Raw genomic sequence first — 57671 nt, 5'->3', positions numbered from 1 at the left:
CAGCTGGAGCTGAAACTTCCCGCCCGGCGGCGGTAATGCCCTTAAGCAGCGGGTAGATCCGCGTGTCCATGGGTCCACTGGAACCCATCTGCTCCGGCAGGTCACTGCTTTTAGTGACATGCGGCACCAGGTTCCAGGTATCCGACAGGGCCAGCAGCTGCTCATCGCCTACGAAGAGCGGAATGTCTCTAAGCGCGACATGCTGCTGTATGCGATCTGCGCTGCTCACCTGCAGCGCTTCATGGATATGCAGCTGGCGGTGATAGGCAGTCTGCTCAGCTTCGATCCGCCACTCTTCAGCGACTAGGCGGACTGGATGCTTAAACGGGGCACCGCCAATGCTGATCAAGCTGCCGCCTCTGCTCAAATAAGCGACGATGGAAGGCCAAGCCTCCTTCGGGAAGTATGGAGCATGGAAGCTAACGAAGCAGTCCCCGGCCTTGGCGCTGTCCAGCGTTTCGGCCAGCTGTGCTGCATGAACAGGAGGGTCAGTATGATGTATTCCTATAGACTGTGCCTGTTCCGCTGTCAGTCCGCCCGCTGCGGTATACCCGGGAAAAGACGGGTCCGCGAACAGGATGATACGGCCCCCGCTCACAGAATACCTTCCTTCATCGCCCGATAGACAAGCTGCGAGAACAAACTGTTCGACCATGCAAACCAGCTGCGGGTAAATACACTAGGATCATCCACATGGAAGCCTTCATGCATATATCCGGTTCCGGCATCCGTACTTTCCAGCATCGCAATCAGTTCCAGCTTCTCTTCGGCAGTCTGAGCCGTAATGCCCTGCATAGACAACGCCATATGCCAGATATAGTTCTCCGGAGTGTGCGGGCTGCCGATCCCTTTGGCAGCTGTGCCTTCATAATAGAACGGATTTTCTTTGCTCAATGCGAAACGTCTGGTGTTCTGGTAGATGGGATCATCCGCCGAAGCGTAACCCAGATACGGAATGGAGATCAGTCCGGGCGTTCCCGCATCGTCCATTAAGCAGTAATTGCCGAAGCCGTCGGTCTCATAAGCATAAATCGGACCAAACTCCGGATGGCGATAAATGCCGTAGAGCTTAATGCCATGATCCACTTCAAATTCCAGCTCTTTAAGTTCAGCCAGGAAGTCTAGATCGCGGAAGACCCACTCCGCGAATTCCTGCATCTGGCGCAGCGCGACAACAGCGAACATATTGCCAGGAATGTTGTAGTGGAAATCACAGGCATCATCGCTGGACCGGAAGCCCGACCAGATCATTCCGGTATAGTTCACCGGCATACCGAGACCGCTATTGCGCAGAGAATCTTCCGGAATGCCGTTATTGCGGCTGAACCGGTACGGAGACTGCTCGAAATGCCGCTGCTCTCTTTTGAACAAATCGAAAATCTGGCGCATGGCCGACTTGAACCCAGCGTCGAAGAAATCAGTCAGGCCCGTCTCTTTCCAGTAGGTATAAGCGAGGCGCACAACAAAACATAACGAATCAATCTCAAATTTACGCTCCCACACCCATGGCGACATCTCGGTCACATCCGTAGTGTTCCAGTGCCAGTCATTGGCCGACTCATTAAATGCATTGGCGTAAGGATCGATATGAATATACTGAATATGGCGTTTGATAAGACCGCCGATAATGCGCTGGAGATCGGGATCGTTTTTGGCCAGAGGCACGTATTGAATTACCTGCTCCACTGAATCACGCAGCCAGGAGGCCGGAATATCGCCGGTAATCACAAAGGTGGTTCCGTCATCCAGCAGTTTAGTCGTCGTCTCCAGCGTATTCGGAAAACAGTTCTTGAACAGCTGCAACAGCTTCGGGCGATGTGCCAGCTTCTCCTCTGCTTCGGCAAGCACTTCTTGTACGGCCTGCGGCAGCGGCAGCTGGGGCATTGCTATTTTGGGTAATCGGAATTGTTCCAAGTGAGTTATGCTCCTTTGCATCTGTGATGTGATTATTTAATTTCTGATGTAGATTGTTTTGATCTCGTAAGGGGCAAAGTGAAGTTCCAATTCACCGCCAGCCGTGTGTTCGATCAGTTCCAGCTGCTCTTCCAGAGCATTGGACAGGTAGACGCTCTGAACTGGATGCTGCCATTTGAGCTGAACCCGCTCGCGGCCTCCCGAGGATTCGTAGAAACGGAGAACAGTCCCCTGCCCGTCCTCGGATGGCTTAATCGTATCCAGCACCACATGCTCACCGGAGAATCCGATAAATGAGCCTGTTGGCGGCTGCTGCCCCTGTGTTGATGAAGCGGCAAAAGTATACAGCTCATGATTTAGCTCTGCTGCACGGCGAACAGTATGAGCCTCCCGCCAATCCCCACAATGCGGATATAGCGAATAGGTGAAGTCGTGCTCGCCGAGATCCGCAGTAGCATCCGGCCATTTCGGCGCGCGCAGGAGCGACAAGCGAATGGTACTGCCTTGAATGTCATAGCCGTATTTGCAATCATTCAGCAGACTGACGCCATATCCACGTTCGGATACATCGGCAAAACGATGCCCGCAAACCTCATACTGCGCCTGCTCCCAGCTGGTGTTGCGGTGGGTCGGACGTTCCAGCGCACCAAATGGAATCTCGTAAGTCGCCTTATCCGCGACAACATCAATCGGAAACCCTACCTTAAGCAGCTTATGGGCTTCGTTCCAGCTCACATGCGTCTGGAAATCAATCCGGGGATTATGGTGATGTAGAATCATATCCTGAGTAATCTCGGATTGGCCCAGCTTCCAGCGGAAGCGCAAAATATCCTGCACCGCACCAGTGCGGATCACTCCCTTTTCTATAAGTTCAGCCTCCCCGGCGGGTTGGGCTTCATAACGGTTGTCAATGTCCCAGGCATCCCAAAGCGTCGGACGGTCGTGGAAAAAGTGGAAGCGGTTCGCCGGCTCACCGGATTTTACGATCTCCCGGTTTCCTTTTTTATCAAAAAGACTGGTGATTTCTCCCCGCTCGTTAAAGGTAATACGATAATAGTCCGTCTCCCAACGGTCGCCGAAGGGAACAGCTCCTACAGCTGTTTGATTATGTTCAGCAGCGGCAGATTCTGCATTATTTTCAACGGATGTGTTCTGAGACAGATCACGAATCCAGATCGTTTTGTAACCAAAGGCTGGAATCTCCGGAACGAGAACCGAGACACCAGAAACTGCTGTCTCCTCCGTCAGGACATCTGCTTCCAGCAGTACGTTATCCTCGCCATACACCGCAAAGTTTCCGCTAGCGACTCCTTCTTCATTGAGGGCAAGTTCGACCACGGCATCCCGCATCCAACCCAAACCATTAAAAACAATGTAAGGTGTACCTTCGCCTGTCGTGTTAATGTTCCCGGCCAATGCCGCAAGCCCCGGCTGAAGCGCATCACGGCCAAGCTCAAATACCTCTGCGTATTCCTTCTCCGAGGTCTCGTAAGCTTCGGTAATCGCCGAGCCCGGAATAATATCATGGAACTGGTTCAACAAAATCAGCTTCCAGCCCTGATGCAGCTGCCCGGCAACTACGGCATGTTGCTCCGTGTCCAGCTGCGGCGAAGCTAATGTCTGCCACAGCTCCGCTTCACGGTACAACACTTCCGCCTTGCGGTTGTTCCGCTTGTTGCGGCCGTGCGTAGTGTAGGTGCCGCGGTGCAGCTCCAGATACAGATCGCCCCGCCACTGCGGCAGCTGCGGCTGACAGCGTGTAATGCCTGCGAAGAAATCCGCGGCATTACTGTATTTACTCTCCGGCTGGCCGACCATTAGCTCGGCACGCTGGATATATTCCAGCATCTCGCGGGTGACCCCGCCGCCGCCGTCACCATGCCCATAGAGCAGCATCTGCTCATTATGTTTATCTTTTTCGCGGAAGGACTGATAGTGTTCATGCACATCTTTGGGCAGCGTATTCTCATTGACCCCATGATTCAGGTAAGACAACATCGGCGTGCCGTCAATGCCGACCCAATGGAACAGATCGTAAGGGAAGACATTTGTGTCATTCCAGCCCAGCTTGGTGGTCATAAAATATTTGATGCCACCATGCTGCAGAATCTGCGGCAGAGAAGCGCAGTAGCCGAAGGTATCCGGCAGCCACTCAATCTGCGAGGTGCGCCCGAACTCTTCGAGATAAAAGCGTTGACCATATAGCATTTGCCGCATCAACGATTCTCCGCTCGGAATGTTCAGATCCGGTTCGATCCACATCCCACCGACCAGTTCCCAGCGTCCTTCACGGATGCGTGCCTTGACCTTCTCATAGAGTACCGGGTCATTGTCTTTCAAATATTCGAACAGCAGCGGCTGGCTCTGCGCATATTGATAGTCAGGATATTCGTCCATCAGGGCATTCACCGTCGAGAACGTCCGACTCGTCTTGCGCACGGTCTCGCGCGCAGGCCACAGCCAGGCAATATCGATATGGGACTGGCCCACCATGTGGATTGTTCCTTCGGCATGACTGCCGATCTCCCCGACTCTGCCCCGCAGCTTCTGCTCGATTCGCGAAATCTCACCACCCTCGCGGATCTCCTGCGTGGTAAGGCCAACGAATTGATCCATTGCCACATACAAAGCTTCCAGCATCCGCTTACGGCGCTGGTCCTGCTCAGGCAGCAGAATTGCCGAATCGCGAATCACTACTGCCGTGTACATTAGACTCTGCACAGGTCTATTCACCAGCACCAGCTGGCTGTGGATCATCCGAATCGGCGGCTGGATCACCGCCTGTTGATTTAATGGGTCCACCGGCTCGGGGACCGGATCGAAGAGTTCGATTTCCAGGTCCAACGGACGGCCAGATGGATCACCTGTCAGGGTCACAAAGGTATGATTGCGGTCAAGTCCTTGCCGCGATTCACCGTTCACCCGCAGCAGCCCTTCCCCACCTGAAGCAAAAATCAGCCCGATGTGGCCCGGCAGCCAGTTAGCCGGAATCTCCAAAGTACGGCGGAAGAAATAGGTCGTTCCTTGCACACTCGGGAACAGATCATAATTGCTGCCGTCCTTATAAGGCTGCAGCTTGTCATACTGTCCCGGCAATTGATACACCGAGGACAGAATCTCCCAATCGCGCAATTCCTCCACCTCTAGCCATTGCTGCTCGGAGAGCTCGCGGATGAAGCGTTTAATGCGTTCCATGTCTTTACCCCCTCACCGTCAAATCGGTGCTCAGTGTATCATTTACATGCTTACCCACCAGCACTTTAAACGCTCCTGGCTCTACAACTGGTCTTAAATCCGGTCCGATATATTGCAATTGCTCCGGTCCTACCGTGAACAACACGGTTTGCTTCTCACCCGGAGCCAACTTGATTTTGTCAAAAGCCTTCAATTCCCTGGCAGGGCGCGTGACCTTACTGGCGACATCTGAAATATACAGTTGCACCACCTCTGCGCCCTCACGGTCTCCTGTATTCTGAACGTCCACGGAAACTGTAGCCGTCTCCCCAGCCGCAATTACTTCCGGTTCCACCTTCAACCCGGAGTACGTAAATTCAGTGTAGCTAAGCCCGAAGCCGAACGGATATTGAGGCTGGGAATCGGCCTCCAGATATCTTTTGCCACGGGAACGTTTGCCGTTGTAATAGACCGGGAGCTGGCCCACATGCTTCGGCACGGATACAGTCAGCTTCCCGGACGGGTTCACATCGCCGAACAGGATATCTGCAACAGCGTGCCCGCCTTCTTGGCCTGGATACCAGGCTTCCAGAATGGCATGTGCATGCTCGTCAATCCAAGGCTCACTCACCGGACGGCCGTTAATATAAACAACGATCACAGGTTTGCCGAGCTGATGAACCTGCTGGATCAGTTCCAGCTGCACTCCCAACAGGGTCAATGACACCCGGTCAATGCCTTCGCCGCAGTCCATATCATTCCAGGCATTCTCCGTCACCTTGGACGCGCCTGTCTTAAGATCAATACTGCCTTCCCCGAAATCGCGTGCACTGGAGCCGCCGACGACCATAACAACGGTATCGGCCTGCTCTGCACAAGCGAGCGCGGCTTCAAAACCTTCGCGCGAATCGCCTTTGATCCGGCAGCCCGGTGCATAGAGCACCCGCTCCGGCTCTGCAGCCAGCTTGCTGCGGATGCCGCTGAGCACGGTCGCTACCTTAGCCGGAGGCTGCGGTGAGGTATAATCGCCGAGCTGGTTATACCCGGCATCGGCGTTAGGGCCAATGACGGCGATCGTGCCGGCGGTCTTGGACAATGGCAGCACACCTGCTTCATTTTTCAGCAGGATGATGCTCTCGCCCGCCACTTGCCGGGCCAGCTCTTGATGCGCTTTGCTGCCGATGACGCGTTCAGCCGCATCGGGATCAGCGAATGGTTGCTCGAACAGGCCCAGCCTGAACTTGAGCGTCAACACACGGCGGACCGCCCGATCCAGCAGTGCCGGGTCCAGCTTGCCTTCACGAACGGCATCCACCAGGTATTTGCCGTACATTTCCCCGGACATCTCCATGTCGATGCCGGCTTCCAGTGACTGCACTGCTGCATCCATGCCATCTTCAGCCACATCATGGCCAGAGGCCAGCATCTCTATAGCTCCGCAGTCGGTAATGATTAGACCCTCAAACCCCCATGCTTCGCGGAGTATATCCTCTAGTAGTTCTGTATTTGTCGTGCAAGGCACGCCGTCTATTTCGTTATAAGCAGGCATAATGGAGACTGCACCCGCTTCGACCGCTTTTTTGAAGGGCAGCAGATCCACTTCCAGCAGTTCACGCCAGCCCATGTGCACAGGTCCGGCATTCCGGCCGCCTTCTGAGCTGCCGTATCCCACAAAATGCTTCAGCGTAGCCCCCACGCTGCCGCCGCTCTGCAAGGATTCCCCCTGCAGACCTTCAACAGCCGCAACCGCCATCTCGCTGATCAGGTAAGCGTCCTCGCCGAAGCACTCCTCGGTGCGGCCCCAGCGGGGATCGCGCACCACATCCAGCACCGGCGAATACGTAACCGCGCCGCCCTGACTGCGTGTCTCCAGCGCTACGGCGCGGCAGACCTCACGATACAGCTCCACATTCCAGGAGCTGCCGAGCGACAGGGGCACCGGGAATACGGTGGCCCCGATCGCCATGTGGCCATGCGAGCATTCCTCGCCGATCAATACAGGAATGCCCAGCCGCGAATGCTCCAGCACATACCGCTGGAGCGTATTCACCGCTTCCGCACCTTCACGCGGAGACAGGCCAGTAGCCAGCGTCACACCGGTCCACGGGTCAGCGCGCAACATCCCGTAAAGCGAGCCCACGCCGCCCCCGGCAACCTTCTCCTTGAAGCTTTCTGTCAAGGTCATCTTACCGTCTCTATGTTCATAGGCCTGCCAGCCAAAAGGCTGAATCAGCTGACCGGCCTTCTCTTCCAAAGTCATCAGTCCGAGCAGATGCTCCGCCCGTTCTTCAGCAGGTAAATTCGGGTTTGTATAACTCATTCCTTAACAGCCCCTATGGTAAGACCTTGAATGAAATAACGCTGGAAGAACGGATAGGCAAAAATAATCGGCCCTGTCGCCAGCACGACCATCGCCATCCGCGATGTATCCTGCGGCATGGAGCGAAGAGCTTCCAGACTTAGCGAACTGTTCTGGGAGTTCTGCAAAATAAACTGCATACTGGTCTCGATCCGCATCAGCATCGATTGCAGCGGGACTAAATTCGGGTTGTCGATGTACAGCAGCGCATTGAACCAGTCATTCCAATAGCCGAGGGTGCTGAACAAAGCAATCGTAGCCAGACCGGGCAGTGATAAAGGCAGCACCAATTTCAGGAAGATACGGAACTCGCCCGCCCCGTCGATTTTGCCGGATTCGATAATGGCATCAGGCACACTCGTGCTGTAGAAGGTGCGCAGAATCATAATGTAAAAAGCATTCACCGCCAGCGGCAAAATCAGCGCCCAGATCGTATCCTTCAGGCTTAGAAACTGCGTAACGATAATATAAGTCGGCACAAGTCCACCGTTGAACAGCATGGTAAAAAACGCGAAGAACGAGAAAAAATTGCGGTAACGGAAGCTTTTCCGGGAAATGGCATACGCATAAAAAGCGATAAACAAAAGGCTGATAATCGTCCCTATCACCGTTACAAAAATCGTCACACCATAAGAACGCAGCAGCATATCTCCGGATTCAAACACATAACGGTATGCGCCGAGACTCCATTTTGCCGGAATCAGCTTATAGCCATCCCGCGCCAGCGCCACCTCATCGGTGAAGGAGATGATCACGACGAACAGAAACGGAAACACGCACAGAAACGCAAAGATGCCGGCTATCAGATTAAAAGTGATATTCCAGGGCGTCGAGAGATGGTGGAAATCACGTTCTTTTTTAGTCTTAGTAATGGAAGACATATGGCCCACTCCTTTCATGAGGTTCTAGAACAAAGCGCTATCCTTGTTGTATTTGCGGACAATATAGTTAGAGGTCATCACTAGCGTAAAGCCGACAACCGATTGATACAGACCTGCGGCAGTGCTCATACCAATCTCACCCGTTGTTTTGAGGCCTTGATAGACATAGGTATCAATAACATTCGTGACACTGTAGAGCGTACCGGAATTACGAGGCACCTGGTAAAAGAGACCGAAGTCGGCGTAGAAGATTTTACCGATGGCCAGCAGGGTCATGATCGTGATAATTGGACTCAGCAACGGCAGTGTAATATTGCGAATCTGTTGGAACTTACTAGCTCCGTCGATCATCGCCGCTTCATACAGCGACTTGTCGATCCCCATAATAGCTGCGAGATAAACTACGCTGTTGTAACCAACTGCTTTCCACAGATAGACTAGGATCAGGATGAACGGCCAGTAGGCTTTTTCCGAGTACCACTGAATTGACTCTGCGCCAAAAAAGCCCATGATCTGGTTCAGCATCCCGCGTTCGGAGCTCAGGAAACTAAATGCAAAATAGCCGACAACGACCCATGACAGGAAGTAGGGCAGGAACATGCCGGTCTGATACACTTTGGCCAGCTTCTTGTTCACAATCTCGGACAGCACAATCGCCATCAGAACCGACAAGATCAAGCCAAGCAGGATAAATGCTCCATTGTAGAGCAAGGTGTTGCGGGTAATAATGTACGCGTCATTGGTGGTGAACAAAAACTTGAAGTTGTCTAACCCCACCCATTTGCTGTTGATAATACTCGCCCAGAAGCCGTCGCGGCTAAAGCGGTATTCCTTGAAAGCAATAATCGTCCCTATCATCGGCAGGTAAGAGAAAAAGAGAAACCAAAGCGCACCTGGTAAAACCATGAGCAGCATAATCTTGTTATTCATAATATTTTTTATAAATCCGCTGATTGTCTTCACACTTAGATCCCTCCTGTATGTCCTTATATTTCAAAAAAAGACCGGGTCCAGAGGCCACGCCCCTGCCCCGATCTTCTCTTACGTTGATGTTTTACTTGTTGTTGGACGCTTTCCAGGCATCAATTTGCGATTGCGCTTCAGCGATAATTTTGTCCAAACCAGCTGCCTTGAATTTCTCAATAGCTTTCGGTAGATACTCGTCAGGATCAACGGTTCCAGTCATCAGTGGTGACCAGTATTCTTCTTTTACGTTCTGAACCGCAGCGATTTCAGTAGTCACCTTGGAAGTGTCGAAGTTAAAACCAAGCAGCGGTGCATTTACACCGGATTCATTAAACTTTTTGAACTCTTCCCATTTGTTCTCAGGGTCACCCTCGTTCAAATAGTTGATCATGATATTGCCCAGCGAGAAGGTTGGCATGTCATAGTTCTTGGATTCATCCAGGTTCTTCATGGAATTCTCACCAGTCTTCTCGTAGTGCACGCCTTCGATTCCGGAGTCAATCATGTTGCGCAGCACCGGATCGGTGTTGAGCAGGTTCAGGAACTCCATCGCTTTCTCCGGATATGCGGAGTTAGCCGAGATGGCTTGCATCGAACCCATAACGGACCAGTTGTAAATGTAAGGTTTGCCAGCTGGCGTGGAAACTACAGGATAGCCGTAGCTTGCCGACCACAGATTGTCCGCCATCGGCTGGGTAGCCGCACGATCCATGAACCAGTTCGAAGATTTATAGAGATCATCCACCGAAGTTGTAGTTGCTACTTCCGGCGAGATATAACCTGCCTTGTAATATTTGCGAACGGTTTCAAGAGTGCTTTTGAGTTCAGGTGTTTCCAGAATGTTCACGATCTTGTAATCCTTTGTGTCCATATAAACAGCCATTGGCATCTTTTCAATGATGTAATCGAACGGCAGTACTGGCATGAAATCCTTCACCATAGCGTAAGGCGTGATGCCCGGTTCATTCTCTTTGATCGTCTTCAGCAGTGGTTCAATGCTTTCCATTGTGTTCACCCCGGAAATGTCGAGGTTATATTTGTCGAGCAGCTCTTTATTGAAGCGCCAAACTTCTTGCGCCGGAAGCTCTTTGTTGGCAGGTACGGCATAATTATGTCCATCTACCTTGGAGCCTTCCAGGAATGCCGGATCAATCGTGTCCACGATGCCTTTTCCATATTCATTAAGCAGGCTGTCCAATTCCATAAAAGCGCCTTTGCGGGCATTTTGCACATAATCGAACGCCCAGGAGCATGTAAAGAGAATGTCCATGGGTTCACCAGCGGCTACTTTAACCTGCATTTTTTGTGTATAATCGCCAAAATCAATCATATTCATCTTCAGGGTGACATTTATCTTCTCTTTAGTGTACTTATTGACTTCTTCCACGACACGGTCCAGATCCTTCTGCGGTCCGCCGATCGTGTACCAGATCAGTTCGACCGGTTTCTCGGATGATGCACCGTCGCCGCCCGCTCCTGAACTGTTAGTTGCCGCGTTGTTTGAATCGCCGCCACATGCGCTGAGCGCAAGCGAGAATGCCATAAGTGATGTCAGTAACAGGGAAAACCTTTTTCTTTTGTTGTTGCCCATTCCTGTATAACCTCCCCTTTGTTTACCTCAAGATCGCTGGCCTAATCCGGAATTAAACCAGCAGCTTTCTCCTTCAAGGACTATCTTTACTGTAATTTATGAAAGCATTTTCAAACAGAAGCTAAACTAAATAAATCATGTAGAAAATAAAGAAAAAGCTTGCAGCGGGGGTCCGCTAGACAAGCCCTTTGTACTCCGTAGGAGATATCCCGACATGCTTCTTAAATTGTTTGTAAAAATAGCCGGTCTCCCAATAGCCTACTTTGAGAGCGATTTCATGAACTTTAAGTGAGGTATTCCGCAGCAGCTCCTTCGCCTTCTCAATCCGGTATTTATTGATATATTCGGTGAATGACTCATTCACCTCTTTATGGAACAGCTGTCCCAAATACACCGGGTGAATATGGTATTGGGCACCGAGGGTCTTCAGTGACACATCTTCATTGTAGGACTCATGGATATAATTCAGCACCTGCTGCACGACTGGACTCTTTACGTCCCGAACTAAGGCGTCTACCGTAATGGTAGCGGCTTCCTGAATAATCTGAGTCAGTTCATTTATGGAAACTGTAGAGCGAATGAGGCCAAAACCGTCTGCGAAAAGCTCCGGTTCTTCCACATGACGGATCTCCTGCAGCTGCATCTTGAAGCGGATCAACCATTCCATGGCAATGCCTTGCAGCAGCACGGGTGTAATCCCCTCCATCCGCCGCAGCTGCTCAAAATGATCCTGGATCCGCACCAGCAGCGCTTCCTTATCCTTCGCCATAATCAGCTTGAGATCATCTTCCCAATTCAGCGGCATACCTTGGACGGCAACCTCATGCCTGTCCTGAACTTCCTCATAATGCAGCAAATTCCGCTCTGGAAACAGCATGAAATATTCCTGAGTCATCTTTGCATGGGCGTAACTCTGAGCCGCCGCCTCCTCCATCTCCTCCACCGTTCCTACGGACAGACGCATTGGCGGACCGCCAGTTAGGGATAACAGCAGCTGCGCATGAAGCCTTTCCACCGCTTCTTTACCCTGCTGATACTCACTAAGCAGATGCAGCAGCACGGTATCTCCATCCATATCCCGGAATGCAATCAAAGACGGGTTACCGCCTACAACCTCTTCCACCGCCTGAAATAGCTCGGCAGCGTCCTGTTCAGGGCGAAGCAGGGCTACCTGCACCAGCGGCTTATCTAGTCTAAGTCCCAGAAAATCAGTCCGTTCGCTGAATTCCTTCGGACCAATCTGGCACCGCAGCCAACGGTACATCACATTATCGCGCAGAATGGAAATACTATGCGCATTGAATTGACTCTCTTGACGGGAGACACCCAGCTTCTCGGCGGCAGTCACTAATGTTGCCCGGAACTCTTGCAAATTAATAGGCTTGAGCAGATAATTTTCAATGCCGAGCGCCATTCCTTCCTTAAGATAACCGAACTCATCAAAGCCGCTGAGGATAACAACTTTGATCTCCGGCTGGATCTCCCGCACAGCCCGGATCAAATCCAGCCCGTTCATCAGCGGCATGGAAATATCCGTAATCAGAATATCTGCTGGGACAAACCGCAACGACTCCAGCGCTTCCTGGCCGTTCTCGGCGTGGCCGACAATCTCCATCCCCAGTGCTGCCCAATCCACAATGTCATATAATCCTTCGATAATAAAAGGCTCGTCGTCCACAATGAAAATTTTATACATGGTTTGGATCATCCTCTCCCAGATCGGGAAAATACACAGTCACGGTTGTGCCGGTACCCGCTTCGCTTTGTAATTCAATGCCATACTCACTGCCATAAAGCAGCTTCAAACGCTCATGAATACTGCGCAGACCAAATGATTCCGATTGTTCATCTGGCTGCAAAAGACCTTCTTTGAGCTGGACCAATCTGTCCGGAGCAATCCCCCGCCCATTGTCTGTAACTACCGCACGCAAATATTTGCCGTCCTTGGCCACAGCCACACTGATGTGATTATCATTCTTGTCCACGCGCATCCCATGTAGAATGTAGTTTTCAATGATGGGCTGCAGCGACATTTTGAGTACAACTCTTCCGGTAAGCTCTTTCCCGCATTCCATTGTATAAGAGAATTTATCCTTATAACGGATGCGGAACAGCTCCAGATATAAACGGCAGGCCTCTAGTTCATCCTTCATCGTATGCTTGGGTTTCTGGTGAACATAGCTTTTGAACAACACCGACAAGCTGTAGATCATCTCCCCGACATCTGAAGCTCCTTGAGAGATTGCCCTCATTCGGATCACCTCCAAGGTATTGTAGAGAAAATGCGGGTTTACCCTGGCTTCAAGCGCGGCGATTTCGGTATGTTTTTGCTTGATTTCAGCCTTGAACACACGGTCTATATGAAGATTCAGCTCATCCAGCATATCGTTGAAGCTCTTGGAGATCTGCCCCAGCTCGTCTTCTCTGACATCGGTAATCCGGGCATCCAGGTCACCGTTTTTCACTTTGCGGGTGAACTTGATAATTTTATGAGTCCGTCTGGCAAAATTATTGATAAATAAAGTGGGTGTAATAATCGCAAACAACAGGCAGATCAAGCAGATAATGAAGATCATGTTCCGCAATCCCCTATAAGTGGCGGCTAATTCCTGCTTAGGTACAGCACTCAACACAGTAAATCCGCCTTGGGTGTGAGTCTGCTTAGTAATGATCATCCCGCCGACTTCTTCACCATCTGTATAGGCAGAATTCATCTGCTCGGGATAAGGATAGCGCTTTCCATAATAGGTGCCCGAGGTATCAAATAACACATCCCCATCCGCTGCCAGCACCAGAATCTTTCCCTTGAAGTCATCCTTATAATTGCCCATACTCCCCCAGACCTCGCTGGCATCAAAATAGACTAGAAGCTGACCAATGTTGCGCAGTGATATCTTGTTATTGACCGGGGTACGAACCGTAAACATCGGCCCCTCCGGAGATGAGATCGCCTGACTGACCCAAGTGTTTGGGGCGGTGACACTGCCTTCCTCCTCCAGATACAGCGCATCCGGTACAAAAGAGTGGGCTGCATTAGTGGAAATAATCTGAAATTTGCCTTGGTCGTTATAGACATACAACTGCTGCTCAGCTGCACTGTAGAGCATTAAACTGCGGATATCAGGATCATCTTCAACTTGATTGCGAAAAAACTGCACGGTATCCGTCGTAGCATTACTTTCGTTGAAATAGCGGTCCAGCCGGTACCTCACGTAATCTTCATACGGATGCTCCAGCAAATACGACGTATTAGCAGTCAGCTCCGTGTCCCGGTACACGTCCCGCATCATAGACTGTACAGAGTCATATTTCTGCTCAATATAGCTGTTGATGCTCTCCACGGTACGTTTCTGAATCTCCATCTGCCGCTGCACTACAGCCTGAGACATGAGCAAGAACATCAGGTAGGAGAAGGTGATAATGGTGACCACGGCAATGACTGAGAAGAGCAGGATGATTTTCATAAACAGATTATTCTTCAGATACTTTCTGTACAATTTCCCCGGAAACATCAGCAACCTCCTACAGCAGGGGGAAGACTAAGCTTCGCTGCTTGTCATTATGAATAAAGTATAGCATGAGGTGCTTCCTGCCTGTGGCTGGTAAAAGCTTGCAATCCTCCGCCAAGCAAAGACAGTCTGCCCATGGAGCAAAGGGCTCCTTGGGCAGACCGTGGTGAGGCTATATAATCTACCGGATGTAATTCAAGATGAACTGCGCAGCCTCGGCACGGGTCGCCAAGCCACCGGGAACAAACTTCCCGTCCGTGCGGCCATTCACCAGACCCAGTGATGAAGCAGCATTCACGCTGTCTGCCGCCCAGGCTGCTACCTCACCGGAATCGGTGAATGTTGCCGGGGCTGATGACTGAAGCGCTCCATGCTCCAGTACATAGGCACGCATTAGCATAGTGACAATCTCCTGGCGGCTGATGTTCGCACTCGGATCGAACTGCTCAGCAGTGCGTCCGCCTACAATACCTGCCCGGACCAGACGCGCCAGGTCCTGCTCATACCAGACACCAGAAGGCACATCACTAAATTTCAATTCCGCCTGATCTTGCAGTCCCAGCACGCCAGCCAGCAGCTTCACAAATTCCGCTCTTGTAATCCTGCGGGCGGGTTCAAATCCATTTTCGGAAGTGCCTTGTACCAGATGTTTAGCCGCCAGCTGGCGGATAGTGTCCGCAGCCCAGTGAGTAGACGGAACATCAGCGAAGGATTTATTGTACTCCAGCACAGCCAGCCTGCCTGTTCCGCTAAACTCCCCTTGCAGGAAGCCATTCGCATACACTCCGCCGAGATAGGTAAGCGAACCCCCTTCAGCAATAGCATATAAACCAAGCAAATTAGTATTATAATCCGTATTTGTTGCACTCCATTGTAAGGTTACTGGTTTGCTGAAGCTTGGAAGACGGCTAGATGTGCCATTCCCCGCGATGACGCTCAGATCAAACGTCATACCCGTACCCCGCAAGACCACCCCACGCTCTGCTTTCAGTGTGCTCATGTTCAAAGTCTCCGGGCTGAGCTTCACCTGAATCTTGCTGCCTGAAGCTTGGGCTTCATTAAGCAGAGCCTTCAATTGCACCAGCAATTCCGGCGCAATACCAAGTGTGGTTCCCGAAGCGGACAATTCAAGTTGACGGATCCCTAGCAACTCACCTGCATTTACAGGCAGCTCGATAGCTGTAACGCCTGCCGGCACCTTTACCGTCAATTTGCCGTTCTCAGTAGATGTACTGAGTGCACTTGCTGGAACTGTCAAAGTTGTGCTAGTAGGACTTGGAAGCGGCGTTGCTGTCGCTGCCGGAGTCGTCCCACCAGTTCCCGTACCTGTCCCTGGAGCCGATGTCGGCTGCGGTGTAGATACAGGAGTATTGTGGACCTTGAAATTAATAATTCCGCTCTTTTGAACAGCCGTATAAGGGTGACCATTCAGTATTTTGGTGTTGGTGACTACGGCCGTGTACTCGCCGCTGTCTGTTTCTTTTGCAGAAGGAATCGTATAATTACGCTCCACAGCACCTTCAATGGCCTGCCCGTCTTTCAACCATTGGTAGCTTAACTCGCCATAAACTGCAGAAGCTACTACGGCAAAAGACACCTTATCACCTACAACTGCCGGATTCTTATCTACACTATTAGAGGTGATAATTGGCGCATCGGGTGCCGGATGTACTGTCACCGTAAGTTCATTACCGGTTCTTGTTGAAGGCTCCGTTCCCTCTTTTCCAGTCAGAACCACACGGAACTGCGTACCGCTGTCTGTTTCAGAAGCAGTAAATGCGTATACCGCCGAAGTCACGCTCTCCGCCACAGTCCATTCCTCTGCGGTTGCTGCCTTCGTCTCCCAGCGAACCGATTCCACATCCCCGCGGATCTGTACGAACAGCTTCACTTCTTCACCAGTAATGACATCAAGTGCAGACGGAAGATCGGTTATGAAATCAGGCGCTTCCCATGGTGCTTCAGCCGGAGTTAAGTTAATTGTGTACTCTGCTTCACTGCTGTCACCAGATTCATTGGTGACGATGACCTTGTACTTATTGCCATCCATCCCGGTAGTCAAAGCAGGGATAGTATAGGAGGCGGACACTCCCAACGCATCTCCATAACCGCTGCCTGTGTCCGCATACCAGGCATAAGTCAGCTGCCCTGCGCCAGTGGCAACTGCCGTTAGTGTCGCGGACGTATTTTCACGGAAGGAACCTTCCCCTACGATCTGCACCTTTGGAGCTTGCAAGGCCCACTTCGCTTGCAAGTTCAGCTCACCGGTTATTAGATCTTCGGCAAAATTCCATCTTCGCGCATCTTCTCCTTCTCCAACGTACCAGCCTTCCAGGTCATAACCCTCTCTGGCAATGCCTGTAGGCTCCATCAGCAAAGTGCCATACACAGCCTCGGCCACAGTATTTGCTGGCTCACCCCCATTAGCATCAAAGAGAACGGGATAGCTTCCTTTCAGATAGACAGGTTTGGAGCGGTTGCCTGCATAATCCTCCATCACCACATGCACAACTTTTGCCGACGAGGTGAAGCTTAAGCTCGCCTTAGTTGTCCGTCCACGGATAATCATCGGCTTATTGCCAGAGCTATACGTTGTGGCAAAAGATTTTGCATTCCCATCCTCATACACATACATATACCGCCAGTCTCTGGTATTCGGCATCGGCAGATTCAGCTTACCGTCCGTCCAGGACCATTCTTCCGCGTAAGGTTCCGCGACCGTGTCGATGAACTGGCCGCTGACCGAGACTGGATCGGTGTTGCCTGCGGTAACGGTGACAATGTAATCATCGCCGTTTACCGGCATCCCTGTGAACAGCGCAGTGCTTGCACCTGCCGGGACAACCACTTGCTGTGACACCGGTTCGGATGTCGTAATCCAATTCAAAGACTGCACTCGAACGGTAATGTCACCGGAAGCTTGGGCGGAGTTCGTCCAGTTCACAGTCAACTCCCCGTCCGCGCTTGAATCCACCTTCACTCCGGAAACCGCCTCATCCAGATCAAAAGCCAGCGTTGCCGCTTCACCCTCCACTCCATCCGCACCCACTGCAACCACTTTAAGGGTTCCGGATTTCACCGGGAGATGCTTCAGGTAGAACACCTCATCGTATTTGCCGCCCATAAATACATCATTCACGTACACATTATATTGCTTGATCTTAGTGTAATCGGGATCTAGCTTCCACTTCACAACCATCTCACCTGTATCTGTAAAAGCTTCCGCAACTGCTAATTCCGCAGGAGCTGCGGGCTTTACGGCAGACCCGTCATAGACGCGCAGCTGTCCGACGTTCATCTGGTAGGTGGACGCTGTTCCTTGCCCGGGATCGAAGACCAGTCCAAGGGCTGCAATATTATGACCTGCGTATGCACTCAGGTCCAGCTCCTTTGTCAACCAACCGTCCGAGTGCTGACCACTGTTTGGAACAGCGACCTCTACGACGGTATTCGGATCATCAGCCAGGATGAGTCCTACTGCCATCACCGAAGCATCTGTGGCAGATGGCTTGTTGAAGCTGATCGACAGCTTGGAGTTGCCATTGACCTCCAGCTCTGTTTTGTACAGACGCAAGAAGTTCTTCGCATTCAGATTGCCGTTCACCACCAGTGAACTGCCACCGTTATACGCACCGATCTGCTCATAGTTGTAACGGTTTGTACCCGCAAGGTTGTACTCCGGTCCATAATCAAAATCTACAGTAAGCTTATTGCCAGCAGTATCCTGCCACCACTGCCAAGTCACTGGGATATCCTGCAGGCTCATATTAGACCACTCATCCGGGTTCGATACTTCACCGTTCACGGAATAGGACAAGCCTTGTCCAGTGTTAAAATTGGTGTAAAAGTTCTTGTCCTTAATTACCGAACGCTCCGCAATGACGGACGAGATTCCCGGCCAGTAACGGTTGTCGGCATAAACATCGGCAACGGTATTGGTTGCCGATTTGACCGTATTCTTAGGGTCCACGTTCGGGCCTGACCACCATAGCTGCTCACGCAGTTTTGTCATCCATTGGTAGTCATTTTCGGATCTGTGCGAGACCGGGTAAGACAGGTTCATGTCCTCATCCAGACCGGCATGAACAAAGTCCGCACCGAGTGTAGCCAAGCTGAGCCGTGGCAAGCCATTGCTGTCCAGCTTGTTCATCAACGCTGTTCCGTTAACGGACTTGAACCGGTCACGGCCTGCTTCCAGCCCTGCAAAACCAACTTCAAACAAGTTGTAGCTTGTTCCCAGACTGGCATTCAGATTGCTTAAGTAACTAGCCGCGTTGGTAATCTGTGTATTGCCAGCCCCGTAGTCGAAGAAAAACGAATTGGAGACGGGTTCCTTGGTGCTTTTATCCACTAAAAAGGAGATATTGGTATCATTAATCGTCCGGGCGAACGTATTAGCACCGGTATTGGTGTTCAGCGAGTCGTACCACTGTACATACAGGCCGCCCTCTTGCAGCACCTTCATAAAAGCGATGTAATCGGGGATATCCTGGGTCGCTACATTCGGATTCATCTCTTCCTGATTTACAAAATAACCGTCAAACCCGAAATACCCGGCCATCTCGATCAGTTTATCCGCCACCGGAAAATTACCATTCTCGTCTTTAACTATCATTTGTTTGTACGTCTGCTGTCCACGGTCATTATTGGAAAAAAAGATTCCCGCCAATGACAACACGCCGTTCTTATGCGCTGCATCGGTGTAGGTAGGGTTCGGGATGTTTAGCATGCCGAATTCGAACCATTTTTGCTGCCAGTCCTTCTGGGCCAATTCATCATAATATTCCGGCGGGGTGTACGCAGTCGCTGTACCGTGCCAATAGGAGTAGTAATCGATATATTGCCAAAAGTTAAAGTGATACTGCGCAAACTTGTTCGTATACGGCGCGTTCTCAATAAAAGCATTCCCGTAGTCGCCAGCAACGTTGATCATCTGTGTATCTGCGCTAAGTGCTGGGTTAGCTTGGGTTGCAGCAAATGGGGCATTCCGCTTCTGCAGCGGCACCCGCGATCTCAACAGCTCTGCATCCGGATCGGTTGCCGGACTCCAGTTCGCAATATGGCTGCTCGTATATCCATGTACATTAGGCTGATTGGCACCCGGCGCACTGTCTCCTGTAAAAGGCCACGTATCGCCGGCGTAAGCCGTTAGGGGAAGTCCTGAAACTAGCAAAGCTGCCGCCAGAACAGCTGATGTCAGCTTACGACGCGCCTTTTTACCGGTGTGAAGGTTCATTTTCCACTCTCCTCGTCCTGTAGTTGTTTCGGTTACTCTCATCCATGAAGCGTAATGTGTCTCACTATGTCGCCGAACAGCAAGTAGATTACTTCTGTTGTCCCGTCCCTCTGCTGCTCCTACCCTCTTCTACTTCTACTTCTACTTCTTCTACTTCTACTTCTTCTACTTCTTCTTCTTCTACTTCTACTCTCTTCTGCCTACAGATTCTGTATCCAACCACATTCGTGCAAGCACATTCTGTATTCAACCCCGATCGTGCAAGCGCATTCAATTTTGTCGGCACCCCTCCCGCCTTACTTTGATTAGTCCACCCTAATCTAACCCAGATCTTTCCTTACAAATAGCCGCAAAATTAAAGATATGCTGGATAAATTAAAGATTATCGTGCTATCAGGGCTCGATATCCTGGCAATGAGTGGGTCGTTAAACATATGTTGGTTGAAAATATAAAGAGGATGAAGGAGCGTGGTCTCTTTTGCCTCTTATCTCCGCCACTCCGCCGCATTCACTCATTTCAAAGGCACTTTTGCCTCTCTTTCACGCCAATCCACCGCATTCGCTCATTTCTGAGGCACTTTTGCCTCTCTTTTACGCCACTCCGCCATATTCACTCCAATCAGAGGCACTTTTGCCTCTCATGTCCGCCAATCGCCGCATTCGCTCATTTCAAAGGCATTTTTGCCTCTCTTTCACGCCCATCCGCCGTATTCGCTCAAATCAAAGGCACTTTTGCCTCTCTTTCGCACCACTCCTCCGAATTCACTCATTTCAAAGGCACTTTTGCCTCTCTTTCACGCTAATCCGCCGCAATCGCTCATTTCAGAGGCACTTTTGCCTCTCTTTCACGCCAATCCACCGCATTCGCTCAAATCCGAGGCACTTTTGCCTCTCTTTTACGCCGCACCACCGTATCGCCGCCTCCCTCACACTACCCAGCTACGAAAAAAAGATTGCCTCTCCGTCATCAACGATGACCTTGAGGCAATCTTTTTTCAAACCATCCGATTTAGTTACTTTCCTTGCTTCTCCAGCAGGTTCAGAATGATTGTTACTGCTTCGGCCCGGGACGCTACCTGGTTAGGTGCGAAACGATTTTGTCCTATGCCATTCACAATGCCCGCTTCTGCTGCTGCTGCTGCAATATATGGCACTGCCCATGCGGGTACATCCTTAGCATCATTGAAGGTTAAGGTCGCTTTTGGATCTACTGTAATACCCAGAGCCCTAACAACCATAACTGCTAATTCAGTGCGAGTAAGCTCCTGCGTAGGACGGAAGGTACCATCGTCATAGCCGCTGATAATTTGCAAAGCTACTGCCTGAGCTACAAAAGACTTAGCCCATGCCGGAATCTTCGCTGAATCTTTAAAGCTTGAAGTGCTACCACTGTCCGGCAATTGCAGGGCACGAGCCAGCATAGTGATAAATTCAACCCGATTTACTTTCTGATTAGGACGGAAAGTATTATCCGGATAACCGCTAACGAAGCCCCCTGCTACTGCTTTCTCAATAGCCGCTGCTGCCCAATGGCTGCCAGTATCCGTCAATGATGGTTTGACTACTGGTGTTGCAGTTGGTGTAGGCACCGTTGTTGGTGCTGGTGTAGCTGTTGGTGCTACTGTTGGCGTTGGTGTTGCTGTTGGTTTTGTTGTTGTCACTGGTCCTGTTGATGATCCTGTTGTTGGTTCCGTTGTTGGTGCCGTTGTTGGCGCCGTTGTAGGTTCCGTTGTAGGTTCCGTTGTTGGTGCTGTCGTTGGCGCTGTTGTCGGCGTTGTTGTCGGTTCTGGTGTTGGGTTTACTTCAGGATCTGCTTCCTTAATAATACCGAACTCTTCCAGAACGTATGGTTTAGCATCATTAATATTCTGATCGATCTCATAAGATACAGCTGTTAATTTACCAGCATCTACAGTAATACCTACAAAGGTCTGAACTTGACCGCGTTTGGGACGCGTAGCATCACTTGGGTCCGGTCCGTATTTAGCTGCTGTATTCTCATTTGCTACTTCGAAGAGATTATAATACGCATCTCCCAATTCTGGTTTCATGTTCTTGTAGTAAACCTTCGCTCCCGCTGTAGCCGGGATCAGATAGATCGTTCCATCTGGATTTACTGTGTACTCTACAGTTTGACCCTTGAAGCTTTCCTTGATCTTCACTGTGTCTGCCGCAGTTCCATCAGCTTTAATTGGCTTGGTCCGGGCATAAATATGGTCGTGGCCTTGAAGAACCAAGTCAATGCCCAGTTCAGCCATCATTGGAGCAACCTTCGCTCTTTCTCCATTTGTACCCATAATGTCTTTGTCAGTAGCATGGTTAGAGGTTGTGTATGGACCTTTATGCATAGTTACGATAATCCATTTCGCACCAGCAGCTTTCGCTGCTTTTACGTCAGCCTTCATCCAATCCAACTGTGCTTGACTGAAGTTAGCAAATTCATCGGAATTCTCATTTGTATTCAGGACTACAAAGTGAGCATTGCTGTAGTCATAGGAATAATAAGCTCCTGTTTCTGTTGCGGAGCCCGGTGCTTCCTTAATATTGTAGTGCTCATAGAAGGCATTTGCCTTATCCTCATGATTCCCTGCTACTGGCACGATTGTCGTGTTAAGCAGGGTGTCTTGCGAATGACCAAGCAACCAATTCCATTGGGATTCATTAGTTCCGGTATCCACGATATCTCCGTTAATCGCCACAAACTCAGCATTCGGGAACGTCGTAAGTGCTTTTGCCATCGTTTCACCGGAAAGAATCGCTTCATCTTCGGTCTTAGCCTGTGTATCAGCCAAATCGATGAAAGTAAATGCTCCTGTCTTAGCGGCAGTTACAAAAGTTCCCACTGTACTCCACAGGCCTAGTGCTTTATCACCTACACGGAAGTAGTATTTTGTATCAGCTTTCAGGCCAGAAGCTTCCGCTTTATGAACTAATTCATCCTTTGAATTTCTGGAAACCGCCGAACGTCCTGTAAACTCAGAAGCCTTAGCAAAGTCTGGAGTAACGCCCGTATTTTCTACAACCTGCAGATCGTTTCCAGTAGACTTCAACGCTGTGTACCAAGTGAAGCCTTTTGCACTCACTGGGTCGCCATTAAAGGTAACCGTAACTTTTTTAATCGAATCCGTTGAAGCGATAGCAGCTTCTGAATTTGTTCTGTCACTTACAGCTTTGATAACAAATTGATAGGTTTGGTTTGGATTAGTATTTTCTACAGTGTAAGTATAAGAAGCTTTACCTTCTTCATTAGGAACACTGACCGTCCAATTTGCCGATACCAGATCATTTTGCTCATAAATACGATATCCAGACAATGGTGCACCGGAAGCTGGCGCATCCCAAGTCAACGTTATTTTACCACCATCTGCTGCAGTAGCCTTTGCATTTTGCACAGGTTTAACTGCTACTTCCGATTTATGAATGCTGTAGTTATCATACAAGTCTGTAGAACCACCAGTTGTTGTGGTGTAGGCTTCGTAAGAAAGCTCATCATTCGTTACCGTCATCCCCGTGAACATTTCCTTACCAGGCTGTCCGTATTTAGCTGCAAAAGGGAATGTTCCTGAAGCTACGTTGTATTTCTTATTGCCCGCTGCATTTGTAATCAGATATAAAGTACCTTTAGGATCAGTTACTACTCCGTTTGAGTCCGGAACAATATCCGTCAATGGCTTGTTGTTGTACATTTGATAGCTTCTAGCAAAGGTGTGGTCATGCCCGCCAATTACCATGTCAATGCCAAGCTCATCAAACACCTTCGTTAATTGCGCTCTGTAAAAGAGTACATCTGTATCATTGGTGTGATTGGCAACGGAATAAGGAGATTTATGCAGAAGCACAACCTTCCATTTCTGATTGCTTTTTGCCGCTTCGCTACGAAGCCACTCCACTTGTTTATTGTAAATTTCGTTATTCTCAAGATTTGAGCTTGCACCATAATATTCTGTATTAATTACCATAAAGTGTGCTGAACCGTAGTCAAAAGAATATACAGAACCATCAGGTTTCGCACCTGTATTCGATACGTTCGGCAAATTAAAATGAGCGCTATAATTGCTATAATTTTTACTTTCATGGTTGCCTACCAAAGGAACCAACGGAATATTCGCTAAAATATCCTTAGGCTTATTGAAAAACCATCCCCATTGCTCCTCAATATCACCGTTATCCACCAAATCACCAGAATTCAGGATAAACTCACTTTCCGGGAATTTAGCTAATCCTTCTTGAAGGGTATGATTCCAGATATCAAAATCTTCTTCAGTTGTTCCTTGGGAATCCGTTGTATATAAGAATTTATAAGCCTGATTACTGGAGCCTTCTGTCTTAAAAGTTCCTACGTCGCTCCAGTTATCAGCTTGTCCATCCCCAGCACGGTAAGCATATTCCGTTCCCGGCTGCAGATGATCCGCTATTACCTTATGGCTGGTTAGCACAACTGGTTTTTTAGCTGATTTATCCGCTTTTGTCATATACACACTAGTTGTAACGGATGTCCCTTCATAAGATTGAGCGCCTGCCGCAGGAAACTGGCCATTCTCCAATTTAGAAGCTTCTACTACTTCCAGTTTGGTGCCAGTCACACTTTCAGGTGCATACCAGTTGAATCCCATACTAGTCTGCGGGTTGCCATTAAAAGTAATTGCGATAGAATCAGGCTTCCCAACTCCAAGTTCTACTGTCTCCACTACAGGATAAGCAATCAGGCTCATATCCCAATAAAGGTCAGAGCTAGTGTCGCCCGTCTGGTGAACTTCAGCTGAAAGCTCATTACTTCCATCCTTCAGATTGGCTTTTACGATTTCCGTTAGGTCAACCTTTGTATACTCATTTGGATCACTGCCATTAGTTGTACTAAGTGTCTGATAGTCGATTTCACCAGCTGGCATAGCCTCGCGGTAGATTTCTGCACCATTCAGATACAGCACTACTCCGTCATCAAATGCAAAATTACCTAATACTTTATCCGATTTCGTAATTTCTTCCTTATTCACAGTTACATTTGTCCGGAAATAGGAAGTACGATATTTCTTCTTTTTATCCGTGCCGTAGCTTATGTTTGTATTCAGAGCACCAAATTGCTTGCTGCTGACTCCGGCCCCAGAATCTTTATAACCAAGCGGCGCTTGGCCTGATGCCCATGTAGAATCATCGTAAACAGACCGCCATACCGAACCTTGATCCGTTCCGTTATCTAGATATTTCCATGTAGAATTGCCCGCCAGTAGTGTTATTGGCTCTAGCGTTTGTAATTGCAGTAATCCAGCATCCTCATTGCTGTCTTCTGCAAAAGCTGGCATTCCTGTAAATGTAAGTCCCAGTACCATAACGAAGGCTAGTGTCATGGATACTGCTTGTTTTAATAACCTGTTCATAATCAGTCTCCCTTACTGTTATTATGAAATGCTTGCATCCATTCATAGTAACTACTAAATATTTTCACAATGTACGGATTGATCCACTAGTTTGTAAAAACGGCTTGTGTATTTAATCAGGCAAAAGTGGTTACAGTAACGGCAAGGTTATGATCAAGGAGGACAAACATGGACGATACTCAGGCTTTTGTAGACAAAGTACACGACACCCAGAAGAAAGCAGAAAAGAACAAACAGAATCACGGTAAAGGAACACCAAGCCAAAAGCTGCCTAATAAACAGCACAGTAAATAGAACACGCAGACACGAAAACAAAAAAAGCAGCAAGCCCTCCCGGATCGGAGTGACTTGCTGCTTTACTTTTTGTAAATTGAGCTTTGCTTTTAAAGGAGTTATTTACTCCATTTCACCACATTCACGGCTACCTTCTCTAATTGCGCCTTGCTCAAAGCCTTGTCTGGAGAACTAATCGTCACAAAACGATCATCCAGTTTATAGGTCAAAAACAATGAATCGCTGGTAGGGCTGTACCACTTAGCTTCTGTACCATTGGAAAGCTTTACGGTATCGCCTTTGTAATCATAGGAGTAGTCACGTGGAGAAACGTTCACCCTCATATGGTCGAACAAAAAGTACACTCCATCTTCAGAGCTAGCTGCTTTTTGAAAAGCGTCACCACTCACCATTTGTGCTGGTGCATAAACCGTTTTAAACCCATCGAAATTTGCAAAAGCTTTAGAAATTTGTTCTTTTTGAGCGTTGCTGTACTGTACTGGTGTTAATGTATCTTTATCCGGCACCACAGTTCCAGTACCCAGAATGACCTGATTCGCTGCCGCATCAAAAGTCACTGGCACCTTCAACACATCAGCCAAGGCACGTACAGGAAGATAGGTTGTATTGTTATAAGTAATCGGAGCTAAAGTGTTACCTTTATTATCAACAGGCGTATAAGCTGCACCATTCACTTTAAATCCAATGCTGTGATTGAGGTATGCGGTGATTTTTTGCAGCTTAGTTCCTGCGTACACACCAGCCGAACCTGTAATTGCCATCCCAAATACCATCGTTGCTATAATGAACTTTTTACTTTTCATATGTTATGCCTCCTTAGAAGATCAATCTCGGTTTTTACTTTAGCTCAAGTTTTAAAGAAATATGTCTCTAAGTTGTATTTAACTTGTACCCAATTTGTAAAGAAACTATTCATCTGGAGCTCTGGTTTGTATAAGAAAAACAGCAACCCGCTTATCCCATAAGGAATTAACGGATTGCTGAGGGCTTTAACCTTGATACGGAGTTGTAACCTTATACACTTCTGAATATAAAATTTCTCTATAAAGTTGGAATTCTTCTTCATCAACAGGGTTAGGGTAAGTCATAATTAAGAGTGGTAAATCTTCATTTCCTTCACGCAAAGGAGGCTGCACATAATCGTAAGGGTTCAAATGAAAGCCCAGCCGCTCATAAAAGCCGATTCTCCGCTGCTCCATTTCACCCAGTGGCCGCTCAACTTCCAAAAGGACAGGCTTGTTAGATAGACTGATGTATTCAGTCATCAGCTTTTTGCCAATTCCTCCACCTCTGATGCTCGGGTCGACTGCTATATGTTCTACAAAACGAAAGCCGGGAAACTCCCAGCAGGCCATAAAAGCAACAATTTTACCCTCAGAATTCATCTCGGTAATGAGACGATAATCTGGAACGTCCAATAACTCCTGTTGTCCCTCAAAGGTTCTGATCTCAGAAGTAGGAAATGAGGCTTCCATAATAGCGAATATTTCATCAAAAGTTGTGTGATTCATAACATAAGTTCTCACTTTCTGGATTTGTGGTCTATTATAAGTTTACCTTACACATATTATCTTAACCCGAAATTCATTAAGAACTCAAGGTACTAGTACCTGGTACTAGGATAACGTGATATACTAAATAGAACAGTTATACACATCTTGTTTGATATAGGAGAGGTTCATATTGGATAATCAGCAATGGATCGCACCTGAGTTCTACAATCTCACTTCGGAAATGGAAAGCCATGCTCCTGAGAAGATTGCGCTTAAGTGGTTAAATGAGCAAGGAGATTATGAGGAAATTACTTACGGTGAATTACGCAAACAAGCTAACCGGCTGGCCGGAGGACTTGCGAAGCTTGGGCTGCAACAAGGGGATCGTATTCTTGTTATGGTTCCACGCCGCATCATCGCTTATGTCATCTATTTAGCTTGTCTGAAACAAGGACTTGCCATCATTCCATCCTCAGAAATGCTGCGTGCCAAAGATTTATCCTACCGCCTGCGCCATTCTGAAGCCAGAGCCGTTATTGCTTGGTCCGAAGTAACCGGGGAAGTGAATAAAATCTCAGAGGATCTTCCTGCTCTCGATTACCGTCTTTCCGTATCTGGCAGCTCAGACGAACTCGGTGAAGGCTGGCTGGATCTAGAAAGTCTGATGGTTGGACAACCAGATACCTTTACAGCAGTCGCAAGCCGCCGGGATGATATGGCTATTCTCGCTTACACCTCAGGTACTACCGGCAACCCTAAAGCGGTCGTTCATAGTCATGGCTGGGGTTATGCTCACTTACGGATCACCTCACCTCAATGGCTGGATATTCAAGGATCTGACACCGTCTGGGCAACAGCAGCTCCCGGCTGGCAAAAGTGGATCTGGAGTCCCTTCTTAACCGTTCTTGGCAACGGAGCTACAGGTTTTGTATATAGTGGATCCTTTCATCCCAAAAAATATTTGCAGCTATTGCAGGATCACAAAATTCAAGTATTATGCTGCACCCCAACGGAATATCGTCTCATGGCTAAAACAGAAGACTTAGGTCGTTACGACTTGTCTACCCTGCGCTGTGCAGTATCTGCCGGAGAGCCATTAAATCAAGAGGTCATTAACACCTTTCAGCGTGAATTCGATATCACAATCCGTGATGGGTACGGCCAGACGGAAAGCACCCTAATTATCGGAACACTCAAAGATACTCCAATACGCATTGGTTCTATGGGTAAATCAATCGCACCCGGCTTAGTCGAGGTTGTGGACGAAGACGGTAAGCCACTACCTGCTGGAGTGGTTGGTGATATTGCCGTACATTTGAGTATGCCAGCCCTGTTCCACACTTATTACAAAGATCCCGGTAGAAAAGAAAGCTCCACACACGGCGAATTCTTCATAACCGGCGACCGGGCAAAGAAGGATGAAGATGGTTATTTCTGGTTCGAGGGTCGTGGAGATGACATCATCATTAGCTCAGGTTACACTATCGGTCCTTTCGAGGTAGAAGAAGCATTGATGAAGCATGCCTCCGTCAAGGAATGTGCGGTCGTAGCCAGTCCAGACGAGATCCGTGGGCACATTGTTAAAGCATTTATCGTGCTCAAGGATGAGATTGTTGGTTCACCAGAGCTTGTAAAAGAGCTGCAATCCCATGTTAAAGAGTGGACAGCCCCTTATAAATATCCGCGCAAAATCGAGTTTATTCAGGATCTTCCGAAGACGACCTCCGGTAAAATACGGCGAGTAGAGCTTCGTGAGCAGGAGAACCAAGCTGCGCAGGAATAAACATAGCCATATAAAATTCACCTTATTAAAAAATAAACAAGAGCAGCAATCCATAATGGACTGCTGCTCTTGTTTATTTGGCATCAGGCCGTTACTCGGACCAATATTTCGCATCCGGGTTCAGTGCCGCACCAACTTCGCCTTCTAATACTAAATCGCAATCGAGGTAGCCCTCTTCATCCAGGAAATAAACCTCCTGCTTGTAGAACTCGCATAAGGTCTCTAGGAATTTATCAGGCGAATCATACATCACAATTAAATCGCCGAAATCATGGAGCAGGTCACATACCTGTTCCACACCCTCAGCAGACTTATAATAACAAATGAAATCACTGCCATAGTTCGTTAAGATAGGCAAGATAACTCCATCAGGATGTTGACCTTTTTCCTCCAATATCCCAGCTAATACCTTCATCTCCTCTTCATATTCATCCATATGAATCAGGCGGTACCCTGGAATAAATTCGATAAGGCTTGGTTCCTCTTCCTCACTGCTTGTCCCTGAGACAGTGCTATAAATAGCTTTCAGCAGTTCAGGAGTCTCCGGCAAAACAGCCGTTATCTTTGCTTCGTTATCACCCTTGCCCAAGCTGGCAATATAATCAGGGCGTAATTCTGCGGACAGCTTAAGGTATTCTTGAAATTGTTCTGTCAATTTATTGGTGTGCATATTGTCATCCTTTACTTATTTGCGGAAGTCCACATCTTCATCAGCCACGTATCGAAGTCAGCGCCTTTTTCACCTTCATAAGCGTCGTACACGTCAACTCTCATCTTCTTCAGCTTCTCTTTGAAGTCCTCGTAAGAATGATCTCTTGGCAGGCTCTTTTTAATTCTCAGCAGGATCTTGGATACGCCTTTAACTAGTTCAGGCTTGTTCTTCGATGGCACCTTAACGTCTTCACCAAAAGCCTTCAGCTTAAGGTAAGCAGCTTCTTGAACTGTATATACAGGATCGCTCTCCATTAAACGCGTCAGGATATCGATAATTTGTTTGTGGTTGGTCTGTCCCAGCTCTTCAACTGCTTCTAGACGCGCTCTCCAATCCGCAGAGCGGTTGGCAGCTTTCTTTAATTCCTCATAATTCTCCGGTAGTTCATTGTTCAGTTCTTCGATCATTCCGTTCAATCCCCTTCTATTAAAAACTATCTATCTTACAGTAACAGTATAACCAACCATTGCGCAAGCTAAGAGAGGAAGATCTTTGCATGAATTCATATGAATATCATATTTCCGCAAAAATATGGGTAAAGTATCCGGAGTAAGTACCCAGCGCAACATTCTATCGACTATATACGTTAGTAACTAGAGAAATTCAGACAATACATCAAGGAGAGTGACCTAAGTTGAAAAAGCATACCTTCATGCTAGCGTTAACCATTGTACTAAGTGTGGTGCTTGGCGCCTGTTCCAGCAACAACAGTAACAATGGAGCTGCCATTGAAACGAATCTAACTGCAAAAGAAATGGTCGATCAAATGCTGAGCAAAGTAGAGCAGCCATCATTAATGGAGCTTGATGCGGCTACAGTCGAACAGCTATATCATCTCAACCCAGAATTGCTTGAAGATTATAGCATTAGAATGCCTATGATGAATGTGAAAACTAACGAAATCGCCGTTCTGAAAGTTAAAGATGTAAAAGATATGACTACTGTTGAGGATGCCATCAAAGCGCGTGCAACAGATGTTCAAAAACAATTCGAAACCTATCTGCCTGATCAATACGAAAATGCCAAGAACTATAAACTTATTAAAAAGGGTAACTATTTCCTGTTCGTTATTGCTGATCCTGCGGATCAAGATAAACTCGTAGCAGACTTCGATACTTACTTCACAGAAAAATAAATAACCATGGTATTCAGCAGCCTACTTTTCCTATTCCTATTCCTGCCGGCTGTCCTAGCGCTCTATTATGTTTCGCCCTGGCGAATCAAAAACCTCATATTGTTTTTAAGCAGCCTGTTTTTTTATGCTTGGGGCGAACCTGTCTACATTGTAATCATGTTGCTGTCCACCATTACAGATTACAGCTTTGGTCTACTTCTCAGCAGACCAAAGCTGACTGCGGTGCAGCGCAAGTGGATTGTGGTTAGTTCCGTCATTATTAATCTAGGCTTATTGTCGTATTTTAAATACGCAGATTTTCTCATCCAAAATATAAATGGACTCCTCGGTACACATATTCCTTTAACGGATTTACCTTTACCTATTGGGATTTCATTTTATACTTTTCAATCCATGTCCTACATTATTGACGTCTATAGAGGAACTACGAAAGCACAACGCAATTGGATTGATTTCGGTACATTTGTAGCCCTGTTTCCACAGTTAGTAGCAGGTCCGATTGTTCAATATAACACCATTGCCGGGCAACTACGTGAACGTACGGTCGATATCCCCATGTTCGCAGAAGGTGTACGGAGATTCATAATCGGATTAGCCAAAAAAGTACTGCTCGCCAACAACATCGGTCTGCTCTGGCACACCATATCTAGCTCCAATCTAGATTCCCTGCCTGCTTTTACCGCTTGGCTTGGGGTTATTGCGTTTGCTTTTCAGATCTATTTTGACTTCAGCGGGTATTCGGATATGGCTATTGGTCTCGGTCTCATGTTCGGCTTCCGCTTTAATGAGAACTTCAACAAACCTTATATCTCTCAGAGTATTACTGACTTTTGGCGAAGATGGCATATTTCCCTTAGCAGTTGGTTTCGTGACTATGTCTACATCCCGCTTGGAGGCAACCGCCATGGGTTAGGCGTTCAAGTGCGCAACATCCTCATCGTATGGCTGCTCACGGGTATCTGGCACGGGGCCAGCTGGAATTTTCTGCTCTGGGGATTATACTTCGGGGTCATTCTTATCTTTGAAAAATGGTGGGGATTAAAGCTATTAAGCCGCCTCCCCCGTTGGACAAGACATTTATATGCTGTAGTACTTATACTCATCGGATGGGTCTTGTTCGCTTTTGAAGAACTTCCTCTGGTCATTGGCTACTTACAAGCGATGCTTGGCTTTAATGGACAGCCGTTATGGAATAACACCACTTTATACTTCACTTACACGAACGCAATTCTACTCGTGGTGTTAACCTTTGCCTCTACACCTGTGAAGCTCTCCAAGCGGATAGATTCTAGATCGGTTCCTGCTCTTGTTTGGTATGGCGTGTTATTTTTCCTATCTGTTGCCTACTTAGTAGATGCAACCTTTAATCCATTTTTATATTTCCGGTTCTAACCATTAGGGGGTGATTGTTTATGAAGCAGAAGACGGATCGAATCCTGGTTGGGGGATTTGTTGCAACGTTATTTCTGGTCGCTATCCTCTTTTTCTTACTGCCTGTTCAGCGTTTCTCTGAGCTTGAGAACCGGTATTTGCAAAAGGCCCCCCATCTGACATGGGACAATTTATTATCCCACACCTATGCGGAAGAGGCCGAAAGCTTTGTAACTGATCATTTTCCATTTCGGGCCAAATGGGTATGGGTGAAATCGGCGGTGGAACAGATGAGGCTACAGCAAGAGAATAACGGAATCTATAAAGGAAAAGACGGCTATCTTTTCGAAAAATTCGCAGCACCTGATTACACTAAAGTTCAGCAATATGCAGCAGCTGTGAAACGCTTTGCCGATAACAATCCTGATGCAAACACCACTTTCTTACTCGCACCGACATCGGTTGGCTTGTACAAGGAACGTCTACCCTGGTTAGCTCCTGTCTACTTGCAAGCTGAGGTGAATCAAACAATAGCTAAGGATGTAGGAGATAGCCTTACTTTTATAAATGGATTTGATGTTCTTAGCCCACATGCCGCAGATCCCATTTACTATCGGACCGACCATCACTGGACAACCTACGGTGCCTACTTAGCTTATGTAGCCTATGCTCAAAGCATGGGCTGGCAGCCTCTGTCCCAGAGCGAATACCAGATTCAGACTGTGAGTAATTCATTTCTCGGAAGCTATCATACCCGGGGGCAATTTATCGGGGTCACACCTGATTCCATTCAAATGTACAAACCTAATCATGAGGTATCCACCCAAATGTACATTCAAGATACCGGTGAGACTTTAACAAGTATGTATGACCTAAGTTATCTGGAGAAAAAGGATAAGTACTCTTATTTCTTAGGGGGCGTACATGCGCTCATGAAAATCACCAGCCAGCTTGATCCAACAACGGTCAAACAGAAAAAACTGCTCGTCATCAAGGACTCTTATGCACATAGCGTTATTCCTTTCCTGACTCAGCATGTGCCTGAAATCCATGTGATCGATATCCGTTATTATAATGGAAACATCAGTGATTATATGGCTCAAAATGATATCAAGGATGTCTTGCTGCTTTTTAATACGGCTACTTTTATTGATAATGCGGCGCTATTGAAGTTAAATTAAAGGCACTCAGGGAAAAGGTGTTGTGCGTAACTGCGGGAATGTTGGACTTTCGGTCGCTGTTGTCTCCAGATGTTTTTGATTTTACCGCTATCAGCGGATAACATCCGGAGACAGCTTATGCTTCCGATGCGAGCTTTCCTTCGGAAAGCTTTCAGGCGAACGCTAACGCTCCTACAGTTCCAAAATTCCCTCCTTAACTTCAAACCAAATACTAAAACTAATATATGAGTCCTCTAATTTGGACTCGTATTTCAGATCATTTTTGCCAAGAATCTCCGCGACGATGGACAGACCAAGTCCAGTACCGGAGATTTCTTTATTTCGAGACTCTTCAATTACATAGAATGGGTCCCAGATATACGCTAAATGCTCCGTTTTCAGGCGAGTGGTTTTATTGGAGATCGTGAATTTTAATGTGCGCGTAGTGTCACTCCCTAGTTTTATTTCAAAAAAATCCTCTTCACCATATTTAATGGCATTACTAATTAAGTTGTTGAATACTATCTCAATTTGGCTGATATCTTCTTCAACGATAGAGGATTCAAGCGAATGAAAGTCGCTCATTAAGGTTATGTTTTTATTTTTTAACGTAATATTATATTGTGAGATCACTTTTAGCAGAAGCTCTTTAAGATCAAAAGGCTCTTTATGCACTTCTGACTTCTGGATCTTGGACAATTTAATTAAATAATCCACCATATCCGACGTATACTTCACTTGCTCCAAAATGATATCCGTATACGTGCCATCATCCAGACCGTCCTGAATGCCAATCGTATAGGCTTGGATTAAGGATAATGGTGTTTTCACTTCATGCGAAATGCTTGAGATAAGGGTATTTAAACTTTGATTTTTCTCCTCCAATTTGGCATGGGTGCTCTTTAGACGCTGACTCATCTGATTGATGCTTTTCGAGAGCTCTTCGATTTCATCTCCCGTTTGAATCGTCACTTGTTTAAAATCGAGATTGGATATATCCTTCGCGACATCCTGTAATTGTTCTAACGGTGTAATGATCTTTTTTGAAAAATAAGCCACTAACAGCAAACTGATAATAATCCCCAGTAGAATGGAGTAAAAGCTGAATTGATTTACGAGGGTCAAGGCATCTGTATTGTGCACAACCACAGTTCCTATGAGGATTAGACTGCTATCCTGCTCGTATATTTTCGTTAACAGACTCGATTTCAATTTGCCCTGATTAAATAAAAGATTAACCCTGTTGCCTTGTTTTACTTTTTGTAATACCTCATCTGTGATCCAAAATTTATTAAGTGCCACCTTATCTTTAAACAACGCAAATTGAATATTTTCGTTAATTTCTGCTGTACTTCCACTGTTTTCAACCCTAACAATCGTTACGTTATTATTGTTCTCGATCCTGCTTTCATTTTCCATGAGTTGATCCAAACGGAGATCCTTTACTTCGTCATAAATGGTGTTGATCTTGGTTTTCATTTTGTATAGGTAATAATCTGCTGAGAAATAGTTGTGCAGGAAATAAGACGTACCAAAAACAATCAGCAAAATAATGCTCACCATGATCAATAACTTCGTACTTATTTTATGAATTTTTATCATGGAAGCTGTACCCCATTCCCCTATGCGTGATCACGTGGTCAGCCCCAATTTTATCGCGCAGCCTCTTAATATGCGTATCTACCGTTCTTTCTTCGCCCAGATAATCCATTCCCCAAACCGCAGACAATAAGGCATCTCTGGATAAAATACGTCCTTTATGCTCATACAGGAAGGTTAGCAATTCAAATTCTTTTTTATATAACGCCAGTTCGGCCCCATTCTTGTACACTTTCTTCCGCTCAAAATCGATTTCTAAATCCCTAATCGCAGCCACTTTTTCAGTGCCTAGCATTTTTTTAATTCTAAGCATCAAAATCCTTGGGTCGAATGGTTTTCTTATATATTCATCTGCTCCTATATCCAAGGCACTGAATTCATCATCATGGGAAGACCTTGCGGTCAGCATTACAACTTTAGCCAAACTAACCTTCTTGATTTCATTACAAACCTCAAGCCCGCTTCGCTTAGGCATCATCCAATCCAGCACCACAAGATCAATCCTATTGGAAAAAAAGAGCTCTAGCGCTTCCTCACCATCCGCTGCTGTCCAAACGTTATAGCCTTCTTTTTCAAAATAAGTCTTCAATATAGTGGTCATGTGTTTCTCATCATCCGCAATTAAAATATTCAAAGTAGATTCTCCTTCCTATAGTTATCAGAAGAAAAAGGCGAAATCCTTTACAGGTTTCACCTTTTCATATATTTTCATGCTACGTTATTGCAACTTCTCTAGCCCCTTCGTCAGTACGTTCCATATCGGGTTATCGACTGTCTTTCGATCAGGCTGTTCACCCTTCTCTATCGCTTCCCAATACTCCCAGGTTGGTGGCTCAGTGCCAAGTTCATAATCCATGCCATCCCAAGTATCCTCCCGGAATGCATAAAACGCCCAGTGCCAGCCGTAATCATCAAAAATCGAGATTAAATCAGCCAAGTATTGATCTGCACCTTTTACAAGCCGGTTCGTGCCAAATTCTTCAGCGACAATACGATTAGCAGGGATGTTATTTTTTTCTGCCCACTGTGCGATAGGTTCTAGAAAATCCTTTAAGGCTTTCTTATTGAATGCTTTTTCCGTCTTCTCCTCACCTACTTTAACTGTTCCAGGATATTCATAGGTTAAGCCTTTTTTCTTATTTTGGCTGGTGAGTTCGTAGGGTTCGTACATATGAAAAGCATATAATACATTCGCATCATTGATGGGTTTCAAATATTTAAAGGCCCATGGTGTAGCATACAGACCAGAATTGACGATAATAGGGGTTTCCGTATCTACGGTTCGAATCGCTGTCACAATAGTCTCATATAAAAGATTCAAATCCGCCGGAGTATTCTCCACTGAGCTATACCATTCGTTGTAATCCTCTGTCCAGAAATCATTAAATCCAGTAGCTTGTTCAGGATGTGGCTCATTAATAAGATTATAGCCGACCACCGCAGGATGATCCTTTAATCTTTCCGCAAGATCCTTCCAAAACGTTGCCGCTTGTTCATGATAACTGAAATCCTTCCAGATTCGATCATCATTTGTATAATCATTAAACTGCCGCCACCGATCTCCGGGCAGACTAAGGACTGTCAGCACTACTTTTGAACCCCGCGCCTCGGCTGCATCCAAGTCTGCTTTTAACGCTGTAAAATCATCCTCAACAAGCCCCTCGTATTTATCTGCATTCCCTATTAAAAAGTCTTTATCTGGAGTAGCATCCGGTTGATCGTTAAACAGGAAATCACTATCTTTTGCCCATTTATCTGGCGCAAGTCGAATGAACTCTATATTATTTTCTTTCGCTGCATCATAATTTTCGGGTATAGATTTGGAATTCATGAAATTTGTTCCTTTACGCTGTTGATCCCAGAAAGCGATCTTCTCATTGACCTCTTTCTTTACCTCCTTCTCCGGTTCAAGATTTGCTTGTGGTATTGCTGCACTGCATCCTACGACTGCCAACAAAATCAATACGATAAATCCTTTAAACTTCTTCATTCTCTCACCTCGTAACCTATCGTAGCCAATCTCTGTTACAAGAGTGTCACAAGACATACCTAAAAAGACTGCCCTAAGGATGTCGGCAGACATTCTAGGACAGCCCGATCATATTCATAGAATATAAAATAAATGCTTACTGATTAATACTTCGACGGGAATGTGACTCCGCATAGGCATCATGACGAAAGTTCAGAATAGGATCTTCAGAGCATTCAATGCCGGCAGGTACAACTGTCGGATCAAAGACGTACTCTTGAGCCTTCTCGTCTGCCACGCCGGTGATCGACAAATGGCCGACAACAATCCGTTCCCGGTCTTCAGGCCAAGCAGACGCCGGGTCATCCGTAGGATCTCCCTCCTGCCCGAGGATTACTGTCAATTGAAACGCCACAGGACCTTTGGACAGTCTCTCGATTAGTTCATCCTCCAAATAATCGGGAGATCGATTCTCCACCTCTTCCTGGGCCAGAAAGTGCAGACCCGCTTCCGGTTCCCACTCATATTTAATAGCCCGCCGCTCGCCAGCAGCATTGGTGAAGTAATAGGCATGAATGGAATGATAAAGGTTGGTTGCAAAACTGAGTGGCGGTTGCAGCATTTTCACGGCTTGAAGCCCAGCCCGGCTTTCCGAATACTTCTCCATAACGGCTTTGAATTTGTCTGCAATGGTCGCTCCCTCAAACGAATTTTCTTTAATTGTACGTAAGATATTAATAAAGGATTGCGGTGTTTTGGCAAAAAAGATCGGCAATGTAATTGTCACCAAACTTGTCACGCCCCCATCAGGCAATACAAACTGAACCGCCATTCCTTTTGCAGGCGAAAAAACATCAGGGATGGACGGATTAGTCGAGCTATTGGAGAAGCGTACGAGAGCTTGCATCTCTTGATTTTGCAAATGTGCAGCTGTTGTTAAAGGACCCGCTTGGCCGTTAGGGGTGAACACCGCCTGGTAGACAACACCTTTGGCGTGCGCGCGTCGATAACCCGGATATTTGCCTGCTACCTCCTCAATGGAGTTTACCGCTTCTTCTGCGAGTTCAGACGACACTGATTTATTATTGTTCATTTTCGTTCACCTCTTTGTAATTTATCAGGAAGGAAAAGGGGACAAGGCCCCCTTTTCTAGTTTTTTAGCTTTGTGATGCGTCGAGCAGGTCATTCCAGGCCTTCGTAATTCGCTGTCCGCGCCAAATATCTCTGACCGTGGCATCGGGATAAGCACTGTACCAGCCAGATGCAGTGATCTGATGGTTAGCGATGAAATCTTTCGCTTCCGAAGATTCAATTCCCGGAAAATCCTTCACTTCATTAAACATGTTATTCAACAACTCTGGAATTTCAGTTCCAAAATCATCGATATAGCTATCCCAGTCGCCATCATAAGCCGTCGCGAACAACAGCCGGGTGTCGTTATCAAAGATTACGAAGCGCATGTCGTGAACGGTCGCGATCTTCGCCATCGTTTCGGCTTGTCTTGATGCGCTTTTTTTCAGCTTCTCACGGAGACGATCCGCCCCACCTTCTTTAAGCGGCGCAATGATGGTAAGCTCAGATATTTCACCTTCCCGCAGGCCGGCACGTCCAGCGCTTGTAATCGGATTAGTCTGATCTTGTCCTTCTAACATGTTAATTCCTCCTTAGATATATGTTGATCCAACTCTGCCATCCACCGTAATGCAGTCATGCTGGGAACAAAGAAATACTCCCCGCCTTTGGTGATTGAAAAACTTGGAATTTCTTTCATCCGGTGGCGAATAGGTTTGTCCGGAATGGTAAACATCCCTTCCCCCTCATTCTTACCGGTAATAGGGTCTTTCTCGGTTGACATGCCCGCGAAATTGCCTCCATTTAACCAATCGCTCTTGATAAACTCGAATTGGCGGGACAACGAGCTGCATATACCTGCAAAAATAAGGCCTCTATCCTGACCATCATCCTCCATTACACCTTTTGGCAGTATAGGGCCATACATCGTTGACCGCCGGAGCAACCGGTGAATGTTCACATTAACAACCGAATCCTGCAAGCTGTCTCGGGGAAATGCACGACGGATATGCGAGCTTACCGGACATTTCAACCCTTTATGATCATCCCCATACGTAAATGCGTTCCGTCGGCTGACATCTTCGCCCAGTGCCGGATCATCTGCTTCAGGAGCCAGACTTAAAGGGGCTCCGCTCGGCCATCTTCCTACCATTTTAGCGGCCAAAAGTTCTTCCTCTTCCCGATTATCCGCATGCTCCCGCAAATAACGACGGAAAGTCGCGACCCTCATATGCAATTTACGGAAACTGAGGTAACTTCCATTGTGGCCAAGTTCTGCCGGCTGTGGTCCCTGTGTTATAGTGCCGGATTCATTTAAATGCCCGAACAGGAATTCACCAGCTTTAATCTCCGCTTCCTGCCCCACCGCATTGGGTATATGGTTTCCTTCGATTCTCGGATTGCTGATTCCATCCATGAAGCCCAGATGAGTACGTCCGTCAGGATTCATTCCGACATCCAGCTGGTAAACGACGGATACACCATTCAGTTCGCAGTGGATTCGATGGGCCGCTTCTTCTGCTTGAAGCAGCGCTTCTTTGGTGGGCGCGAACAGAGCAAGCGCCACATCGACTTTGTCAGTACCCAGCGGGTCTTCCCAGTGCTCCGGGCTGCTTTCGTTTACATCCCCTAGCTTAGCTGCCCGGGCAGCCATGCCCTCCCGGAACTCCAGGTCGAAGCTGTTGAGTGACTCCTTGGGAATCCCCAGCTTCTGGAGTCCTTGATAGGTAAAACCAACGTTGACCCAAGCACCTTCGTGAGGATTATTCCACTGTCCGGCTGACGTCACTTCGTCGAGAAGCCGCTTCAGCATCACTTTCCCGTCCTGTTGATGATCGATAGACAGCAATACATAGGTTCCTACGTAGGGGGTAGGCCGTTCTTGTAAGACGATTCCTTGAATGTCATCATAATTCAGTTCTTCCGTTTCTGTACCTATGACGCTCACTCCTCCCTCGTCTTAAAGTTGTTTTCATAATATTAAAAACGGGTATTCTCTCATCCGTCTCTCGATCTAATTAAACTTAGCCCTAAATGGTTAATCAGGTTAACAGTCCTCCCCAACTAGACAATAACGGTACATTGTCTAAAAAATAGACACATCGTTAGATTTGTCTAAAATCGAGACAAAAAAAGAGATATTCCAAAACCGGACCGGCTTTAGAACATCTCTTATCTTCGACTAACCTCACAAATCATATTCATAGTTATCAAACTTGCCATCTGATGCGAAGACAAATTCGCAGCTGTTCTCACCCCATCTAGCTATAACACTAAAGACGCGACCCGAAGTGGGAATATCACTGGTGTATGCTGGAGGGTTCACAAATTCATATTTCCCTTCGACGAGTGTTACAGGAACTTCTACAATTGGAAGCTGCGATTCATCAAAACTCTCAGTTAGATAGGCCATCTTTACTGTGACTTCACTCGGTGCGTAATCTCCAAAGTCGACCTGCAGTTTCTCCCCTGGTTTCAAACGATGCAGCCCCGTTAGAAGCGCAGGTTCACTATGCCAAGCCGTATAGTAAAAGGAAGCCCGATCATAGTCCGCTCCATTCCAGCTCGTCTTTAGAATGACATAATTCTCTATAGCATCTGTACTATTCTCATGTGTAATGATAAGGGGCGATGGCTCAGCAGGGCTTTTGAAAGAGCTCTCGGATTTACTCATTATTCCTCCGCGTTCCCCAAGCACCACCGCACCAATGATAACTACTGCCAACAGCATCAATGAAATCAATAATATCCTTTTAGACTTATTCCTATGTTTGATAATAGCTCCCGCCTTTCCTTAAACTTCTAAGCCTTCTTCCATTTAACACTTGATCATCAAGCCATGCAAGTAGGTAGCTGATGAATTATATAGCAAATCCAAGAGTTAACTCTCCTTCTATCATATTCTATTTCTAGGAGGTGAATATAATCATTTTCACCACGACATTTGGGGTTGCGATCAGCAGAGAAAATGAAGCTTTCGGTTTTACAGCAGTAGATATTCCAGCACCAGCGGCTGTCGCAACAGGTCAAATTCAGTACACAGCAGAGATCTTCACAAATACAGCTGCAACAGATCCCTTTAATAATGTCCAAGCCAGAAACTTTAGTGGCGTTGCAGCTGCGGGTAACTCCTAACATGAACATGTAGTGGGTGAGGGAGCGAATTGCCCCTTTAAAAACAGAAGCTCAACCAAAGGTACTGGTTGAGCTTCTGTTTATTCCCCAAATAATAGATTCAGAATCCGTTCATCCGCCTTTCGGTTCTTCCCTTTATAAGGATAACAATGAATATGAATCGCTGGATTAAAGTTAATCTCAATAACGCTATAGTTCGTATCATTGGCTTCTTCCTTGATGTCATCAATCATCATATCCACTCCACAAAAAGTAGCGCCCGCAGCTTTAGCCGCTTGAATCGCCAGAGCCTTATAACTTTCTGGGATCTCATCCGTAAAATCCAGGCTGTCACCACCCGTGCTAATATTAGAGTTCTCCCGAAGATAGATGACTTCGTTTAATGGAGGAATATCACTCCAAGCCTGAGCGTGGTTGTTCAAGAACATCGCTTCTGCTTCACCGATCTGAATTTTCTCAAGTGGAGTCTTGTACCCACGACCTCTTAACGGATCCTTATTCTTCTCGTGCACCAGTTGTTCAATCGTATGTACACCATCTCCAATCACATTTGCAGGAACCCGGTGCAATACTCCGACTACTTCATCACCCATGACAAGAAAACGATATTCTTTACCCGTCATGAATTCCTCTAGTAGCACTGTTCGATCAAACTCGAAGGCGATTTCGAAGGCTTTTTGATAATCTTCTTTAGAGAAGTCGTCTGTAAAAATAGTAATGCCGAGTCCAAAATTGGTTGATTTGGGCTTAATCACAATAGCCTTGTTACGGTAAGTGCCATGCGCATTCATTGCCTCTTCCAGATTTCGAAAAGCTTCTCCTGCGGGAACACGAATGCCTTGCTGTTTAAGAACTTCTTTCGTAACGATCTTATTCTCCATGATTAATACCGTACTATAAGAATCAAGGGAGGTCTTCGTAGCTTGCTTAATATATTCTTTATGATCACCTTGCGTAAGAACTACAAAGTTCTCTTCCCGATCGATCAATTGAAACTTAATGCCACGTTTAACCGCTGCCTTCAAAAGAAGCTGTGTAGATAGCTCCAGATCCTCATATCCCACAAAACGGTATCCATTCGCAAGACTTTCCTTAGCATATTGTTTAGCTTTATTCAGATGGTATTGTACAAAAGAGGATTGTTGAACTTCCGACTTCACAATAGCTGCAAAACTCCGGTCTGGCTCTACAATTTTATTCTTAGCTCCATGCAATACGTTCAAAAACACTACATTCTCCGGGTTCAACAGTTGGATCATATCCTGCATCTCATGAATACAACTTAATGCCTGCTGCTCCATCGTTGTACATGAATCCCCGTAATCATGCAAACATCCCTTAATTCCTTCCATGATTAGTTGATCATGATTAAGATTCGCCATCTTCTGATCCTCTACTCCGAACGGTTCGTCCTCCTTCAGCAGCATATACAGGATAAAAAGATGAATGAAAATCATCGTTTCTTTGCCGATTCCTATTTTGTAGAGTGGATTCAAATCAATAAACCGAAGCTCCAAATAAGCTATCCCATCTTGCATCAGTTCCTCTAAAGGGTGTTTGCCTCTTGCTGTCTTCACTCTAACCGGACTATAAAACTCTTTTACACTTAATAATTCTTCCGATTCGATCAAAGCTTGTAAATCATGAACATAATCCTTTAACGAAGCAAAAGATACATAAAGAGGTTTTTCATTTCGATACCCACATTCACTATTCCGCAGTGAATTCATATTCTGATAATAAAAGCTTTTGTCGTCATCTGTTTCCCCGCGAGCTACACATTGTTCCATATAAGTCTTATCAAAAACAGGGCTGGCGCCTGTTAAATAGATAAGAAGCCAACGGTACCGCAATAGGTTACGGGCTATTTTTAAGTAGGTAGCGTCTTTGAATTCTTTAAAGCTCACCTGTGGATCTGCTATGTCATGAAGCTGTCTCAGAAATTGTTCATCAAAAGAGAAATTGTAATGGATTCCGCTCAGCAATTGTCTTTTGCGACCGTATTTGTCTGCTAGCTGATGTCTGTATTCATCCTCAATCGGATTACCCATCTTGGCAATGGGGATGTCCTGATCATTCGGTAGCCTCGGAGGATTACTACTTGGCCACAGATATTCTTCCTTGAGCTCAAGCGACACAATATCCTGCAGCGCCTCCAGAAAGTTATAAGTCTCATCAATAGAATCAAAAGAGGGGGTGACCATTTCAATTTGACTCTCTGAGAAGTCGGTTTGAATATACGGGTTCTCCATTTTGTTGCCAAAAGCTTTAGGATGTGGTGTCAGCGCCAGTCTTCCCTCTGGATCCACTCTGACATTTTCTTTTTCCAGTCCAAATTCGCCGTGAAAAAGCTCCTTATTCAAATGGTTATCCCTTAGAAGCTGTATGAGTTTACGATTTAATAAAGCCATTTCAACGATCATCCTTTGCTTAGTAGTTTATCTGCTGTTTGTTCATTTTGAATAAAGATCTTCTAAACCAGAACACAAGAATAACCCCTTTAAAAACACTGCTTAGAGCAATCGACATCCACACCCCATTCAGGCCAAAAGGTTCGGATAAAATCAAGGCTAGTGGAATTCGCAGTGCAGTAAATATAATACTGAAGATTGGCGGGATATGAGTTTGGCCAATGCCGTTAAAAGCACCTACTGTCATCAATTCCATACACATAAATAATTGTGAGAAGCCAATGATGCGCATATAATCAGTGCCTAATTCCAGGCTTGTCTGATCTGATAAAAACAAGGAAAATAGCTGCTGCGGGAACGCAATAAATATAAGCGATATGATCACGCCAAAGATGGAGGTTAAGATCAAAGCCTTACGATATCCCTGCCCTATACGGTCCAATCGGCGTGCTCCATAATTTTGACCAAAAAAGGCAGCAATAGCTCCCTGTAGTCCTCCAATAGTCATATAAGAAATAGATTCAATTTGAATCCCTACTTTTTGCACCGCAATCGCATCCGCCCCAAAACGTACAATGATCTTAGCAATGACGATCGATATGAGCGTAAAGGTGACCCGTTGGATTGTGATCGGAAGTCCCATACGAATTACTTCTTTCATTTGACGACTGTCCCATGCTGATGTGTTCGAAATGATTTCTGACTTTCTTGTCTTTATGATAAAAAGAGCCGTAACTAAGATGTTCGCTGTCAATGTTGCCGTGGCTGCCCCCGCTACTCCCCAACCTTCAAAACTGCCCCAGCCAAAAATTAAAAATGGATCAAGGACGATATTAACCATAAGACCAACGGAGTAGATCTGAAACGGTTGTTTACTATTTCCCATCGAGTTTAAGAGTGTGGCAAACAAAGTATTTACGATGGAAAATACCGTCCCGAAGATCGAAATCACTAAAAATTGTCGTGCCATCCGTTCAACTTCATCACTTCCAAGATCAAAAAAACCAATCAACTGATTGTTGGTCAACAGAACTAAGCTCATATAGAGAAGTCCTGATAAAATAGACATCATAAACCCGTTCTTAATATATGATTTAGCCTTCTCTATCTGGCCAGATCCCATACAAAACGCAACCTTAATCCCTGTACCGATCGTAATCATAGTCGACAATGCAATCGCTAGATTAATGAAAAAACTCGCCGTGCCAATCGCGGCAACAGGACCACTTCCCAATCTTCCAACCCAAATCATATCGACGAGGCCATAGGTTGTGGAGATGAAATTCGTCGCAATAATGGGAAGCGTTAATTTCATTAAGGTAGGCATAATAGGACCCTGAGTCAAATCATTCATGCCCTGCAATTCCTTCAAATCTAAAAACACCTTCTTCATCTGATTTTCAGATTTATTATATAACCTAACACTTATATAATCAATTGATTATATTTGAGCAATCTACTCAGAACTCCTAAAAATTATATAAATTGTGTAGACATCAAAAGACAGTTCCTAATGCACAAAATGTGCCCAACGGAACTGTCTTTTTTTCGTAATTAAAATTTCTTTTGTTTTTCAGTCGAAAAGCTATTGAAAATGAAATATTGTTCGTTTACAATAAAACCAATAAAAAGTTCTATAATTATAGAACTAATTAATGTTTCAGTAACTTAATCAAAGGATGGAGAAGCTCATGGAATATAAAGTAGAAGTCGATTTTGCCCCCATGTATGAATGTGTGAACAGTATGACTGCTTTTCTAAGCAAGCAGAACCATACTGCTATGGATTCCGGTAAGCTCTGGGTACGTGAAGTCCAAGCAAGATTTGCCCCGATGTTGCTTCGTAAAATGCAAGAGGTCGTTAAGAAACTTGATGATTTCAGTTTGGCTCCCTACATTTGGTGCTGTCCAGTAGAACGTTCGGTTAGCAGCTTTCTGGATTGGTTTGATGGGTTAACTTCGGGTGAACTGTATGAAATATCTGGACGTTTCGGCCAATCGGTCCCCTCTAATCTTTCCGAGCTAAGGGACACTGCCTCTGACATCCTGCGCGAATGGAACGCGGGTTACTTCAATGGAATCGACCCTAATATCCTCAAGGGGCTTGAACAGGAAGCCGAGTCAAGACGAACGACACTGAATGGGAACAATGATATGGAAGTCTTTGAAGCAGCAACCGACGGAATGCGCCTCTATCCAACCGAACGTCTGAAGCAGGTCATTATCATTCCGCAATATCATGCCCGCCCACTGGTCACCACCTCTATGTTTGATGAATTCGTGTTCACTAGCTACTCTTGTGATGTTCTCCCTCCGGAAGCTGGCCGGCCTGCTCCAGCACTACTTCGCCTTACCCGGGCACTCTCGGATGAGACGCGGCTGTATATCCTTCGTTTGCTTACAGGCAAGCAGTTGAATTTCACGGAAATCGTGCGGGAAGTCGGACTTTCTAAAAGTACAATCCACTACCATCTGATCGCGCTGCGCGCAGCAGGGCTGGTCATTGTCCATACCAACGTTAAAAGCACATCGTATAGCCTGCGATTGGAAGCCTTAAATGGGCTACCGCAACAGATTGGGTCATATCTAGAGAGTCAAGCATAAACGCCTTAAGCGTCCTTATAAGGACGGTAAGTGTATATGCGAGAAATATAAGAAAGGAGCGAACAGGCTATGATAAAACGCAGCTATTATGGTTTACTCTCAACCATAACTTTAAGTGCTTTTGGGGATGCTTTTGGCTTGTTGGCTATGGAATGGCTCGTCTATGAGCTGACGGGTTCCAAACTAGCGATGGGAGCACTCGCACTCAGCTCCGGCATACCTGAGCTGCTGCTGCGCTTGCTGGGCTCGCCGCTGTCCGACCGACTCCACCGGGTACGCTTTATGGCCTGCTTGGCAGCCATTCGCCTGCTGGCTATAGCATTGCCACTTGGCATGGGTCTGGCTGGCCAACTGCAGCTGTGGCATCTGTTTGTCGCCGCTGGTCTCAGCGGGGCCTGCGCCGCCCTGTTCATGCCAACAGCCATGGCTGTTATTCCCGGCGTTGCCGATAGCCGGAAGCTGGTGCGGGCTTTTGCTATCATCGATGGCAGTAAAAGTGCAGCAGTCTTGCTGGGCCCCGCCCTGGCTGGGGCGTTGACCGCTGCCAGTGGAGCGCTGCCAGCCCTTAGCATCAACATGTTATGTTACGTTGCGGCCATCACTACCTTGCTGTGCCTGCAGAAGCTACCCAAGCCCTCCCCAGCTCCAGGCCGTTTCTCCATTGCCATCTACGTTCGCGAAATAGCTGAGGGTTTTACCTTCTATAAACAATTCCCCGCCATGCTTACGATAATGATGATGGCCTCTATTAGTAATCTAAGCTCCATTGCCGTCTGGACCATGATGGTTCCTTTTGTACGCGAAGTGCTCCACCGTGATGCGGCGACGATGGGCACACTTAGTACAGTTTTCGCACTTGGAACCTTAGTCGGGCTAAGCGTCATTTCCATGATAGGGGAAATTAAAAAGAGGCGGTTTGTCATGCTCGGCAGTCTGGGGACCATCGGTTTAGTTACAACATTATGGGGGTTATTTCCTAGTTTTTCTTTTGCTCTCGCCGCCGTATTCGCCACCGGAACGATAGGCCCCTTCTTCGGCTCCTTAAGCTCTTCACTCCATGGACGTCTGGTTCCGAGCAATCTGCAAGGAAGAGTCAACTCCATCCGTTTTTTAATCGGTGGCGGTTTACAGCCTTTTGGTGCTTTTGCCGGCGCCGCGATTGCTGAACTCTATGGTGTGCCTGCACTTTTTGTCATCGCCGGCTTGCTTCCAATGCTCTGCGCCAGCGCAGCCTTGCTGCTCCCCGGACTCAAAACACTGGACGGTGACCTCTCCACACTTGAAGCCACTCATCGGCGCCCCGTGGTGCAAAGTTCATCGCAAAGTGTTGTAACTGAGCGATAGATGGTAATAGGCTTAAAAAATTTATTTTAATTATTTATGATGAAATGAATAAAAAAAAGAGATGCTTATAAGCATCTCTTTTTTTGACTATACAGTTAACCTTTGTCTCGGATAACTCGCCGTCACGCACGATTATTTTATGTATAAATAATAACATATATTCTAAAATTAATAAAGAAAAAATCATTTAATACCTAGTTTAAACCAATCTGAATGCTTTCCCCGCCCCATTCTTTCGAACATCTTTACCATTAAGCTTTTTTCACGTTTTGAATTACAACGTCTAAAATAAAAATCTTTAAATAGCTTTTCTATATCTTTTAGACTTTCAAACTGGGAAAGTACTAATAAAGTGTCATATAGTCTTATTTCATAATAAGTTGAAATTCCTGCAGTATTAATTTTGGTTCTTAAACCTAAATCATTTATCAACCCTGAATCAATCCTTAAACGATTCGATGTCCGAAATCTATTAACTAATTGAAAATGTGCACAAGTATTTCTTAATTCAATAAAAATTCGTACTGAGTTGATAAACTTTTGTTTATCAATGTACTTCATCCCCATATCTTCAATGACCTTTTCAAAAACATCTCTTTCAAATCCTAATAATAAACTAAAGAGAGAACCAAACTCAAGGACTTTAATAGTCACCCAGAACGGCGGGTGATCATAAGTAGATATATAAGGATATTTAGCTCTGCAATGCTCAATGAAATTACTATACGTAGCCCCATTGAAATAAATATTTGTCTGAAATATTTTATGTCCTGAAATATTCTTAGCTAAATCTTTAGGTAAACTCAAATGATTTGAACGTGGATTCGTATACTTATTAATATCAATGTAACATGCAGAATCAGAAGCATTTAAATAATGTTTTTCACAAAACCGATATGCCATAGAAGATTTCAAACGGATTTCAAATTTATCTATAATTTTCAAAATCTCTAAATTCAATTTTTTATCAAAATCATACAACAATAAAAAGTCTTCAAAAAAAAGACCATTGTATTCTTTATTAGTAGCTTTTGAATCAGTTAATAACAATGTTTCAAATCCATTTATCAAGTCAAAATAATTCTTTTCTAATAAATGTCGTTTAGCTTTTTCTTCATCTCTAATAATTAGTTTTCTTTCTTTTAATAAATCAATTTGTTGGTCTAAAGACTTGAATGTTTTGGTAACATGTGTGCTCAAATAAATCTCCCCATTATTTTTAATCTATTTATTTAAAGGTTCTATAATTTTCTAAATGAGCGAGCTACCTAGTTTACTTCCATTTTTCATAAGAAAATGTTAAAAACCACTCTGAATTATACATTAAATAAAAAAATAGGGATATGAACTTCTAGGACGTTTGGCATAATGAATGAGATACTCCACAGAATCGACAAAAACAGGCGATACCGGATACCGGAACATCGCCTGTTTTTATAAGTTTTCACCTAGGAACATCGCAACTAGGTATATTCTCTTTTGAATGGTTTGTCACAGTGGCTTGATTCGTAGCCACTAGTTCCCCTCCTCCTTCCGCTAAAAACTGAAGCGGGAGGCGCTGAGCCTTTAGTTTGTGTTTGTGTTTGTGTTTGTGTTTGTGTGTTTGTGTTTGTGTTTTGGAATTCGCGCTGATAGCAGCGGAGAGAACGGACTGATTGTGGAAAAGCGGAGCGTCCGCCAGCGTAAAAAGCGCACAGCGTCCAAAAGCTAACACCAAGAACCTAAGGCTCAATCAACCCATATTTCGTTTTTATCCGATCCAACTTCTCAATCATAGGATTAGCAATAAAAAACAAAAACACCACCGTCGAGATCGCATGCACCATATCAAACCAAAAACCTGAAATATAAGTGGTCATTAAAGCCGGCCATGAGAACTCTGAAGTGAACATCATCAGCGAGCCTATATTGATAATGCCTCCGTATACGAAAAACGTCGCTAAGCCTCCGAATATACACAGCGACAGCTTATTCTTTTTAAGCAGACCCTTCTTGAAGAAAATGCCCGCCAGGAAGCCAATGATGCCAAAACAAAACATTTGCCAAGGCGTCCAAGGCCCCTGCCCAAAGAAGAAATTCGAGACAAAGCCTGCAACAGCGCCAACCAGAAACCCTGCCTCCGCACCCAAGCTTACCCCTGCGATGATGACAATAGCAACCACTGGCTTAAACTGCGGCAACATAAAAAAGGCTGCGCGTCCCGCCACGGCAATGGCTGCTAACACCGCTATAACGATCAGCTCCCTCGCCTGCGGCTTCCGGTTCTCGAATACCATCGCAAAAGGAATCATCGTATAGATAACAATTAATAGACTGATAAAATAATACTTCCGATCATTTAGCACAAAGATGCCTAATAAAATCGTAGCTGGAATGACTATGAGGATTAGTAGTGCCGCTAATAAAGTTCGACGACTCAAACGACGATCCGTTATCTGCTTCTTTGACATAAATCAATCACACCCTCTATCGTTACTCCCTCATTCCATACATGACGCGCCATACGGTTGGCGGCCGTTGTATAGAAGCTGTTTCCCGCAAAAAACTTCTGTGCTTCATTCGTAGTGATGATACTTCCATCAAAAAACATGGCGCAGACCTCAGCGTATTTGGCACAAAATTCAACATCATGCGAGACCATTACAATAGTAACGCCTTCGGCATTGAGCTTTTGCAGGAATACGGCTAGCTTCTCTTTGAAGGGTCCATCCAGTCCTTTGGTCGGTTCATCCAACAGCAGAATCTTTGGTTCTAACAAAAGCACCTTCGCCAACGCTGCACGCTGTTGTTCTCCCCCGCTGAGATCATACGGATGCATGGAGAGGAGATGTTCCAGTTCTGCGAACTTTACCACAGCTTCAACTCTGGCGGTTTTTTCTTCCTTCGTCAAAGAGAGCTGGGATAACATTTCATATAAATCTAGCTCGACTGTTTTTTTCACAAATAAGGTTTGCGGATTTTGCGGGAGGATGCCCAGATTGTTAGTAAACAACGCTTTGGCATTCGTCTTCGCAGGGTTGTTCCCACCGATTAGAACTTTCCCTCTGTATGGCTGAAGGATCCCGCTCATCAGCGACAGCGTCGATGTCTTCCCTGTTCCATTCCCGCCAACAATACAATAAAATTGCCCTTGCTTCACTTCAAACGACAAATCTTTAATGATATCCGGTCCATTTTTATCATATTTAAACCATACGTCCTTAAACTTTATGACTACAGGGCCGGCCTCTTTCGTGCTAGGCTGAGTTTCTGCCATCGTTGCAGGAGTCTTACCCTTTAGAAAAGCATCCAACCATTGGCGCCCTTCCTTCACAGTCACAGGCCACGCTAAGTCATGATCTACTCCTGCAACAATCTGCATCGGTGAGGGCATGGACAGAAACATCGGATGGTTCAGCTTACTTAAAGCCTCGCCCACCTTTTGCGGGGTATCATCGGCGATCACAACTCCCTCATTCAGCACAATCAACCGATCTGTAAGCGGAAGAACATCCTCTAGACGATGCTCGGTCATGATCACGGTTGTTCCCAGCTCACGATTTATTTTTTTGACCGTCTCCAGAAAATCGGAAGCCGCAATAGGATCTAGCTGGGAGGTAGGCTCATCAAGGATTAGAACCGAGGGATGCATAGCCATTATGGAGGCTAAGTTAAGCAGCTGCTTCTGGCCGCCTGATAACTCAGTCACACTTTTATGAAACCAGGTCTGGATCCCAAAAAAACTGGCCATTTCCGCCACACGCAGACGAATAGTAGAATGATCATACCCCAAACTCTCCAGCCCAAAGGCAAGCTCATGCCATACTTTATCTGTCACTATTTGATTGTCCGGACTTTGGAGTACATAACCAATTTCCGCTGCCTGCGTTCTTTGATCGATCTCCTCTACAGGTTGACCCTTATAATAAATTGCCCCTTGGCGATTGCCATGTGGGGTTAGAATTGTTTTCAGTTGTCTAAGCAGAGTGCTTTTGCCACAGCCTGACTTTCCACAAATAGTAATGAAGTCTCCACTTTCAATCGTAAGATTAATATTCGAAAGAGCCGCTTGCTCTTGTTCAGGAAAAGTAAAGCTTAGTTCTTCGATTCGATAGATTTCCATTTCATTGCCTCCACCATATTGATGAGCACTGGGATCATACATAACGCAAAATAAGCGATATATATAAGAATACTAAAAGGCGTAATTGCGCTCGCTTTAATCGACGGATAGAATCTCATGGTGTTCTCACCCATCACTGCCCCTACGGCTACCAGCGCAATTAAGCCTGTCATGATCAAGAGGGCTACTTTGTCTCGGGCATCTAACCGAAAGATAGAAAAGCTTGTACGGCCCGGCAATCCATACCCTCTCGATCTCATGGAATCCGCTGTCTCAATCGCATTTTCCAAAGCCCAGGTGGTCATAATGGAGAGGATCGTAATGCCATTCCGCGCACGCGCGAGGAGATTTCCCTGTGAGACATCCCGGCCTATACATTTTTGAGCATTAGAAATCACCTTGATTTGCGCTAAATATCTAGGAACAAAACGAAGCACCATCGAAAAAATCAACGACAGTGCCGGCAGTATTTTTCCGAATATATAAATAAACTTATCCGAGGTCATCACGACGTTATAACAGGAGAACCAAATAATTACCGTCACAAACATACACGCCGCTGCCACGCCATAAAGAATCGATTCCTTCGTAATAGGGTTCCCGTTGTTTAAATAGAACAAGATCGTTACCCCTTGATGATTAAAAACAGGATTCATCACTGCCATAAACAGCAGAAAAGGAATCATGTAAAGCAGATTAAATCGGATGCCCTTTTTTCCTTTTAACATAATTGAGTAGGCTACAGCACTAATAAGGGCAATCACTTGAAATATAGGATGCATGAACACCATGCTAAACAGCAATACAACAACAAAATATAGAAAATTCACAAACGGATGAAAGGTAGAAAAGCTATCCTTCATTATTTCTGAGCTCCTCCTGTGGCTACATAACCACCCACATCTCGACCTAGATCACAAGTGTATACCCAATCAATGACATCGCCATCTTTGAGAACATAGCGGCTACTGCCGTAGTTAGGGAACCAGCCATTTACTTTGTACATCCATCCACTGAGCTCTCCAGCGTCGAATTCATACAGATTATTTATGCCTTCAATATAATTACTGTTATAGATCGGCGTCATGCTAAATTCCATATGGATTTTATTCTTTTTCATTTCTCTTAGTAAAACATCAAACACAGACTCACCTTCATAAAAAGTTACCTTCTGCGCTTTATAAATGATACCATCTGCCGGCAATACTTCAAGCTTATCCTGATTAAAAATATCCATGTTATCTAAAATTGTTGCCGCTGAGACGGACAAGGTAGCCGTTAATTGCTTCTTCTTATCTACCGTTGCATCTTGCCATTCCACTGGTTTAGGTTTCCCGCTTGGCACTGGATCGGTAAGAAATTTATCCTTTTTCGGTTCCTGCTTGGTTTCTGTTGTCGCTACTTTTGAATCAGGTTTTGTTACGGGTTTTGCCGTCGCTTTCGTTTCCGGCACGGACGTTTTAGCCGCTTTCGGCGTTGCGGTCGGTTGCTTCGTTGCAGCAGGTTTTGTTGTTGCGACCGGTGTTACAACTTCTGTTGGTGCTGCAGTTCCTGTTGGTGTTACAGCTTCCGTTGGTGTTGCCGATTCATTTGGTTTTAGGGTTTCAATGAGCTTAGCTGTTTCACTTGGCGTAGCTGACGGTGTTATCTCTGTTGTCTCGGTAGCGATTGCCTCAGTGGGTTCAACATCATCATTTGTTGCGGAAGCAGTGTTCTCTGGCTCTATAACCTGTGTCTCAACGCTACTATTTGCGACCTTGTTTGGGCTCTTCTGGTAATCCCCGCCCCAAAAGAAGGCGATAGCCAATACACCTATGATTAGTATCGCGGTTAACCATTTCTTCTTGTTCATTTCTCTAGTCCCACCTTAAATAATAAGCAAGGGTATACACGCTACCCTTGCTTATCTCTCTAAATAAAATTCTATTTGACGTCAGTCATATCATAAAGACGTGTCTGGCCATTAACGAGCCGATCATAGGAAACCAGTGCATACATCGCCTGATCCGTAGCCATAAGATCTACTTCTCCTGGTTGCGCGCCTCCATTGCCTACTCCACCCTGCTTCACGTGATAAAAGCCACCTTCAGGTGCAGCAAAACTAAGCAATGCGTCTACTGCGGAATGTCCATTTTTAATAAATCTGGAATCCTTATGCGGGTCAATACCAAGGCCAGTTAAAGCTACAATCACCTGAGCGATGCTTTCGGAATTTGTAGATTCCCAGCTTGCAAAACCACCGTCTGCAGTCTGTGTTTTGGATAACCAAGCAATCCCCCGGTCCACAGCAGCTGTTACTTTGGCGTTGGTTTTGTAATAAGGCGTTAAGCCTTGAATGACCATCCCCGTGATATCTGGATCAGCCGCTGTAGCATTACTGCCTAGTGCCCATCCACCGCCGCTGATCTCTCTGCCCAAAATATAATCAATGAGCAGCTCTCTAGTCGTCTGCGTCTTTACACCCTTAACCACTGGAATGTCGTAATGATTACTGTCCAGTGCAATGAGAGCAAACACAGGTCCATTAATACCTTGCTTAATTACAGTATCAAAATCCGCGAGCGGTTCCAGTAGGTTATAACCCGCCACTTTATCAATATTTTTGTTGATTGAAGTTAATGCCAAAATAACTCTATCATATTCCGTATATTTTACGCTATGCAGCTTCCCAGCTTTTTCTTTAAGAGTTGCTTCTACATTCGCGTAGTACTTAGTGTAATAACTATCTGGAACCTTCACGCCTGAACGTGCCAGCCCGAACACTGTCCAGTCCCCGCCAACCGAGGAGATAACCGGGTTTGTTACTGTTTTTTGCAAAAAGGCAGCTGTGTTCTGAATATAAGAACTAACTGCTTTATTCTGAATAGTCGGACTAACCACTTTGTTCCCACTCTTATAATCATGGGTTCTGGTAGCTACAACGGCCGCCATTTCTCTAGTTACAAGCTCTTTAGGTTTAAATTGATTATCATCACCTAACATCAAACCAGTCGCAACAACGGTCTCTACATCTGCTTTGGCCCATGCCGATACGGTGTTGATATCTTTAATCGCTGTTCCTGGCTTCGTCGCCGGGATGGCCAATGCTCTGACGATAATTGCTGCCATCTGCTCACGAGTAATCTTGTCATTTGGCTTAAATTCATTATTAAAGCCTGTGATTAGACCTGCCTTATGCGCAGCATTCACATATGGATAGAACCAATCGCCTAGAGCGACATCCTTATAGGTAATACCTTTATCACTCTTAATATCAAGTTCTAATGCAGAAACCAGAATCTTAGTGAACTCCGCTCTTGTGATATAAGCTTTCGGATTCACCTGACCATTATTACCTTGGATATATCCTTTTACTGTAGCTGTTTCAATCGCTGAATAAGCCCAGGAAGAGATCTTATCAGCATCTGTATACAGTTGTTTAATATCATTTGTCTGGTTAGGATCCTTAGGAGTCACTGTTGGAGATGGACTCACATTTGGATCAACGCCGGCTTCCGGATTAGCTCCCCCACCAGGAGCAGGAGTAGCACCAGGCTTAGGCGTTGGGGTTGGAGTAGGGCTTGTAGTTGGTATCGGTGCATTTAGATCCACACCCAAATTCGTAGTATAACGCCACTGAATTCTGTCCCCGGAACTTAGGTCATATGAAGATGCTCCATAATTAGGATATTTCCCATTCACATTATACATCCATCCACTGCCGCTGCCATGGTCAAATTCCCCATCACCAGCTATGGATTCAACATATACACTTCCAAAGTCACTGTTCCAGGAATCTCTATAGTCGATACCGCGGCTATCCAGCACTCTTTTTAGTACAGACCACACCGTGTCACCAGATTGGAGCTCTACCTGTACAGATGGAACAACATATCCCTTATTAATTGTAAGCTTATCCACGGACAGGGTTACATATGGTTTCGATGGAGTGGTTTCGCCACCATTGTTGCCACCATTGTTGCCGCCATTTCCTTCACCATTTCCGCTACCACCGTCGCCATTACCATTACCACCGTCGCCGCCAGGTGTTTGTACTGCACTGGAAGCATACGCAATGTAGTCAGTGAAGTGATTGGTTTTTACAATTAAGTCATTTCCACTATCATAGGCATACTCAGACTTACCGCTTGCAAAACCTAAGTCATCACTTGCAAATTTTTGAATGGCATGAGGGGTGCCATTTTGAATATAAGCAGCTTCTTTTCCTTTAAGGTCCTTAAAGGTTAACGTAATAAATTGACTGAATTCTACTCTTGCACTACCACCCATGGAAAATGCTTGAAGAATGTTATCAAGCTTCTTGTCCCCAGGAATAATCTGATTCACACTATCTTTTAGTGCAGATTCTGCACCGGTTAAAGCTGAAATCAGTTCAATCGCAGAGGCATCCCCACTTGTAACTTTTGCACCCTTAGGAATGACTACAGATACGTTACCTTTTATGGCCTCTATCTGAGGAAGGTCGCTGTTACTTGGTAAATTGACACTAACCTTCGATTGATTTTCTTCCGAAATAGCTACTGTGATTTCTTTGTTGCTATCTCCAGTGCTGATCGGAACGATATAATCATTAGCGTCATTTGGGATTTCAACTTTCGGGTTCTCCCCAGAAGGTAACGGAAGTTCTTTCGGACCCTCTGGTTGCCCAGGCCCCGGTTCTTCTGGTTGTTCCAGTTGCACATCATTCATATCAAAGAGACGGTTGCTATGATTGATCAGACGATCATAGGACACAAGAGCATACGTACCTTGGTCCGTCGCCATATTGTCCACTTTGCCTGTGAGGATATGCTTAAATCCACCCTCAGGTGCAGCAAAGCTAAGTAATGCATCAATAAGCGAATTTCCACTTTTAACAAATCTAGCGTCAGTGTGCGGATCTACGCCTACACCAGTTAAGGCTACAATTACCTGCGAGATACTTTCGCTGCTAGTGCTTCCCCAGCTTGTAAATCCGCCTTGATTGTTTTGGTTATCGGACAGCCATTGGATGGCCCGATCCACGGCAGCTTTTACATCATCACGGGATGCATAATAAGGTGCAAGAGCTTGCATCGCCATCGCAGTCATATCGACATCGGCTTTGGTTACGCCTAATGCCCAGCCACCAGCTTCTGCTGTACCTTTTTTAACCTCTTTATCTAAAATATACTGAACTAGTTTTTCTCTTGTGGTCTGTTCTGTAACTCCATCAACTACAGGAATCTCATAGTTATGGCTATCTAGCGCAATCAGAGCAAAAATCGGACCATTATTGCCTTGCTTTTGGATATATTGATAATCAGCGAGTGCTTTTCTCAGATCATATCCCGCAACATTTGTGATATCTTTTCCGATAGAGGTAAGTCCTAATATTGCTCTGGAATTCTCTGTGCTTTTATTGGCGTCGAGTTTTCCATCCTCTTTAATGATTGATGCTATTTTCGTTGCTACATTGTTGTAATAAAGATCGTAATAACCGTTAGGTACTGTATAGTTCGCCCGGGCCAGAGAAAGGATCGACCATTCTCCACTGCCTGTTCCAAACGACGGGTTCTTTACAGTGTTTAAAATATAGGCAAGGCTTTTATTTAATTGTTGTTTGGCTACAACAGTAGTAGGTTGTTCTAATTGTACATCATTCATATCAAAGAGACGGTTGCTATGATTGATCAGACGATCATAGGACACAAGAGCATACGTACCTTGGTCCGTTGCCATATTGTCTACTTTGCCTGTGAGGATATGCTTAAATCCACCCTCAGGTGCAGCAAAGCTAAGTAATGCATCAATAAGCGAATTTCCACTTTTAACAAATCTAGCGTCAGTGTGCGGATCTACACCTACACCAGTTAAGGCTACAATTACCTGCGAGATACTCTCGCTGCTAGTGCTTCCCCAGCTTGTAAATCCGCCTTGATTGTTTTGGTTATCGGACAGCCATTGGATGGCCCGATCCACGGCGGCTTTTACATCATCACGGGATGCATAATAAGGTGCAAGAGCTTGCATCGCCATCGCAGTCATATCGACATCGGCTTTGGTTACGCCTAATGCCCAGCCACCAGCTTCTGCTGTACCTTTTTTAACCTCTTTATCTAAAATATACTGAACTAGTTTTTCTCTTGTGGTCTGTTCTGTAACTCCATCAACTACAGGAATCTCATAGTTATGGCTATCTAGCGCAATCAGAGCAAAAATCGGACCATTATTGCCTTGCTTTTGGATATATTGATAATCAGCGAGTGCTTTTCTCAGATCATATCCCGCAACATTTGTGATATCTTTTCCGATAGAGGTAAGTCCTAGAATCGCTCTGGAATTCTCTGTGCTTTTATTGGCGTCGAGTTTTCCATCCTCTTTAATGATTGATGCTATTTTCGTAGCTACATTATTGTAATAGAGATCATAATAACCGTTAGGTACTGTATAGTTCGCCCGTGCCAGAGAAAGGATCGACCATTCTCCGCTGCCTGTTCCAAACGTTGGATTCTTTACAGTATTT

Annotated in this window: 39 protein-coding genes (2 of these 39 running past the window's edge); 8 read left to right on the top strand and 31 right to left on the bottom strand. The window is 46.0% G+C overall.

Annotated elements, in window-relative coordinates:
• From NSQ55_RS04225 to NSQ55_RS04170, 12 genes are all read right to left on the bottom strand, one after another.
• Positions 1–655, bottom strand: partial view of an alpha-amylase family protein gene (locus tag NSQ55_RS04225; protein ID WP_248549466.1) — the start only. Its footprint begins 2567 nt before the window's first position; 655 of the gene's 3222 nt are visible here — the first part of the coding sequence; the start codon lies at positions 653–655; its stop codon lies off the left edge, out of view.
• Positions 595–1914, bottom strand: a complete 1320-nt coding sequence (locus tag NSQ55_RS04220) for a glycoside hydrolase family 125 protein (RefSeq protein WP_076098666.1) — start codon at positions 1912–1914, stop codon at positions 595–597. Before NSQ55_RS04220 ends, NSQ55_RS04225 begins: the two co-directional genes overlap by 61 nt.
• Positions 1915–1950: 36 nt before the next feature.
• Positions 1951–5109 carry a glycoside hydrolase family 38 C-terminal domain-containing protein gene (locus NSQ55_RS04215; RefSeq protein WP_339171487.1) on the bottom strand — a complete coding sequence of 1053 codons (3159 nt, stop codon included), beginning with the start codon at positions 5107–5109 and terminating at the stop codon, positions 1951–1953.
• Positions 5110–5113: 4 nt separating this feature from the next.
• A complete protein-coding gene (locus NSQ55_RS04210) occupies positions 5114–7408 on the bottom strand; it encodes a glycoside hydrolase family 3 N-terminal domain-containing protein (protein WP_248549463.1) in 2295 nt (764 codons plus the stop codon).
• Positions 7405–8328, bottom strand: a complete 924-nt coding sequence (locus tag NSQ55_RS04205; RefSeq protein ID WP_248549462.1) for a carbohydrate ABC transporter permease — start codon at positions 8326–8328, stop codon at positions 7405–7407. The genes NSQ55_RS04210 and NSQ55_RS04205 overlap by 4 nt, the downstream gene beginning before the upstream one ends.
• A 24-nt stretch (positions 8329–8352) precedes the next feature.
• Positions 8353–9282 carry an ABC transporter permease subunit gene (locus NSQ55_RS04200; RefSeq protein WP_036684959.1) on the bottom strand — a complete coding sequence of 310 codons (930 nt, stop codon included), beginning with the start codon at positions 9280–9282 and terminating at the stop codon, positions 8353–8355.
• Positions 9283–9382: 100 nt separating this feature from the next.
• Positions 9383–10885, bottom strand: a complete 1503-nt coding sequence (locus NSQ55_RS04195; protein ID WP_076130103.1) for an ABC transporter substrate-binding protein — start codon at positions 10883–10885, stop codon at positions 9383–9385.
• Between the two features lie 175 nt (positions 10886–11060).
• Positions 11061–12581, bottom strand: a complete 1521-nt coding sequence (locus NSQ55_RS04190) for a response regulator transcription factor (RefSeq protein WP_248549461.1) — start codon at positions 12579–12581, stop codon at positions 11061–11063.
• Positions 12574–14397 carry a sensor histidine kinase gene (locus NSQ55_RS04185; protein WP_036684922.1) on the bottom strand — a complete coding sequence of 608 codons (1824 nt, stop codon included), beginning with the start codon at positions 14395–14397 and terminating at the stop codon, positions 12574–12576. The genes NSQ55_RS04190 and NSQ55_RS04185 overlap by 8 nt, the downstream gene beginning before the upstream one ends.
• Positions 14398–14575: 178 nt before the next feature.
• On the bottom strand, positions 14576–19630 hold the full coding sequence (locus NSQ55_RS04180; RefSeq protein ID WP_339171480.1) for an S-layer homology domain-containing protein: 5055 nt from the start codon (positions 19628–19630) through the stop codon (positions 14576–14578).
• An 88-nt stretch (positions 19631–19718) separates the two neighbouring features.
• Positions 19719–19916: a hypothetical protein gene (locus NSQ55_RS04175; RefSeq protein WP_339171477.1), complete on the bottom strand. Its 198-nt coding sequence runs from the start codon at positions 19914–19916 to the stop codon at positions 19719–19721.
• Positions 19917–20643: 727 nt separating this feature from the next.
• Positions 20644–25005 (bottom strand): S-layer homology domain-containing protein, encoded by a 4362-nt coding sequence (locus tag NSQ55_RS04170; protein ID WP_339171474.1) that lies wholly within the window; start codon positions 25003–25005, stop codon positions 20644–20646.
• 168 nt (positions 25006–25173) lie between these two features.
• Here NSQ55_RS04170 and NSQ55_RS04165 point away from each other — a divergent pair, with 168 nt between their 5' ends.
• Complete coding sequence (locus NSQ55_RS04165; protein WP_051491363.1) at positions 25174–25299, top strand: DUF4023 domain-containing protein; 126 nt, start codon at positions 25174–25176, stop codon at positions 25297–25299.
• 98 nt (positions 25300–25397) lie between these two features.
• Here NSQ55_RS04165 and NSQ55_RS04160 read toward each other — a convergent pair whose 3' ends face one another.
• Positions 25398–26102 carry a hypothetical protein gene (locus NSQ55_RS04160; RefSeq protein ID WP_076130101.1) on the bottom strand — a complete coding sequence of 235 codons (705 nt, stop codon included), beginning with the start codon at positions 26100–26102 and terminating at the stop codon, positions 25398–25400.
• 186 nt (positions 26103–26288) lie between these two features.
• The gene (locus NSQ55_RS04155; RefSeq protein WP_036684918.1) at positions 26289–26810 is read right to left on the bottom strand and encodes a GNAT family N-acetyltransferase; all 522 of its coding nucleotides are present in this window, start codon (positions 26808–26810) and stop codon (positions 26289–26291) included.
• Positions 26811–26979: 169 nt separating this feature from the next.
• Between NSQ55_RS04155 and NSQ55_RS04150 the strand changes: the two genes are divergently transcribed.
• Positions 26980–28575 carry an AMP-binding protein gene (locus NSQ55_RS04150; RefSeq protein WP_076276998.1) on the top strand — a complete coding sequence of 532 codons (1596 nt, stop codon included), beginning with the start codon at positions 26980–26982 and terminating at the stop codon, positions 28573–28575.
• A 91-nt stretch (positions 28576–28666) separates the two neighbouring features.
• On the opposite strand, the gene NSQ55_RS04145 is transcribed toward NSQ55_RS04150, so the two are convergent.
• A complete protein-coding gene (locus tag NSQ55_RS04145) occupies positions 28667–29245 on the bottom strand; it encodes an SMI1/KNR4 family protein (RefSeq protein WP_076305196.1) in 579 nt (192 codons plus the stop codon).
• A gap of 11 nt (positions 29246–29256) precedes the next feature.
• Complete coding sequence (locus NSQ55_RS04140) at positions 29257–29694, bottom strand: HEAT repeat domain-containing protein (protein ID WP_036684913.1); 438 nt, start codon at positions 29692–29694, stop codon at positions 29257–29259.
• Between the two features lie 227 nt (positions 29695–29921).
• On the opposite strand from NSQ55_RS04140, the gene NSQ55_RS04135 reads away from it, so the two are divergent.
• Genes NSQ55_RS04135 through NSQ55_RS04125 form a run of 3 tightly spaced genes read left to right on the top strand, consistent with a single transcriptional unit; the run spans position 29922 to position 32974 of the window.
• Positions 29922–30422, top strand: a complete 501-nt coding sequence (locus NSQ55_RS04135; RefSeq protein WP_036684911.1) for a DUF4358 domain-containing protein — start codon at positions 29922–29924, stop codon at positions 30420–30422.
• Between the two features lie 6 nt (positions 30423–30428).
• The gene (locus NSQ55_RS04130) at positions 30429–31814 is read left to right on the top strand and encodes an MBOAT family O-acyltransferase (RefSeq protein WP_339171462.1); all 1386 of its coding nucleotides are present in this window, start codon (positions 30429–30431) and stop codon (positions 31812–31814) included.
• A gap of 20 nt (positions 31815–31834) precedes the next feature.
• On the top strand, positions 31835–32974 hold the full coding sequence (locus NSQ55_RS04125; RefSeq protein WP_339171458.1) for a DHHW family protein: 1140 nt from the start codon (positions 31835–31837) through the stop codon (positions 32972–32974).
• 171 nt (positions 32975–33145) lie between these two features.
• Here NSQ55_RS04125 and NSQ55_RS04120 read toward each other — a convergent pair whose 3' ends face one another.
• The 7 genes from NSQ55_RS04120 to NSQ55_RS04090 form a co-directional block, all read right to left on the bottom strand.
• The gene (locus NSQ55_RS04120) at positions 33146–34555 is read right to left on the bottom strand and encodes a HAMP domain-containing sensor histidine kinase (protein WP_339171455.1); all 1410 of its coding nucleotides are present in this window, start codon (positions 34553–34555) and stop codon (positions 33146–33148) included.
• Positions 34539–35186: a response regulator transcription factor gene (locus NSQ55_RS04115; RefSeq protein WP_036684906.1), complete on the bottom strand. Its 648-nt coding sequence runs from the start codon at positions 35184–35186 to the stop codon at positions 34539–34541. The genes NSQ55_RS04120 and NSQ55_RS04115 overlap by 17 nt, the downstream gene beginning before the upstream one ends.
• Before the next feature lie 84 nt (positions 35187–35270).
• Positions 35271–36542, bottom strand: a complete 1272-nt coding sequence (locus NSQ55_RS04110; RefSeq protein WP_339171453.1) for a cellulase family glycosylhydrolase — start codon at positions 36540–36542, stop codon at positions 35271–35273.
• Between the two features lie 136 nt (positions 36543–36678).
• Positions 36679–37614 (bottom strand): catalase family peroxidase, encoded by a 936-nt coding sequence (locus tag NSQ55_RS04105; protein WP_339171450.1) that lies wholly within the window; start codon positions 37612–37614, stop codon positions 36679–36681.
• Positions 37615–37678: 64 nt separating this feature from the next.
• Entirely contained in the window at positions 37679–38173 is a 495-nt protein-coding gene (locus NSQ55_RS04100; RefSeq protein WP_111502622.1) for a hypothetical protein, read from the bottom strand.
• On the bottom strand, positions 38167–39540 hold the full coding sequence (locus NSQ55_RS04095) for a Dyp-type peroxidase (protein WP_248549452.1): 1374 nt from the start codon (positions 39538–39540) through the stop codon (positions 38167–38169). Before NSQ55_RS04095 ends, NSQ55_RS04100 begins: the two co-directional genes overlap by 7 nt.
• A 240-nt stretch (positions 39541–39780) precedes the next feature.
• Positions 39781–40335, bottom strand: a complete 555-nt coding sequence (locus NSQ55_RS04090) for a hypothetical protein (protein ID WP_339171443.1) — start codon at positions 40333–40335, stop codon at positions 39781–39783.
• A gap of 173 nt (positions 40336–40508) precedes the next feature.
• Between NSQ55_RS04090 and NSQ55_RS04085 the strand changes: the two genes are divergently transcribed.
• Positions 40509–40727: a hypothetical protein gene (locus NSQ55_RS04085; protein ID WP_339171441.1), complete on the top strand. Its 219-nt coding sequence runs from the start codon at positions 40509–40511 to the stop codon at positions 40725–40727.
• Between the two features lie 80 nt (positions 40728–40807).
• Here NSQ55_RS04085 and gshAB read toward each other — a convergent pair whose 3' ends face one another.
• Positions 40808–43138, bottom strand: coding sequence for a bifunctional glutamate--cysteine ligase GshA/glutathione synthetase GshB (gshAB, locus tag NSQ55_RS04080; protein ID WP_339171439.1), 2331 nt, complete (start codon positions 43136–43138; stop codon positions 40808–40810).
• Positions 43139–43157: 19 nt separating this feature from the next.
• Positions 43158–44510, bottom strand: a complete 1353-nt coding sequence (locus NSQ55_RS04075; protein WP_339171437.1) for an MATE family efflux transporter — start codon at positions 44508–44510, stop codon at positions 43158–43160.
• Positions 44511–44829: 319 nt separating this feature from the next.
• On the opposite strand from NSQ55_RS04075, the gene NSQ55_RS04070 reads away from it, so the two are divergent.
• Together NSQ55_RS04070 and NSQ55_RS04065 are read left to right on the top strand one after the other, a co-directional pair.
• A complete protein-coding gene (locus NSQ55_RS04070; protein WP_076130090.1) occupies positions 44830–45741 on the top strand; it encodes a winged helix-turn-helix domain-containing protein in 912 nt (303 codons plus the stop codon).
• A 69-nt stretch (positions 45742–45810) separates the two neighbouring features.
• Complete coding sequence (locus NSQ55_RS04065; protein WP_339171432.1) at positions 45811–47085, top strand: MFS transporter; 1275 nt, start codon at positions 45811–45813, stop codon at positions 47083–47085.
• Between the two features lie 183 nt (positions 47086–47268).
• Here NSQ55_RS04065 and NSQ55_RS04060 read toward each other — a convergent pair whose 3' ends face one another.
• The 6 genes from NSQ55_RS04060 to NSQ55_RS04035 form a co-directional block, all read right to left on the bottom strand.
• Positions 47269–48285 carry an Abi family protein gene (locus tag NSQ55_RS04060; protein WP_076185090.1) on the bottom strand — a complete coding sequence of 339 codons (1017 nt, stop codon included), beginning with the start codon at positions 48283–48285 and terminating at the stop codon, positions 47269–47271.
• Positions 48286–48806: 521 nt separating this feature from the next.
• Positions 48807–49535, bottom strand: coding sequence for an ECF transporter S component (locus NSQ55_RS04055; RefSeq protein WP_036684891.1), 729 nt, complete (start codon positions 49533–49535; stop codon positions 48807–48809).
• Positions 49517–51187, bottom strand: a complete 1671-nt coding sequence (locus NSQ55_RS04050; protein WP_339171427.1) for an energy-coupling factor transporter ATPase — start codon at positions 51185–51187, stop codon at positions 49517–49519. The genes NSQ55_RS04055 and NSQ55_RS04050 overlap by 19 nt, the downstream gene beginning before the upstream one ends.
• A complete protein-coding gene (locus tag NSQ55_RS04045) occupies positions 51160–52050 on the bottom strand; it encodes an energy-coupling factor transporter transmembrane component T (RefSeq protein WP_076130087.1) in 891 nt (296 codons plus the stop codon). Before NSQ55_RS04045 ends, NSQ55_RS04050 begins: the two co-directional genes overlap by 28 nt.
• On the bottom strand, positions 52050–53039 hold the full coding sequence (locus NSQ55_RS04040; RefSeq protein WP_339171424.1) for a DUF4430 domain-containing protein: 990 nt from the start codon (positions 53037–53039) through the stop codon (positions 52050–52052). The genes NSQ55_RS04045 and NSQ55_RS04040 overlap by 1 nt, the downstream gene beginning before the upstream one ends.
• A gap of 71 nt (positions 53040–53110) precedes the next feature.
• A protein-coding gene (locus NSQ55_RS04035; protein ID WP_339171421.1) for an S-layer homology domain-containing protein crosses the window boundary here: on the bottom strand, positions 53111–57671 show its 3' portion. The gene runs 1061 nt beyond the window's last position; only the last 4561 of its 5622 coding nucleotides appear in the window; its start codon lies off the right edge, out of view; it ends in the stop codon at positions 53111–53113.

The sequence above is a fragment of the Paenibacillus sp. FSL H7-0943 genome, assembly GCF_037963265.1.
GTDB lineage: Bacteria > Bacillota > Bacilli > Paenibacillales > Paenibacillaceae > Paenibacillus_AQ > Paenibacillus_AQ odorifer.
This window is presented reverse-complemented; position numbering and strand designations above follow the sequence as displayed.

Coding starts and splice junctions, on each gene's coding strand:
- NSQ55_RS04130 (WP_339171462.1), top strand. CDS start 30,429: ATGGTATTCAGCAGCCTACTTTTCCTATTCCTATTCCTGCCGGCTGTC.
- NSQ55_RS04070 (WP_076130090.1), top strand. CDS start 44,830: ATGGAATATAAAGTAGAAGTCGATTTTGCCCCCATGTATGAATGTGTG.
- NSQ55_RS04155 (WP_036684918.1), bottom strand. CDS start 26,810: ATGAATCACACAACTTTTGATGAAATATTCGCTATTATGGAAGCCTCA.
- gshAB (WP_339171439.1), bottom strand. CDS start 43,138: ATGGCTTTATTAAATCGTAAACTCATACAGCTTCTAAGGGATAACCAT.
- NSQ55_RS04065 (WP_339171432.1), top strand. CDS start 45,811: ATGATAAAACGCAGCTATTATGGTTTACTCTCAACCATAACTTTAAGT.
- NSQ55_RS04120 (WP_339171455.1), bottom strand. CDS start 34,555: ATGATAAAAATTCATAAAATAAGTACGAAGTTATTGATCATGGTGAGC.
- NSQ55_RS04140 (WP_036684913.1), bottom strand. CDS start 29,694: ATGATCGAAGAACTGAACAATGAACTACCGGAGAATTATGAGGAATTA.
- NSQ55_RS04050 (WP_339171427.1), bottom strand. CDS start 51,187: ATGGAAATCTATCGAATCGAAGAACTAAGCTTTACTTTTCCTGAACAA.
- NSQ55_RS04195 (WP_076130103.1), bottom strand. CDS start 10,885: ATGGGCAACAACAAAAGAAAAAGGTTTTCCCTGTTACTGACATCACTT.
- NSQ55_RS04045 (WP_076130087.1), bottom strand. CDS start 52,050: ATGAAGGATAGCTTTTCTACCTTTCATCCGTTTGTGAATTTTCTATAT.
- NSQ55_RS04110 (WP_339171453.1), bottom strand. CDS start 36,542: ATGAAGAAGTTTAAAGGATTTATCGTATTGATTTTGTTGGCAGTCGTA.
- NSQ55_RS04125 (WP_339171458.1), top strand. CDS start 31,835: ATGAAGCAGAAGACGGATCGAATCCTGGTTGGGGGATTTGTTGCAACG.
- NSQ55_RS04105 (WP_339171450.1), bottom strand. CDS start 37,614: ATGAACAATAATAAATCAGTGTCGTCTGAACTCGCAGAAGAAGCGGTA.
- NSQ55_RS04170 (WP_339171474.1), bottom strand. CDS start 25,005: ATGAACAGGTTATTAAAACAAGCAGTATCCATGACACTAGCCTTCGTT.
- NSQ55_RS04145 (WP_076305196.1), bottom strand. CDS start 29,245: ATGCACACCAATAAATTGACAGAACAATTTCAAGAATACCTTAAGCTG.
- NSQ55_RS04180 (WP_339171480.1), bottom strand. CDS start 19,630: ATGAACCTTCACACCGGTAAAAAGGCGCGTCGTAAGCTGACATCAGCT.
- NSQ55_RS04205 (WP_248549462.1), bottom strand. CDS start 8,328: ATGTCTTCCATTACTAAGACTAAAAAAGAACGTGATTTCCACCATCTC.
- NSQ55_RS04190 (WP_248549461.1), bottom strand. CDS start 12,581: ATGTATAAAATTTTCATTGTGGACGACGAGCCTTTTATTATCGAAGGA.
- NSQ55_RS04100 (WP_111502622.1), bottom strand. CDS start 38,173: ATGTTAGAAGGACAAGATCAGACTAATCCGATTACAAGCGCTGGACGT.
- NSQ55_RS04055 (WP_036684891.1), bottom strand. CDS start 49,535: ATGTCAAAGAAGCAGATAACGGATCGTCGTTTGAGTCGTCGAACTTTA.
- NSQ55_RS04165 (WP_051491363.1), top strand. CDS start 25,174: ATGGACGATACTCAGGCTTTTGTAGACAAAGTACACGACACCCAGAAG.
- NSQ55_RS04040 (WP_339171424.1), bottom strand. CDS start 53,039: ATGAACAAGAAGAAATGGTTAACCGCGATACTAATCATAGGTGTATTG.
- NSQ55_RS04210 (WP_248549463.1), bottom strand. CDS start 7,408: ATGAGTTATACAAACCCGAATTTACCTGCTGAAGAACGGGCGGAGCAT.
- NSQ55_RS04215 (WP_339171487.1), bottom strand. CDS start 5,109: ATGGAACGCATTAAACGCTTCATCCGCGAGCTCTCCGAGCAGCAATGG.
- NSQ55_RS04160 (WP_076130101.1), bottom strand. CDS start 26,102: ATGAAAAGTAAAAAGTTCATTATAGCAACGATGGTATTTGGGATGGCA.
- NSQ55_RS04185 (WP_036684922.1), bottom strand. CDS start 14,397: ATGTTTCCGGGGAAATTGTACAGAAAGTATCTGAAGAATAATCTGTTT.